This window comes from Natrialba asiatica DSM 12278 (assembly GCF_000337555.1).
Taxonomy (GTDB): domain Archaea; phylum Halobacteriota; class Halobacteria; order Halobacteriales; family Natrialbaceae; genus Natrialba; species Natrialba asiatica.
In genome coordinates this window covers 1-57257 of sequence record NZ_AOIO01000049.1, presented here as the reverse complement: position 1 = coordinate 57257, position 57257 = coordinate 1, and the positions used below count along the sequence as shown (strand labels likewise).

Sequence of the window (57257 nt, the reverse complement as noted above, 5' to 3'; positions counted from 1 at the left end):
TTTTCCCATTCACGCCGTGCTTCAATCTCACGAGTTCCGCGACGTGTAACCGAGTAGAAGTTCGTCCGGCGATCTTCTTGGCCTTTCTCAACGAGACCTTTGTCTACAAGTGTATCGAGATTCGGATAGAGACGGCCGTGATGGATCTCTTTCTCATAATATTCTTCGAGTTCATCTTTGACTGCCAAACCATGTGGATCATCTTGGCCGGCAATTGTATACAATAGGTCGCGCTGGAAACCCGTAAGATCGTACATACAAGTGATTTGGTATATTGGGTGATAAGAGTATCCATTGCAAAGAAAGGCCATACAATGCGTATGATCGATGGTCACAGGACCGAAAACATCGGAATGGATACCCCTCCGATTATATGAGTGTCGTACATCCAGATAGGTATGATCGTGGACCAGGACGCTCTCGAACCGAAAAAACAACCACCACGGGAGTTGATCGTCCATCGAAACAGCGAGATCAACACACTATCGAGTATTTTTGAACCCGTGACGAACGGCCACCAGACCAGCGGTGCGTTCATCTATGGACCACCGGGATCAGGCAAGACGTGTGCCGCAAACGTACTTCTCAATGAGATTCCGGCGACTACTGTCACTGAAAACGGGACTAGCGGTGAGCCGATCGAAACGGCATACATCGATTGCTACAATGGAAAGTCCCGACGCGACGTCTATCAGGAACTTCTCGAGACGCTCGGCGAGGGGCCAGCCCAGACGCGCCCCTCCGCTGCGACCGACCAATTGCGCCGGCAGATACTCGACGCGATTGACGGGCACCTGATCGTCGTACTTGACGAGGCCGACCAGATCGGCGAAAAGGATGTGCTCAAAGAACTCTATGAAATGACGGGGGTAGCCCTACTCCCGATCGTCACCAAGAGTCACCAGTTGTTCGCCGACGCCGAGGATCGTCTGGACTCGCGACTGACCGCCCTCACACCGATTCCGTTCCGCTCCTACGACGAAAGTACGCTGGTCAAGATCCTTCAGGCGCGAGCAAATGTCGGACTCGAACGTGGTGTCGTCGAACGCGAACACTTGCAAATTATCGCCGAGCGCTCGAGAAACGACGCAAGGCGTGCGATTTCGATTCTCAAAAACACAGTCCTCCATGCTCGATCAGAAGGGGCCGGCGAGGTGACAACCGATCTGCTCGATAAAGGCTCCCCAATGTCTCAGTCGGACGTGATCCGATCACACCTTTCGGCAATCTCACGCTCACAACGCATTTGTCTAGAAGTGATCGGGAAGATCGGCCCGGAAACCAGCGGTCCGATTACAGATAGTTACTGTTCAGATATGCGGATTGACGAGGAACGTAGTCAACGGGCGATTCGAGACTGGTTAAGTGATTTTAAAACACGAGATCTCATCTGCGAACGTGACGTACAAAACGGGCCGGCCTACGAGCTCCGCGAAATTGTCCAGCAGGTATTGGATGGAGAGATCGAGCCCTAGTCGGTGAACTCGAGTTCATTAGATACGGGATTTGCTGTTCTAATCGCGGTTACCAACAATCACCTTCACAAGAGCGTAGAGAGAGTTTCAATCCCAGTGTGGGTTTCTACCGCATCGCGACAGGACGGACGCCGTTTCCGATCGGGCGATAGTCTCGTTTCAATCCCGGTGTGGGTTTCTACCGCGTCGCGACTCCCCAGTGTGGGAGTGATTGGATTGCCACCTACTGATTGTTTCAATCCCGGTGTGGGTTTCTACCGCGTCGCGACAAGACGAGTCTAACAGCGAATCTGGCGGTGGCGCAGTTTCAATCCCGTCCTGGGTTTCTACCGCATCGCGACCCGCCGTATATCGCGCTCAGGTACTTGCCGAGGTATTGTTTCAATCCCGTCCTGGGTTTCTACCGCATCGCGACGTTGCTTTCTATCGTGTCCATCCCGACTGACTGTTTCAATCCCGTCCTGGGTTTCTACCGCATCGCGACCACATTAAGGTCAAGTGCCCGAAACAGGCCCTCAAAGTTTCAATCCCGTCCTGGGTTTCTACCGCATCGCGACATTATGATAATCACTAGAAAGCAAACAACTCCAAGGTTTCAATCCCGTCCTGGGTTTCTACCGCATCGCGACCGGAGGAACTAAGTTTAGGTATCGCTTAACACGGAAGTTTCAATCCCGTCCTGGGTTTCTACCGCATCGCGACACGACGAGGGACAGACCGGAGAAACAGACGACGACGGTTTCAATCCCGTCCTGGGTTTCTACCGCATCGCGACCAGTGGCCGGCGGCACGTCGTTGATTGACTCGGTGGTGTTTCAATCCCGTCCTGGGTTTCTACCGCATCGCGACCCACGACATGAACCGGTTCCAGTTCTTATTGATGTTTCAATCCCGTCCTGGGTTTCTACCGCATCGCGACCAAACTGGTCCTCAGTCAGTTCGTAGATCGCGCCCGGTTTCAATCCCGTCCTGGGTTTCTACCGCATCGCGACCGGCGCGCTTGTCGTCGATCACGCTCGTCACGTAGTGTTTCAATCCCGTCCTGGGTTTCTACCGCATCGCGACCTGACTGACGACATTGATGCGTCGGGCAACACGTTCTGTTTCAATCCCGTCCTGGGTTTCTACCGCATCGCGACGGTTCGACAACTCGATGAAACCGTGCTCTCGGTGCTGTTTCAATCCCGTCCTGGGTTTCTACCGCATCGCGACATCGGCGCGGGCGGGGCGAAAGTGGCTCCCCAGTTCTGTTTCAATCCCGTCCTGGGTTTCTACCGCATCGCGACGAGACATTCAGCCTGAGCTAAGCGACGTAAAAGCGTGTTTCAATCCCGTCCTGGGTTTCTACCGCATCGCGACGGACTTCTAGATCGGTCCCTTCGGCCCTGCTCTTGTTTCAATCCCGTCCTGGGTTTCTACCGCATCGCGACCGAGGTTATCGGGGAGTGGCGTCTCTCGGTACTTATGTTTCAATCCCGTCCTGGGTTTCTACCGCATCGCGACCTCGAGCCCGATCACCGACTGCTTCCCCTTCGCAGTGTTTCAATCCCGTCCTGGGTTTCTACCGCATCGCGACACATGCCCTCCATGGTGACCTGCACAGCGGGGACAAGGTTTCAATCCCGTCCTGGGTTTCTACCGCATCGCGACCAGACAGCTACGTTCCCACAATTCGGACATTTGATTGTTTCAATCCCGTCCTGGGTTTCTACCGCATCGCGACCGAATCGATCCAGAAATGCAACGAAGCCGTTTCTGTTTCAATCCCGTCCTGGGTTTCTACCGCATCGCGACGAAATGGTCTCCGAGTTCGCGCTCGAGTTGCCGTCTGTTTCAATCCCGTCCTGGGTTTCTACCGCATCGCGACGCATTTCGTGCAGTCGATTCCGAGCATCATATCCTCGTTTCAATCCCGTCCTGGGTTTCTACCGCATCGCGACTTCCGGTCGCAGTGACGGCAGTCCGCCGGTTCCGGTTGTTTCAATCCCGTCCTGGGTTTCTACCGCATCGCGACATCCGTTCGCGAATCATAACGAGCCGACGGTCGAATCGTTTCAATCCCGTCCTGGGTTTCTACCGCATCGCGACATCTCGATCGCTTACCAGGAATCCGGATCAGAGAGGTTTCAATCCCGTCCTGGGTTTCTACCGCATCGCGACAGGGGGTGTTTTCTCAGGGATAGCACCTATAGTTTTCTCTGAAGTTGCGAGAAGGGGAGAGTGGTTCGTGGACCCTAGCTGTACACGGCTTTGAAAAAGGTCGACGAAAATTGGAACTCACGTGTGGAGTCGGCCGGCAAGTGTCGGTGCGACGTGACGGGTTTTGCCCTCCATCCACGTCTCGACGGCGCCATCAGATTCGAGCGCGTCGAGGTGTCGACCGACAGTACTTCTCGATTTCCCGGTCTCCTCGGAGATTCCAGGAAGGGTCGTACTTTCGTCGATGGAGACGAGATATTGGAGCGTGTCGAGAGTCGCGTCGGACGGGCGCCCCATCAGGTTCGGCAGGCCGATCTCTTCGATCTTTTCGTCGATATCTCTGAACTGGAGTGCGAGGTCGACGACGTTCGGCCGGGCGATCGCGGCGACGGTCAGCGGGAGAAAGATCTCCCGCGGACCCCCGTCGAAGTTGAGTACTACCGTCCCCTCGGCGGCTTCAAGGACGTCGACGCATTCTAACACAGCGGCTTCGAACGCCTCGTAGCTTACCTCCTCGACAACAATATCAGCTCCGGGACCGAGTTCGTTGACGGTCTGGTTAACATCCTGGATCGCGCTCTTCGCCCTATCGCTCGTGTCGCCGCGCGGTCGAAGGAGAACGATAACGTCGTCGGCATCGAGGCCGTTATCGAGTATCGGGCGCATCACCCGCGGGCTGTAGTGCCCGATCGTGGAGACGTACGTACGCATACATCCAATTGCAGTCATGTTCGATTAAACGGTTTGGCTTCGAAATTGCGTAATCGTCCGGTTACGATCCCGAATGACTGAATACGTTTTCGGAATCGCAAAAAGATTCAAGGTGGTGACGGATCCAGATGTGATCATGTATCGACATACGATTGTCTACTGTCGTGAGGTGTTATGCGTCGAATCGAGTTAACGGTTGAGCCAGAGGGCTCGTTCCCGGTGCCGACCGCGAATGGTTACCAGATCTACGGCGCGGTCCTCTCGGCACTCAACGGTGTCGACGAGGATGTGAGCACGCGCGTCCATGATTCCTCAATCGGGAGTCTGACGAACAGCGGCCTCCTCGGGACGTTCGACGAGAGCCATCGCGACCACCACAAACGCGTGATCCGCGACGAGACGTACACTCTCAAGTTGGGCGTCGCCGATCCCCGCGACCAAGAGGTCTTCCAAGCACTTGCTGACGCGTTCGTCTTCAGCGACGACACACTCGAACTCGCGGATGGCAACTTCCGCGTGCGCGACTTCGCGAGCACGAACACAACCCACGAAGACCTCCTTACCAAAGCCTCAGAGATCGCCGCCCGGAAACACAACACCTTCGAGATCAAGGTCCGCTTCGAGACGCCGACGTGCGTCAAGGAGAGTAGCAACATAACCAACATGTTTCCCGCGAGGCAACACGTATTCGCCTCGATATTACACAAGTGGAACACGACGATCCCAGACGAACGGGCGGACGAGTTCAAAATCGCGATGACCCGCGAGGACTTCGGGACAAACCTCATCGAAAAACCCGACGCAGACACCTACGAGACGCACACCGTCCTCGTCAACCGCGGCGAGGATGGCGGCCCGATTCTCCGCCAGGGGTTCACCGCTGACTGCACGTACAAGTTCAAGGGCGCGAGCGAAGCCATCCGGACCGCAGTGACGGCGCTCGCGCTCTTCAGCGAGTACGCCGGCGTCGGTGCGTTCGTCTCCAGAGGGTGTGGGACGGTTTCTGTGGAGGTGAAAGAATGAGAGGGTGCGTGCGCGACCCAGACAAGGTTTCAATTCCGTTTGGATTTCTTCAGGGGTCGCATCAAGGAGTACGTTCCCCGAAGTACTCGAAGGTTCTGCATAGCGGTACCCATACAAGGGCCACTAGAAATTTTAGTGTCTTCGGTGTGTACACCAAGCCGAGGCGCATGATAGCTAGGACTAAATTAAGAGGATCAGATAACGCCGGACTCGTAGAGCGTTTGAGCGTGGGTTTCCGTGTCAGAAATGGAACCCAGCCGTATCGACATCCAGTAGACCGACGGTTTCGACCGGCTGGTCGATCAACGGGCGAGATATACGATGCTTCTTACGGGGGCGTGATCGCTCAAACCGGGGGTCGGTCATGGTCTGACAGGGGGAATACCAGTGCCCGATAGCACATCTATCTGGGGCGATCAGGACCTTCATCCCGTCCTGGCGGAGTACCTCGCCAATGTCGACCCCCACCTCCTTGATGTCGGGTGGTCCTTCGAGACGGCGAAGAGCGTCGAATACGGCCTGACCGACCAGTCAATGCTCAACCATGTCCGGAACGGCGTGTTCGCCATCGTGCACCTGAACGAGATTGCACCGTCGTTCGGTGCCTACGAGTTGAGCGACGACGAACTTCGAAAGGTTGTCGCGCTGTTCGCCATTCACGATCTCCACAAGCTCCGTGACGAGCAGAAGATGGACAAGGAGTACGACATCGACACGGACGAAGTGGCAGACCTTGTCGATGTGCTCGGTGTCGACGCATTTGCACCCGACCTTCGGATCGAGACCTTCCACGCATGCGCGGTCGATCACTCGAACACGTGGAACTCGAATCCGGAGCACGCCACTCGGACGTACGACCACCTCCGGCCCTACGTTCGTCTCGCCGACGCGTTCGCGTCCTGCGAGACACCGGAAGCGGCGACGGTCGACCGGAATCAGACGGGTTTGGAAGTCGCATACCCCGGAACCGACCTCGAGCTCCGGCACCACACGCTCGACGACGTGAAGGGCGTGTTCACCAACCTCCTCAACGGCGCGGTCAGCCACGTCCTTGAGGAACGCCTGGGATACGAGCGACTCCTCATCTACCAAGATGGCTGCGTCTACCTAACCGATGGGAGCTCTTCGGAACCGACAGTCGACAAGGACCTGATTAGCAACGTGTACGACCGGCTTCGGGCAGATATCCCCGAATCCCATGACGCATACGACAGTCACAGCGCGCTCGCGGACAACCTTTCGACGCAGTCACAAGGGTTCTACACGATCAACGACCAAGACTTCTTCTACGCTGGCGCGCGGAACCTCCTCTACGCGACCGCGTTGAAGGCCAAGCAAGACGCGGACCCCGACTCGGGACCGACTGACAGCATGGCGGAGACGATGGAGACGCTGAACGAGCGTCTCCCGATCGACATCGACACGACGACACGAGTCGCCCCTGGTTACGCGCGACTGGTGTACACGTTCAAACGCGCGTTCGTCGATCCGCTCGTCAATGCCGGCCTGACAGACGACGATGCCCTCACCGTCACGTGTCGGCTCTTCGAAATCAACGAGAACATCCTCGACGGCCTCCGGGAGATCCGCGACGACGAGGACGTCGACCTCACAGCTGGTGGGAAGTGGGACTACGCGTACGCAGTCGGTCAGCACATCGCTGATCGAGCGCGTCGTGAGGGCTGGCAGGACGTTCCGGGCGAGGTCGCGAAACTCCTCATTACGAACCTCGACGCGCTCGACGAGGAGTGGGACGACATTGTCATGGGCGCACACACGGGCCAATTCGAGACCGAACTCCGGGCATACATCGGTGACGCCCTCCGCGTCGGTGGTCAGGCGTCCCCACCGACCGCGGAGATGAACGAACTCTCCGACCCGTTCGAAGAGCACCACGCGACTCGACGGGGGAAAACGTGTACATTCTGCAACCGCGGGACGACGAGTACCCGAAAGAGCGACATGAAAGCGCCGAAGTCGCTTACGACGCTCCAAGCAGGGTACTCGAACCGGATCCCTGCCGACGCCGGCCAGCCAGAGAAACTCCTCGTCTGTACGCCGTGTCAGATCGAGTTCTCCCTCCGCGAGACCGGATCGAGTCAGCGCGACGCCGGTCGCCTCTTCGTCCATCTGGTGCCGGACTACTTCTACACGCCGACGATGTGGGACCTCTACACCGACGAAATTTTCGCGCGGTTCACGGGGGAGGCGATGACCCGGGTCGGTCGTCTCAGCTCTGCGATGTTCGACGTCGCGACTACTGGAGAAGACCATGACCGAGCGGACGAGACGCCGATCTCCGAGTCGGTATCGACCGTCCTCCGCGAGGCGACGCGAGCCGAGGACATGGGCGGACTCTCAATGATCGAGCAGCTCCAGAATGGATTCGACCCCGACGCCGGGTTCGGGACGCAGACGCTCTCGTTCTACAAGCCACAGGACAACGAGACGGAATTCCAGTTCTTCGGCGTCTTCGTCGGTCTCGCGGTCGCGTCGACAATGGGGCTGCGAGCGTACGTCTCACAGTCCCCGATTCCGGAGGTCCGGGGACGCGACTTCCCGGAGATGATGAAGCTCGACGCCGGATTCACGACCGTCAACGGGTTTTACGGCCGGGAGATTCCGCTTTCGAAGCTTCGAAACCGACTCGGATCAGCCGCCGCCCTGATCGAACTCGGCTACGCACTTGCCCGCGACGACGCCCGGTTCGCGAAGTATCTCCGGATTGTCCGGAATAAGCCGCTACCTGGGTCGTACCTGTTGAAACGGGCCGTGCAGGATTCCGATGACGGCGGGGCCGCACGGTATCTGCTCGAGGAAGCGGACTACCTCGACCGGTATGGAAATCCGACGAACGATGCGGATACGACGACAGTGATTCACGAATGACGAACACAACCAAGGACGATGTGACCGAACTCGCGGAACTCGCCTATGACGCAATACGGCCCGCGTACGGGAACGACAAGCCGTACGCCATCGAGCGAGTGTTTCGAGAATCAGTAAAGGCCGTGAAGGACTCGAACGAGTTTCGGCTGAGCGTCGACGAGGCGGCACTTCTCGTCGCTGGCCGACTTGAAAAACTCCACCAGCGAAGCGAACAGGTGTGGCCGGTACCCGCCGAGAAGAGTCGGAGCGGCGACCATCTGAATGAGCGTATCGAGCGATACGCGAACGCATTCGCGCAGCGACTCCTCGTCGACCGCTGTGAGGGGAAGCCGTCGCTGTTGAAGCGGCGGGCAAACAACCTCGCGGACGGGTTCTACGCGGCGACGATCCAACTGCAGCGCGAGACAACCGACAACACGACAGAGACCAACTAACGATGTTTGACTACGACACATACCCCGAACTAGAGCGCGGCACCGTTTCCCGAGACGAGATGACGATCGCCCCACAGAACAACTTCACGAACATCCTCGTTCTGCGCGAACTAGAGAGCCATGCGATCTTCACGACCGACGGGCAGAGCGCCGACCTCGCGAACGTCGCGGTCGGATCGGGTGACGATCGTGAGACGTACTCGCCGGGCCTGATGTTTATGCGCAAGCAGACGGGGAGCGACCGACGCTTCGGAAAGTCCCTCCAGCGGAACCTTCTCGGGACCGAGTGTACGATGCAGGTCAACGGCATGTGCCAAGACTGCGTCGAGTGCATCCTCTACGGGAGCGCCGCGAGTGACGATGCCGACCAGCAGCTCTCGATCACGTCCCGTGTGATGTACGATACCGCCTACACGCTCCGGGACGCAACCGCGACGATCGACGAGAAGTTCCAGAACGCGCCCGGTGATGACTACGCGAAGACCGCCGAAGCGACGATCCGCGAACCCGATTTCTTCGAGCCTGGGACGCTGTTCCCGTCGGTCATTACGCTTCGGGATGCAACGCCTGAGGAGGTCGCGTTCGTTCTCGGGATCGCAGCGAAGAACAAACGCTACGGCGCCGCGACATCACGTCTCGGTCGCGTCAAGAACCACGTCCTCGGCGTCTACACGGGGAGCGAAGAAGGGCCAGCGAACCTCGAGTTGACCAGGAACGTCGTCACCCGACTCCGTGACAGCGACGAGACGACTGTCGACTCGATTCAGGACGTCATCACGGCAGCAGCGCACGACCCGCAACTCGTCGGCGAACTCCTCCAGTCCGCTTTCGACGACCGGGTCGACGCCGAGCGCGGCGGGCTCGACCTCAAACGCGTCCCGGACGAGACCGTCGACGACCTGCTCGAAGCCGCGACCGGCGACTCGCTCGCCGATGTCCTCGAAACGCAATTGGACGCCTCGCACGCGTTCCTCGAACAGACCGCCTAGGACATGACGGCAGCACTCGAAGTGACGCTCCGGACGCAGGGAGAGATCTGGTTCGCGAGCCGTGAGGTCGGCCGGCTCGCGGATACGGAGCCATACTTCCTGAACACAGCGCTCTACTATGCGCTCGGGTTCGCGTCCGGTCGGTACGTTGACCGCTCATTCGAGCCGACGTACCTCGACGACACCGACGCAGTCGCCGATGAACTGTACGTAACGCCGGCAGCGCCGTCTGACAGCACCGGGCCGGGGCTCGCCAACCGGATCACGTCGACGTACAACACGAGCAGCGACGACTACGCGACGATCAACTACTCGGCGCAGGAGGATCCGGACGCGAAGCAGAACCTTCCGACGTATGGTCGTCGTCGCGTGCTCGGTCACGGGAACGAACTCACGTTCTACCTGCTTGGACGCGGCCTCAGCGCGGGTGAACTCGAGTTGCGTGTCCCCGGCTACATCCGTCTCGGGAAGAAACGCGGCAAAGCCCGTGTCGAGACCGAGCCTCTCGATGTCTCGGAAGGCGACGGTGAGTTTGACCTCGGCCATCCGATCGGAGCGTACGACACGGCCCTCACGCCGGTTGGGAACCTCGTCACGAAACGAATGCGACCGACGCCACTCATAATGCAGGCATCCTACGAGGGCGCGTATGTCGAACTCACATCCCTGGGATCGGACGACGACGGCATTCAGCTCCCTGCTGACGCAACGTTCCTCGAGACCAAACGATGAGGACGACATTCCCCCTCTCGGGCGTCGAACTACGACGGCATGACGATCCCAAGTACCCGGTCGAAGGGCCCGAATTCGAACCGTACGCTCACCAACAGGACCTTCAAGAGTTGTTCCAGACCTCGAGCGAGTTCCTCGCGGTGAACGACAGCCCCACCGGCGGTGGGAAGACGATGTCGTGGCTCGCACCCGTTGTCGAACGCGGAGAGCACGCGCTCGCGGTCTACCCGACGAACGCGCTCATCCACGACCAGTACGATCAGCTCACGGACGAACTCGACGGGAAATTCCCCGAGTTGGGGTCAGACGTCGAGGTGCTCCCGATCACGGCCGACACGCTCCGGACGCGGTACGCGGCCGAGTACCCGAACGCGAAGACGAACGGCGAGCGACTCCGCGCTCTCCTCCGGAAGCATGTGTATCAGAGCGAAAATCAGGTACTCGTGTTGACGAACCCGGACATCCTCGTGATGATGCGGAGACATATCTACGGGCGCACCGGCGATCCCGGATCCCGGGTCAGACAACTCAACGAGTTCGAATCCATCGTTGTCGACGAGTTCCACCGCGCCGACAGGAAAGAGCAGAACACGTTGCTCTTCTTGCTCGACGAGATGTACGACCTTCCGGAGATCCAGTGTGCACTCTCGAAGATCGTCCTCCTCAGCGCGACACCGACCACCCGCCTCGAACACCGCTTCGAAGAGGCGATGAACGCGCCGTATCACCGTGTGACATCGGAGCGGGAGACGACCGAGGAGCGCCCCTTCGATGAGACACCGACGAACGGATGGGGTGCAGTCATGCCACCCGTCAACCTCGACGTCCGTTCGGCGTCGACGTTCGACACCGCGAGTAAACTTCTCGGTGAGGACTGGGACGACACCGAAGCGTTCGCCCGGCAGCCCGGAAAGACCGTCTTCATCCTCGATGGGGTTCACGAGGTGGATGAAGTCTATACTCGCCTCTCGAACGCGCTTGACGACCGGACCATCGTTCGCATCGACGGGTTCCACCGCGGCGACTCCAAAGAAAAACTCAACGACTTCGACGTACTCGTGAGCAACTCTGCCGTCGAAGTCGGGATCGACTTCTCGGTCGACCGTCTCGTGTTCTCGGCACCCGACCGGGCGAGTTTCGTCCAGCGTCTCGGCCGCCTCCGAACGCGATCGAAGCCGCAACCCGCCCGCTGCTATGTCTCGTCTACCGTCGCTGCTTCGCTCTCTGAGATCGAATACGACGGGAAGGTCCTGCGAGCACGCCTTGTCGAAACGCTCGAAGATGCCTATCATGATCCCCGGAAGTTCGACTCGTTTGACTGGCGATACTCGGCGGCCGAAGCCTACCACCACGTTGAACGCCGCGCTTACGACGCCAATTCGGAACGTGCCGAAGAGATTCGTGAGGAGGGCTGGGAGCGCATCCTCCGACACTTCGGCGGTGGTGATCCACCACTCACCCGGTCGGACGTCAAAGCGCACGCCGACGTCATCGATAATGCCGTCGAACGGACGCTTCAGTGGTACCGCGGCGGGTCGCTCCAGGCACTCGTCTACGACCGGACGCTAGGCGCGGACGATCCGATAAAGACGTACGATCTCTTCTACCTTCTACGGCATGGCGACGTCGAGTTCTTCTCACGTACCGGGTTCGACGAAGTTGTCCCGGACGAGCACGACGACGACGTCTCTCACCTCGCGCCATACGTCACGGGCTACTGCACGTACGACGGAACGATCGAAACGAACGACGACGGTTACGGACGGAGCGTCCGTCTCGAGGCCATCTCCGAGATCTACGGCTGGTTACGCGCCGACGACGGCATCGACGATGAGACACGGAAGCCGCGCGAACTCGGCGGAATTGGTATCGACATCGACCCCGACGGCGCGGATCGGATCACATCGATCGAACACCTCCGCGACGAGATGCGCGAGGACCTCAATGTGCTCTGCTATGCGGTCGCAAAACATCCACGACAGGTCAAGAATCAGTACAACCTCGGAAAGTTCCTCTTCCTCTACCCGCTCACAGTTGGTGACGAACAGTGGTGTGCCGCGCTTGGAGTCGATGCACTCTACCTCCACTGTGCGGTCCAAGAGTCGCAGAATGCCGTCGACTTGGAGAGTTTGGGAATCGATCTCTGAGATGACGGGTTCAAGCTTCAAGGACGAACTGGTCTACGTGAGCGCGTTGAACGAGTTCGTCTACTGTCCCCGACGGTACTACTACCAGCGGTACTACGATGAAATCAGCGAACCCTACGAACTCGTCGACGGCCGCTCGAAGCATGAACACGCATCCCGTCGCGGGAACTGGGTGACAGAGCGGTACTTCCGCTCCGACAACCTCGGGATGCACGGAAAGATCGACCTCGTCGACACCGAGGACGGGACACCGACCCCGGTCGAACGGAAGCGTTCCGAGAGCGGATCGTACTACCCGAGCGACGAAGTCCAACTCGCTGGCTACTGTATGCTGCTCGAAGAGGCCCTCGGCGAACCCGTGAACGTGGGGTACATCTACCTCTACTCGACCGACACGCGTCACTCAGTCCGGATCACGCAGGACCACCGCGAGACCGTCCAGAAGATACTGCAACGTATCCGGTCGATGTCGGTCGATTCGATCCCGTCGCTGACGCAGAGCCAGTCGAAGTGCGAGGCGTGTTCAGCGAGGACGTACTGTATGCCCGGTGAGACGGCGCTCCTCTCGCCGTCCGATGCCAAAGGAACCGGATGGGAGGGAACGACACCGGGTGATCTGGCGTGAAAGAGAGCCAGGGAATGTTTGAGGACTCGGTCGTCTACGTCACGACGCAGGGCTCGCAGGTGCGTATCGACGGCGGCCAAGTCGTCATCTACGATGTGGAGGGCGACGACGGCGAACTCGGATCGTTCCCCGTCGAGAAACTCGACACGATCAACGTCTTCGGTGGCGTCAACTTCTCGACGCCGTTCGTCGCAACGGCGAACGAGCACGGGATTGTGCTCAACTACTTCACGCAGAACGGGAAGTATCGGGGGAGCTTCGTCCCGGAGCGCAACACAATCGCCGAAGTCCGCCGCGCGCAGTATGCGCTTGACGACCGCGACGAGCTGGCAATCGCGAAGGCGATGATCGCAGCGAAGGTCCGAAACGCGCGGACGCTCCTCTCGCGGAAGGGCGTCCGAGGGACGACCGTCCTCAAGGACCTCGGCGAACGCGTTTCGACTGCGTCGAACAAGGACGACCTTCGCGGGATAGAGGGCGAGGCCGCAGAACGCTACTTCGGCCGACTCGACGAAACGCTCGTCGACGATTGGACGTTCGAAACGCGCAGTAAACGACCGCCCGAAGACCACATCAACTCGCTGCTGTCGCTGACCTACGTGATGATGAAGAATGAGGTGTTGAGCGCGCTACGCTGCTACAACCTCGATCCTTTCCTGGGCGTGCTCCACGCCGATCGACACGGACGACCGTCGCTCGCGCTCGACCTCCAAGAGGAGTTCCGGCCGCTGTTCTGTGACGCGTTCGTCACGCGCCTGATCAACCGTGGGACGATCACGCACGATCAGTTCGGAAATGACAATCGACTCACCGACGACGGCTTCCAAGCGTACTTGGACAAGTTCGACGGTTACATGGGCGAAGAGTTGACACACCCGCACTTCGAGTACCGCGTGAGCCGTCGAAAAGCGATCCGACAGCAAGTGATCCTCTTGCGGAAAGCGATCACAGGTGAACTCGACGACTACCACGCACTGGAGGTGTCGCGATGAGACTCGCAGTAACGTACGACGTCAGCGACGATACGAATCGTCGGCGTGTCTACCGGACGCTGGAACGATACGGGGCGTGGCGCCAGTACAGCGTCTTCGAACTCGACGTCTCGAAGAGCGAGCGGGTCGAACTCGAAGACGAACTCGAAGGACACATCGAGCCGGCGGACGGAGATCGAATCCGGCTGTATCGGCTCTGCGAAGCCTGCCAAGAGGCGACGACAGATCTCGGAACCGAACCACCAGACGAGCAATCGAACGTTATCTAACGTCGGTCTTCGTCGACCTTTTTCAAAGCCGTGTATAGCAGGGGTCCACGAGAGCGGGCCGCGCCGTCGTGGGTAGAGCAAGGTTTATAGACCCGCTCAAGCAAAATTCACCCCCTGTCGAAGTGCGGTAGAAACCCAGATCGGGATTGAAACGAGACGGGTTCGGACTCGGCGGCGGTGACGGGTTCGGTCGAAGTGCGGTAGAAACCCAGATCGGGATTGAAACGATCGAACAGGCCCTCGCCGAAATCCGCGGCGAAGGGTCGAAGTGCGGTAGAAACCCAGATCGGGATTGAAACGACGATCGCCAGGACGACTGCCGGGTTGTTGTGCCCGTCGAAGTGCGGTAGAAACCCAGATCGGGATTGAAACTATAAGACGCGCAATGATAAGTTCAACTTCCACGGTGTCGAAGTGCGGTAGAAACCCAGATCGGGATTGAAACATTAGATCTCCGAGGCGGTTGCTCGTGCTCATTGGTCGAAGTGCGGTAGAAACCCAGATCGGGATTGAAACATGAGGTCGAATCCCTCGAACCGTACCACTATATCGTCGAAGTGCGGTAGAAACCCAGATCGGGATTGAAACTCCGCTATCGCTATCTCTGGCGGGTCTCCGGTCGGGTCGAAGTGCGGTAGAAACCCAGATCGGGATTGAAACGCAAGGACTCGTGGGAAGAAGGTTCAGATTACAAGGTCGAAGTGCGGTAGAAACCCAGATCGGGATTGAAACATGGTGATATTGGTGCAGTTGTCATAGAACCGGGAGTCGAAGTGCGGTAGAAACCCAGATCGGGATTGAAACAAAGCGAGTTGTTGTTCGGTTCCATCCGCAGCATCGAGTCGAAGTGCGGTAGAAACCCAGATCGGGATTGAAACACCGACGCGCCCGAAGGAGCCTGGTCGGAAAGGTCGAGTCGAAGTGCGGTAGAAACCCACACCGGGATTGAAACAGATAGTGCCCGACCAGCATCGTCGAGCAGTTCGGTCGCGACGCGGTAGAAACCCACAACGGGATTGAAACCGGCAGCACCTTGCTGTTGGACCGCGCCCGAGGCGAGGTCGTGAGTGTTTCGTGACCGATGCCATCATGTGGTGTTTGAGTCGAATTTTCCCTCAAGATACTGCTCACCGAGATCAGTGATTCGTAGTAAATTCTTCGGGACACTCGGCGAACCATATCTACATTAATTGTTGGACCGTTTCGCCACTTTCCGCCAGCACAGGCTGTTTTGGTGGAGTATCGGGTTCAGTCGTGGCAAATGACTCAGCTGAAACAGCCTGTTGCATCGCAGTCAGCTTTGATCTGAGTTGGCCACTCGTCGATCGAATGAGTTCATTGTCGGGCCACGAGTGGACTTGCAGACCGTTGAATCGTTTCGCAACCTGTTGAACCGTATTGAGTTGCTCGAGTGCGTATTCGGCCCAGTACTGGCGATCGTCACGCATTCGCTGCAGTTCTGCAGCGACGTCGTCGTATCCGGCATCGGTAGCTGCCTCAAGACACTGCTGAAAGTTCGCACCACGGGGATTGATTGGCTCATGGAAGACGATGGTCTCGCCCAGTGCTCGGAAGTAGCTCAGTAGCTCGTGGAAGTCGTCTTCGTCCATCGTCGGGTACGTGGGTGACAGTGAGACGAACACCGGTACACCGGCTTGCTGAAGTCGATCGAGCGCTTCCCATCGTTTCATCGGCGGTGGCGCGTTCGGTTCGATCGCACTGACGAGTGGGGCTTCGAACGAGGGGATCGACGATCCGACTGTGATGCAGTCACCAGCTTCCTGGAAAAGGTCAATGTCGCGAACGACTGCTGGACTACGAGTAAGTATTCGCGCTGGGATGTCGTGAGTCACGAGTTCAGTTACGACACCTCGCGTGATCTGAGCAGTTCGACGATCTTGGTAGCAATCAGTTCCACTCGAGAGCATGACGATACCGCGACCGCGATCGGTGTGCTTTCGGTCGCTTGGATCGCGGTCCTCGAGGATGCGACCAAGCCGTTCTGGGAGATCATCACGGTACAGGAGGTAGCTCCCCCAGTCCGCTTGCGGGTCGTCAACGTCGGCCTGGTCGGCAAGCATTTCGTCCCGGTTGTCGATTGCTGGTGTTGTTGGCACGTAGCAGAACTCACAGCCGTGACGACAGCCGGTCGCAACGTTGATGACGTGATCGCAAAGGCTCTTCGTGTGAAGATGTGATTCGCTCATTACCGATTTTGTTGGATCGGTGTTGACGCGGATATCACTTTGATTCGCGCTTTCGGTATCCATTGCACAGTCCCAACAGAGAATCGCCCCAGAAGGAGCAGCCGCGAAACGACCATTAATTTCACTGCTGCAGTCAGCACAGAGGAGACCCGCTTGCCACAGATTTAACCGGGTGGTTGGATCGCCATGTCGACGTTCGATTTCACGGAGTTCATCGAGGGTGGGCTGGCTTCCAAGAGTTTCGATTGTTTGGCCATTGTCGCTCTCAATGGAATATATTCGCTCGAACCAGCTGTCGCCTGTTTCCCAGGTGAGCTCCATATGGATCGCCTTATTCCAATATCCAACTGTAAGCCAAAAGAGGCGATCCAAGTGTAGTGAAAGTGAAAGTGAAACCTATAATGACTAGCAAGAATTTTGTGAGTGGAGAGATAATACCTGAATACTAGAACTATGTCTGAGGACCACGAGGGAGTACGGACTGGAGACGACCCGACGAAGGCGATCCTCAGTGAGTCTGGTCTCAACAGTAAGCATCTTTGTGATTATGTTGTGAATGTTGCAACTGGTTGCCGCCACGGGTGCAAATTCTGTTACGTCCCATCGACACCAAATATCCGCACGCGACCGGATATGTTGGAGGAAGAAGTCGATGTAGAAAATGGTCAAAAAGAATGGGGTAGCTATGTTCTCTATCGTGATGAGCTTGGTGAACGACTTGACGGCCATCTAGACCGAAAGCGGAAATGGCGAGAGACGCGGCGTGGCCGTGGCGTGGTTGGTGTCTCCTTTTCTACAGATTGTTATATGGACGGTCGTTCGGGGAAAATCACGCGTAATGTCGTGAAGGCACTCACAGACCACGAAAAGTACACGCGTGTTCTGACGCGGAATCCGATCCTTGCACTCCAGGATTTGGATGTGTTTCAGACTGCCGGAGAGTACGTTACGATTGGTTCGTCCATCCCCTGTATGGATGCTGGTCAAGTGACTGCTATTGAGTCAAATGCGCCAGCGCCAGAGCACCGACTTCGGGGTCTCAAAGAGTTCAATAAACATGGTGTGCAGACTTTTGTGAGTATGAGTCCGACCTATCCAACGCAGGACAAGAACAATCTTCGTGAGCATCTCGAGCGTGTAGCCGAGTGTGATCCTGCTGTTGTTTTCCACGAGCCAATCAATCCCCGTGGTGGAAACTTTGAGATGACCGTGCAAGCTGCTCGGGATGCAGGTGAAGAGAAGTTGGCTGAGGAATTGGATCGTTTACGTAATCGAGAAAGATGGATTGAGTACGCAACGAATCATCTTCGATGGGTCCAAGAGATTGGTCAAGAGATGGGACTGCCGGTGCATCTGTGGCCAGACAAGCAATTGATCAAGCATGTTTCCGATGAAGAGCAGATATGGTTACAGTCATGGCGTGATCGGCAGTCACCGGAAGAGTTTGCAGAGAGAGAAGACCCCGCCTCACCAATTCCAAATATCCCCCATATGAGTGTTTAGGGTCGAGATTTTGCAAATAGTATAATAAAGTCTAAAAGAAATCGCTTAGTCCAGACTGACCAAATTCGTCTTGGGCTTTTTCCCAGAGGGTGTCTTGATCCATGATTGATTCCATTGCATTACGGGCACCGTCATTTGTACAGGCAAAAACCAAATCAAATCGACATCGACGGTCATCTGGTGATTCAAGGCCCTTTGTCAACACTGGACGGATATCCCGGTTTTCCTCAAGCTTCTGTTTATATATCTCAGCATATTCTTCTCTTGAAGCTGCTTCCGGCCAGTCATCATCACCCATTGTACGTCTTACTGCACCGTGAGCGTGTTCTGCCGCTGCACTCCTCATTACGCCAGTGGTTTGATAATTCAATAATATATCTACGTTCCCTCGATCTAGTAAGGTGTCTAGAGTTGATCTTTTAGCAGTCAGTCCTTTTGGATCAATGAATGTAAACCAGTGGGAAGTACTATTAGCATTGTCCGCTAAGAAACTCACCCCCTGATTAGAATCCATTTGCATAATACGAATATAGGGATCATCGCATCGTGCAACTAGAAAGTCTTCACCATTTGTGTCAACCGGACTAACATCAAATGACAGGTCAAATATCTCAGATAGTGTCTGATGGAGCGTATGGAAGTGTTCTTCGTTTAGCTCATATAAATAAAACCTGTCGAAGAAACCACTATAGTCTTCAATCGCTCGAATTGCGGATCCATCAATATCAATACCTTTTTCATCAATATGAGTTTTTCCTGTCCCTGAGTGTGTATCAACATACCAAAGGTCACCCCATTCCCAGTGCGTGTCAAGAATTGTTGTGTATACATCTAGATATTCTTCTAATATCACCAACTTGGCTGCGGTTTTGAGATCGCCCCCTGAAAAGTGGTTCGACATGTTGAACCAGAGTCTATTCTATCATGACATTAATGTTCGGGTCTACGCATATACACAAACAACAATCGCTCAGATGTATATACACTGAGTAAGACTCTTACCGTTTCCTCGTCCGTGAGTTCGCTCGCGGCGAGTCTCTCACGTATCGACGGCAGCCTCGTCAGTGTCTTGATTGCAGTCGCGGTGGCTAAGCGCATCGAACGGATCAGACCCGACATCGACACCACCGACATCGGCTTCGTCGATCGGTGTCGACTCCATCTCTGAGAGATCGTGAATTTTACCTGTGTACTCGAACTCCTCGCGCTGCTCACCCGTGAGTTCGACCAGACAAGCCGGTGCATCAGGTCTATCACTCATGGCTCTCCTCGAGTTCACTTGAGTCGATCTCGGCAGTAAAATCGGCTTCTGGATCCGCTATACAGGGACCACAACAGAATACGCCTGAAAAGAACAGTGAGACGTTATTCAGAGTCCGGAATACCGCCCTTCGAATTTTTGACCATCTTTGCACGGACACGGCCATCATCATCGATAAAGACGCCATCGGCATCCGCAACTAGTTGCCGCTTGTCGGTCTCCGATTCACTCATATCTGATTAATTGCGATCCAAGACTAAGTATTCTTCCCTGTGAATATACACCAGGAGTTGGCCCAATAAAAGCGAATAGAGAGCTCCAACACCTATTTCATGCCATAACGGTACTTGAAAGAGAAAATACAGCCCAGAGAGCACCAATAGCGCAATTCCAGTGATAAGAAACTCTAAGGTTCGTCGAAATCGAACTGCGTTTATATTTATCACCTCACGGTTACTTTCCACTGCAGTTGCGTAGGAGTTCAAAACGACTTCTTCATAAAACGGGGATTCGACGGTGCCAGAAGCGACAGAATGGCCGAATTCTCCACCAAGGCCATACTCAATCACACTACTAAGATACGTAATCATCCCGAACGCAATTGCGCCTAAGAGTGCAAAGATACCGAGTGCAAATGTTATCTGTGAGGAGTAGGGAATATCGCCAAATGTGATTCCCTCCACCCGTGGGATAAGTGAAACGACCGTCAGTACCAATCCAATTACAACGCCCGTATATTGGACGATTTTCTGTGCTTTCTCGTCAATGCCGTCCAGAAGAGCGACTTGATGATCGAGTGTTCGCTCATACCGATTAATTGCATCCCGACGTTCGTTGTCACTCATTGTCGGCTTCAGATTTGTCCGTGCCTCGATCACGGTGGCGATGAGCCAGTGCGTCGAACGGACCAAACCCGACATCGACACCGTCGCCGTCGATCGGCTTTGGTTCCATCTCCGAGAGGTCACGAATCTCGTCCGTGAACTCGAATTTCTCGCGTGGTTCGCCTGTGAGTTCGGCGAGTTGAGACGGGGCGTCGGGGCTATTTCCCATCGTTGTCCCCGTCATCCTCAAGTTCGCTTGCGTCGAGCTCGCCCTCGAGATACTGCCGTCCTTTATCCGTAATTGCATAGTATCCCGCGTTTTCGTGAACTTTTTCTATGAGTCCTTTTTCATGAAGTTTCTTTACTCGGCGCTGGATGGTGCGTTTAGATATAGAAATACCCTCCCGTTGGAGATTGATCTCTAAGCCGCGGGGGGCAAGGGCGACATCATTCTCCCCGAGGAATTCGAGGATAGAGTCATCATTCCCCGTCATCCATGCTACTCGCGGGCGCATCTGGCCCAACGTTCTTACGACCGACTCTTAGTTTCATATGGAACGATTGTATCTGTCCCCATATAAGGTATAGGTGTCTTCTCATAGGAATATATGTCTCTATATGACGACAAACTTTATGATGACTCCCTCGCAACGAGTGCACTGTCAGAAAGTACGACGCTCTGGACAGACTACCTGTCCGTGAAAACGAACGGACGGGCGTGACCTCAACACGCCCGCCCAGGGGTCAAAACCTCTGACAACCCACCATGACAGACGACACGCACTCGCAAAACAATACCGTACGGAAGACGGTTGCGCCGCGCGCAGCGTCTGGCTTCGAGACCAGTCCGCGCGACCGCCAACAGGAGGGCGGAAATGAAAAATCGCCAGACTGCGAGGCCGGAAGTGCCGGAAACGACCCTCCCCAAGCTAAGTGTGTCTCATCCCTTCTCTCTGTCATGGCAATCACGCAAACTGATCGGTCCGACGACGCGCGCCGCATCGAGCTGACCGACGAGATCGAGATCGGCCAAGCGGTCGACGACTTGCCCGACGACGCGACCTGCGACGTGACGTTCCGTGGCACTTCAGGCAGCTTCACGATTGAACTCGCGTTCGTCGGGAAGCGCTGGATCGTCGAGGGAAGCGGCTCAACTGCTGAACTCACCGGCGTTTTCGGAGCCGAGAACGCCGCAAAGCCCGAGCGCGTGCCCGGGTGGATGCACAAAGTGCTGGCATCGATGGACGTGATAGAGGTGTCCGTGCAGCGATGACCATCACGGAGGTATCGGTCGGCCTGCTGGTAGGGCAGCAGGCTCGAGACAATTCCTCGGCGGCTGGTAGGGCAGCCGCCAACTGGCCGGCAACGGCAACTGTGTACCCTCAGGAACACTATGGAACAACGGTCAAGCACTCAAACTAGATTTTCCGCTGGCCGTTGCGCGATGAGCGTTTTCACACCCCACCCAGTCGACAGTGGGGTGGTCGTGTGACCGACGAGTTCGACGTACTGGTCTGTAAGACCTGCACGACACCTTGGATTCGGAACACTGACGAGTGGACTGGCCATGGCCAGTGGCGCGAGCAAGCATCGATCAACTGCCCACACTGTGGCGCACAACACGATCCGTCGACTGTCAAGTGTCTCAAGAGCCTCCCGACGCGCGAGGCCGCGGGTGAATGGCGAGCCCGCTATCTCGCGAAACGTGCTGGCGAGGCCCAATCGTACAACGATCTTACACTCGAACACGGGCAGTATGGCGATCAACTCGCGGAAATCGACGGCCAAATCGAGTCGTTCACGCTCACTGCCGAGAAGATGGACCTCAAGCCGATCGGTTCCGATCGGTTTGCCGACCTTCTCGACTCCATTCAGGAATCCAAGACGCCGAAGTTCGAGGCACTAAACGAATATCGGCTCGAGCAGTTCTATGACCGAGACCAGGAGTTTGAGACAATCGCCAAGTCCCGTGACAGCGATCTTGTCTCTCTTGATGACCAACTCCGGAGCTACTACGGCGAACCCCACGATGATCGGACGCTGACCGATCCGGAGCCAGTTGAACCCAGCCGTGATCCTGACCTGGAGATCGAATCGCTGTCTATCCAGCCAACGCCGCCGGCCCAACAGCAGTTCAATACGATTGCGGCCGATGTGCCGCCGACAGTTTCCGAGTGGCTCCCAACTGTGCTTGCGGACCTGCTGCCAACGCTGGTTCGGGCCGTCGACAAACTAGTCGAGGACAAAATCGATGCTGGTCACATGGCCGATCTGCTGATCGCCGAGTACGGTATCCCCGACGATTGGTCCGACTTCGCGAGCGTGCTGGCCACGTACGCGTGTGAGTATCATGATGTCGACCTTGAGAACCAGGACTTGTCCGATCAGGCTCGCGAGTATCACAAGCAGAATCGTGACTGGGCACGAACGGCGTTGACCGAGATCGGCACCGGTCGGAACGCGCTCGGTCTCTCACACGACGACCTTGCGGCGACGATCGTGTCCATACTCGAAGCTGCCGACGTGACACCACAGATCGTCGTTCGATTCGACGGAGAAACATGGCTTGAGTCAGCCCATCGGTCGACACGAGCGAAGACACTGACTGCCTTGGAACAGCTCGCGGCTGGTGCCGATATCACGATTGTAACCTCACCGCGGGTCTTCCAGACTCTCGAATCCTCCCATCCCGAGTTCGTTGCTCGCGTTACTCAGGTCAACATGCCGGGGCGACAGACTACCCAATCTTCCAGTGCTCCGACTGTCTGTGATGAGGAGTCGATCTACACCGATCTCGAGTTGATGGATAAGCGCGCAGGCAAACTCGCGATATTGAACCACCTCGAACGGAATCCCGACGCAACGGTCAAAGACATAGCTAACGACACCGATATTGATCTCTCCCGGGGCTCAATCCGGCCGTACATCGACGCCCTCGAATCTGACCACGACTACGTCGACGTCGATCGACGCGGTACCGAGAACACGATGTCCCTGTCCGAGCGTGGGAAGGCTGCTGCCGGCCTCATCACAGACGATCATCGGGTTGTTCATCCCGCTCAAGAGACGGTTTTTGCCGCGTTCGACCAGCCAGAGCATCCAGATTCAAATCCCAATTCTGGCAGCGTTACTGAGACCCCAAGTCAGTCAGCAAGTACAGTGTATGGGTCGGCCGACGGGATGGGTGCTGGTGAGGACGGCCGTTCGGCGGAAGGTATGCTGGCCGATACGGGCGATGCTGAGACGACCGGCTACGTGCAGTGGTTACCGAAGCTAGGTGACAGCAGTTGGCCGCTACATGCCCGTATTACGGCCGCTGACGTACGCGATGGCGTGAACCTGAACGACTACCCTGTAGAACGGTGGGACGACGGCCGAGTGACCTACGTGAGTTGCATGGAGGACCACCTGGCCGTGAGTACGCAGTACGGCGGAACGCTACCCACACTGGTGCGGCTTGCAACGGCGTTACTTGACGATAAGTTGTGGAGCACCGTTCTCACGCCGTCGGCACTCGGCGACGAACTTGAGCACTGTTTCGGCGACGCCATCAACAACAGTCGCGATGTCTATGACCATCTTGTCCGGGCGGCGCAAGTCGGGTGGCTCTCCGAGGATGAACGGGCTTACGACCTGCTCAAGGACCGGTACGCAGGCGTCCGGTCTGCCTTGTTGTGCAAACTCGGTGAGCTGGATAGTCTGGACGAAGACGAACGCGTTGAGACGCTTCGGAAAGCCCATGGTCTTCTCATGTCGGCGACAGCGCTCTACGACGCGATCGGCGTCGATATCTCGATTGAAATCCGCATTCCCGACCCGAACAACCTTCCTGCTGCAGACTTCTGTCGATTTGCCTCCGAAGTCACGACACGGCAGTCTTCGTATGGAATGCACTCGCTGCATCGAAACTTCTGGGAACCGGACAGTCAGAAACGGACCACGGCGATGGCTCGCAATGTGGACCCATCGGACCCCAATGGCCATCTTCGAGCGTCGTGGGTTCTCTCTGGCCCGGGAATCTCGGACTACGCCGAACAGATTCGCGGGGCGATTGCCGCTCGCAACGAGCAGCGCCTCGACGACCGCACGGACTACGACCCGGTCAAACTCAACGTGCCGGTCACCGATACATCAGACTACGCGGCCATGCGTCATGCCGTCGAAACAGTGCTCACGAAAAAGAATCTCTGTCCGGCTCACGAATCCGATGCAATGCGCCGCACCACGCGACTGTTCGAAGCCTACACTGGCTCGCCGGTCGACGTCGTCGACGCACTGACCGCGCTCACTCGATCGGCACAACCAGGTGACGTTACAATCGCCGATATTGAGTACGCACTCTCGACGCTGCCGGCCGATCGTCTGTTCCCCGATCTGTATGCCCCGACGCCCGGCAAGATCTTGCACGCTGTGCTTACGGCAGACGGCCCGATCGGGCGATCAGACCTCCTCAAGCGTGTCGGCTGTTCGGGGGAGGCCTATCGGAAACACATTGACCGTCTTGAGGCGCTGGATATCCTCACACGGGTCGACGGCGGCAAGTGGACAGCGACAGTCGCACCCTGGTACGTTCCAGAGACTGATGCGACGAAACCTAGTGCTGGCCGTGTGACGACCGGGACCACGACTGTCGATGGTGTGCTGTTCGATGCACTCGATGAACTCGGTTACAATCTTGGTAATTCCGAGCTGATTGAGGCGTTCGAACAGCCGTTGGATCGGGGCAAGTTCATCGCTGCGGTTGGCCCATGGATCGACGATTGGATCGATATCCTCGCATCGTTACTGAAACCCAACCCCGACTACGTCGGGCAGTCTTTCTACGACGTAACGATCGGCGAGACGCCAGACCAGGCAACGCTTGCGGAAACGACGGTCGGTGCTGTAGCGGACTAACGTGATGAGCCTGTCAAATAGTCGCCATCAGTTCGATCCGTCTGCTCGTACACACAACTCCCGATCTCGTAACTTTTTGACTTATTGAACGACTCTATTCCGGTTTGGAATTGGGAAACTGTGCTAGCAAATGCGGATGAGTTCCGCCCGCAGAGCGGATCAGTTCAGAGATACACACTGGCTTTTTTCGTGTGTATAGTCGAAAACAAATTTTACCGATATACAATCTCTGGAATATACTCCATCTAGACATTTAACCAGTCCTTGATTTTAGCGGCAGGGCTTTCTCTCTACCGTAACACTTCTAGGGATAGCTGTTTGAGGTCTTAATATGGCTGTCGCCCCTAATCAACATAATAGGACGTCGGAAACCAAACATCCAACTAAACGTGTTTTCATGCGGGCTGAGCATAATGATACTCTTGAGATATGTGATGTTATAAATACTATCCGAGATGGACATATTCCAGATACTGCTACAGTTGTGCAACGAGATTTGACGTATTATGGCCCAAAGATTCGAATTGAAGCCCACAGTAATCACGAACAATATCTTCTGACAGCACCGGGCCCAAATAAAGAGGCTATGTTCTGGCAGTATACCGAAGCGGGTTGGGAGGAGAGTGCAGAGGTGTGTCTGGACTTCTATGGTGAAATACCACAGTATGATATTTGTCCACATTGCAATGAACCAATTTCTACAGTTGCTCATCGACGACGTTCTGTCACCGGGACTTGCAAAAAATAACTAAAACGAGTGACCAGCCGAATCCGTTAGGAACCGCTGAGAACCTCTGTTGACAACTCTCGAACCCTCTCGAGATCGGAGTTCTGAGTATACGCTCCGGTTCTCAGGTCGACGAATATCTTCTGCGGATCGATACCGCCCTCCGATTCGAGGTAGAGGCTAATCAATTCTGCATTTATCAACTTGGTGAACCGGTATTGCTCATCTGGATCCTGTTTAATACGATCCTGGATGCGATCAACTGGGATTTCCGCATCATCGGGTAGGAAGGACCCCAGTTCGCTTACTGGGACTTCGACTATTGATACCGTATCGATGTCAAACAGCTTCAATTCGACTTCTCCCTTTGCGGCTTTCTTCGCTAGTTCCTCGAAGACTTCTTCAGGAAGCTTTGGTGCAATATGGTTGTCACCCACAATGTCGAAACCGAGTGTATATGCGTATACTGCGTCCGAGGTTCGCCGCTTGCCTGTAACTGGTCGGCTGTCATTAGCGTTTACACCGTATAGGAGGCTCTCCTCTCGTGTATTGTAGCTGCTGAGCGATTGCATAAGCGGGTTTATCACGTGATCGATTTGCGACTGTGCCATCGGCGACCTACGGTTAAAGTCGACACAGTACGCACGGAGACCGTGATCTAAGTACACATCTACGAGCGCCTGCGTACAGTCGTGACTAATTGGCGGGATTACCCCCATCACTGGTTTATCGACCCCCAGTTTATCCACTGCCTTTAGGAACTGCTTGGTGTTCTCTATAATCGCTGTCACATGTGGGGTCGTACGACCATCGCCATCTTCAGCAGCATCGACGAGTTCGCTCATAAGGGGAACGGTGAGAATGTCCCCATAGTTTGTCTGTAACTTCGCGATCTCAGCAGCGTTCTCGGCTTCTAAATTAGAAGAATCATCGTACTCGATGAACGGGACCACAAACTCGTCATTGTGGGCGTTTTTCTCCTGCCGTTCGAGTTTTTTCGCCAACCCAGTCCATCCACTGCGGGAATTTGTTAACGCAGCTGCGCTTGCTTTCCCGTAGATTTCGACGATCCCCCGGGCAAGTGGGGATACCTTTTCTGAGGCTCGGAGTTTCCCCACTTGGAGGGCTTTGACCGGTGTTTCAAATTGTTTCGACGCTACTTCGACTCTCTTACTTGCCGACAGCGTATCGCCGTCGAGTTCGATCGTGTCTACCTTCATGTTTCGAGGTATCTGACGATCGCCCATGTCTTCTCATCCTAGTCTGAGAATTCACATGGATGTTGATGTCCGAGTGAACATCGCGATCAGGATGCGGGACCTCGATTGGTGAGATGCGGAGGTCCTGTCAGAGCATCCGGTTTATGGGTATGGGGGAAGGGCTAATAAGTGTTCTCCTGCCTGTGAATCAGGAGTTCTGTTACAAATGGATCAGCCTTTTCGAAGTAGTTTCTTCGTACCGCACTAATGGTCCTTCTATCCCCTGTTTTGTGTATATTTTCTATATCTATATTTTGATAAGAAGGGTTCGGTTATGAATTCCAATTCTAAAATAACTTGGGTTATACGACATACTTTATATTCTAGAAATTGCCCTTACGATGGCCCTTCAGATATGCCATACGGTTGCCCTTGTGGTTCATCTTTCAATTGGCCTTGCCATAGCTCAAAGGGTTGTACTAACGGTTGGTCTCAAAACCCGCAAAAATATCTATAACAGTCGTTTGATTAGGGTCTGGCAAAATGAGTGCCAGAACCTCCGCATCTCACCAACCTATCTTCTAACACAGGGTTACTTAAATGTTGCCAATGATTCCTAGCCAATGATGTAATAATTGGGCTAACGGTTGGTCCTATGGTTGCCCTCAAGATGATTCTCACCATAGGACTTTTATCCATCCCAAGTAACTCAATATCATGTCATTTGATCCAAACGTACCATGGGATCTAGTTTCAGAGGTTAGAAGATCTCGACGAAAGTCGCAGATAATAAATAGACTACATGAAGAGCCAGCTAGCGCGTCGGAAATAGCGAGCGAAATTGGGTTGCAAACAGATTCCGTCTCAAATTACTTTCGAGAACTGAAAAAGACTGATCCGAAGTTAATTAAGTGCTTGACACCTGATCAGCCGCATCACCGGCTATATGGGCTGACTGAGACTGGTGATACAGTTTATGAATATATTCCAAATGAGTAATATTCGAGCGGTGGTTGGCTCTAATATTTGATGTGAATGTATTGATGCGTGTCTGGAAAGGAACGTTCAGTGAACAAGCACCAAACGACACACCCACCCCACAATGTCCGCTGTTTCTCTGAGATTGAAAGCAACCACAAACCAGAGTTCGGATCGAAGATCCTTCACTCAATGGATAACAGCTATCGTTCGGACGATATTCTATCTACACCAATAAAGCTTTCCTAGATCAATAAGACTATCTCTACTCTACCTCTAGTCTACCCTCTTTGAATTACAGCGGACATAGTGGGGTGGGAGGGTACCTACCTTCTTTATGCTCCGAGGAACAGAGGACACAACGGACTCTGCGGTGGGGGGTGGTTTTATTATCCTTCCTACGTAACCCTTGCTAAGAGAATATGGGTGGAATGTTCGAACGCGATACAGATATTTACCACAATAGAGACGCGCTTCGAGAAGATTATCAACCGAGTGAGCTTGTCGGTCGAGATAAAGAACTCGAGCGATACAAAACCGCACTCCAACCCGTTATCAATGGCGAACAACCAAACAATATCTTTCTCTATGGGAAAACTGGAGTCGGGAAAACCGCCGGGACTCGGTTCCTTCTCGATCATCTCATTGACGATGCTGCTCAGTATGACGACATCAAGCTCACAGTCAAGCTGTTGAACTGTGATGGACTCTCCAGTAGTTATCAAATCGCAACGCGCCTCGTTAACAAATTCAGAGACGAGTCGAACCAGATCTCTACGACGGGATACCCTCGACCCACAGTCTATGATATGCTCTGGGAGGAATTAGATTCCTGTGGTGGCACTCTCCTCATTGTTCTTGACGAGGTCGATCATATTCAGGACGACAGCATTCTCTATCAGTTGCCTCGAGCACGGGCAAACGAAAACCTCTCACAGGCGAAGATCGGCATCATTGGAATCTCGAACGACTTTTCCTTCCGAGACGACCTTTCTCCAAAAGTCAAGAGTTCACTCTGTGAGGAAGAACTTCAGTTTCCTGCCTATGATGCCCAGGAATTGATTGAGATCTTGCAACAACGAGCTGATGCTGCATTCCGCGATAATGTTCTTGATACCGGTGTTATCGAACTTTGTGCCGCTTACGGTGCTAAGGATGCGGGTGATGCTCGTCAATCATTAGATCTCTTAATGAAAGCTGGCGACCTTGCTCGCGACAGGGACACTGAAACGATTACTGAAGATCTTGTGCGGGATGCCAGAGAGGAACTCGAGCGTGGTCGTATCAGAGAAGGGATTACCGGACTCACCCAACATGGCCATCTCGTCCTCTATGCGCTAATCACTCTCGAAATGCAGAATGAGACGCCAATCCGCTCCCGTGATATCCGCCCTAGATACACTAACTTTGCTGAGCAAATCGGGGTTGATCCACTTGTTCCTCGACGAATGCGTGATCATCTCGGTGAACTCTCTATGCTCGGGATTATTTCAGCAGTCGAGCGAAATGAAGGCCGCCGTGGAGGGACCTATCGAGAGTATTCGATCGATATGGACGTCAATATGATTGTCAATGCACTTGATGAAACGGTTACAGAGGTCGGTATTCATGAGTCGATTGTAGATCTCGTTGATAAGGACCGAACTCTGAGTGACTATTCTTGAAAATGAAAGAATTACTACGGACAAAGTGGTGTGGGTATGGAGCAGCGGACAGGGTGGCGTGTTCTGCGGACAACGTGGTGTGGTGAGAACAGCGGACAAAGTGGTGTGTGCTGTGCAACTGGTGCCGAAAGAACAGCGGACAAGGTGGGGTTTAGGCTGCCTCTGGTGAGCGTTCGACGAGGACGACGCCGTTCCCATAGAGGTCACGTGCGACGGCCTCGATACCGTAGGGCTGTTCTTGGGGCTCGGTTGTGAACTCGACACCGCGCTCGCGCAGGGTTTCGTAGGTTGTGTGGCAATCGTCCACGGTGAAGGCGAGAGCCGGTTGCTCACCGACCATCGCGGCTCGACGGTCGACCTCTTCCTCGTCCTCGGACCAATCGGGGAGTTCGAGGACGATTTCCACGGTCTCGTCCTGTTCGGGGGCGACAGTGACCCAGCGGTTATCGGGCCCGAACGGTTCGTCAGCTTTCTTCACGAGACCGAGCTTCTCAGTGTAGAAACGTAGCGCTTCGTCTTGATCGTCGACGAAACGGGTTGTGAGACGGAGCTTTTCGATCATTTTCTTTCCCATCCGTATCGACGTCGTCCGTCGACAAGTACGTTCACCTAGCAGGCTGAAAGTGGTAGCTGTTCCTCCCGAAAAGGGTTATCCCTGGACCAGCGTTTCAAGGGCGTCAAGCATTTCACTCCTTCCATCGGCAGCACTGTTAGGACCGTTCTGGGGGAGTTCGTGGGAAAGGACAACCTGGGCCCCGCTCTCGACATCTTGGAAGTCGAAGACGACACGAGTCTCGGTCTTCTGAACTGGCTGGACATCCAAATTAGTTAGACCGGGTTCCCAACCATAGACCCGTGATTGTGCGGTAACAAAGTATCTGTTGGGAACCTAAACGTCCTAAATATGGGATTCAATCGGAATAACGTAATCAAGATATTTGGGCCAACATCTCTGTTAACGACCTTGGTATTAGTTTTGCTCTCCAAAAATAATTCTTATACTCTCCATACATTCTGTAATATCCCTGCTCTAAATTGCGTGACAGTTCCACAGGTGTTTTTGAATAAAGAAACTGTATTACCAACTATTGTTACTACTGTCTGCCAGTCCAGTGAATCGCCACACTGAACTTTGCATCCCCGACTGTTCGTGCTCGAACGGTCCACGCCGGGTGAGGTCCTTGATCCGACTGCGAAGCGTTTCCCTGTCGCGGATGTCTGTGTGGTTTCGATACAGTTCTTGCAGATCAGCTAACGTCACCATCTCGAGTTCGTCAGCGACGATCGCCTTGACAACCTTTTCGTCTCGGTGATCGAGAATCGACGTATCGCTGAACGTGATCTCGGTGCCGGTGAGCCCGTTGACAGCCTCCACCTTCTTGAGCCGACTCGTCAGTTGTCGGTTGCGAGCCTCGAGTCGTTTCAGTTCGATATCCATTTGGCGGAGCAGTTCGGCTAATGCTTCAACTTGCTCATTTGGTGCAGTATTTTCGAGATCGTCAATCGCTTCTGAAATATCACGTTGCCGATGCTCGATACGCTCTTTTTGACTCAGTTGCTCGCGTTCACCTCCGGAATCGCCGCTTCCGGCCTGGCCAGAATTAACTGCCATTGTGATAGGTCCTACTACAAATAGGAATATAAGTGCTTCCCCGACACAGCGAAAGTAAACTCAGACCGACTGCCAGACGAACTGCTGGCCGATTTTCTCCTTTTCGACCTGACCCTTCTCTTCGAGTTTCTTCAATCGGTACCGCGCAGTATTCCGGTGACAATCAAGTTCGTTAGCTACTTCGCCAGTCGAAACAGGTTCGTTCAGACGAACGACATCCAGAATCCGTGTTGTTGGGATTTGAGACGAGAAATCGCCAGTGTTAGGGTCATGGTCGAAACGGTCTGGTGGCACAAGTTGCTATTCGAGAATGGGTTTAAAAAGTATTGTGCAACCGCACAATGCGCGTTATGCGACCGCACAATGCGAATTATTAAGTATCTACAGTTCTATCTATCAATTAGCACGAACCACTCTCTGTGTGACTAATCGTCTCGGAGAAGCGCCACGTTAGGGCGTGGCGCGCGCGGTTCGTGTACCCTCAGGAAACAGGACACCGAACCATGCAGACGTTACAGCGAGACCGACTTAAATCTAGTCGGACCGATTCGGGAGTAGAGAACACTGAACACACCACCAGCGAGTCGCATGTCGTCGGCACGCTAGACGGCGAGATCAACGTCGATCTCCCGGCCACGCCAGGATACGACCGTGAATACGATTCTCTTATCGAGGAGGCGATTCGCCGATGAACGGTCGTTACGCGGCCGCCACAGACGTCCGTCACGAGTTCTCCAAGATCGAAACCACACACGGGGAAGATCCTGCTCGGTTCCTTCAAGCGAATAAGGAACTCGTGTTCGCACGGATCGCGGGCATCCGCGATTTGGAACTGCTCGAAGCGTGGCGAGCTGTCGAACGCCAGATCACCGACGGTGGCCGCCCGGAAGTCCTCGACGCACTCGACGAGCGCAAAGCCGAGCTAACCAGTGAGAACCTTGAGTCTCCGCGCACGGCCGCACGCAATAGAGGTGCGGCATAATGGAGCGAGAGTTCAACAGCGAGGCTGACGCCGAACGCCGTCTCGAACTGATTCGGGACGCGGTCGAAGCCGCTCGTGAAGTCGCTCCCGAGGAGGTCGTGGAAGAACTTGAAGCCAAACGCAACGAACTGTACCAGGAGGTTCTCGCTGAACGCCACCCGGACCCTGTTGATGAGCGCCGACAGCGCCGCCGCGAGGAACGTGAGCGCAACCGCCAATTCCAGAGGCCAGTTCTATGAACGTCAATATCGACAGCGACGAGTCTGTGAGCGGTACTGGCCGGAAATACTGCCGAGCTTGCGGGTATGTCGATACGACCCGAGGGAACCATCCCGAAACCGGTCCGGCAGACATTTGCCCGGAGTGTGGACCGTTTGGTTCCGATCTATTCGATAGCAAAGAGGCAATGATCGAGTACGATCACGAATCTGCGCTCCTTCGAACTGGGAAGCCACTCCAGTATCTCGACACGGATACTGATCGTGACACCGATCTCATGACTGACGGCGGTCAGCCTACAGACGGTACTGAGCAGTTACATCTGCTCTGCGATTTGTTCAGCAGCCAACACCAGCCGATAGAACAGATAAATCACGAATGCAATTACTGCAAGTTGAACCGGTTCTCTGGAAACAGGTATAAATGCTCCTGCCAGTACGAGTACACCGTACACCAGTATTACCAGAAGGAGTCCAGCCAGTACAATTCTTTGTCGAGAACTCAGCGAATCTTGGCTCGTGGAGGGCGACATAGTAAACAGACAGTTGTAATTCATGATGAATATGTCGGTGTTCTATGCCGCACACTTCACAGGGACACTGACCACAACGCCGATCTCCGAATTGACGGCAGTCACTCTATAGACGGGACTGATCAACTGTCATCGATAGCTTCGTTGAAATCTTCCTCTTCGACCTGGGAAAAGGATGCACCCCCGCATCGGCAACCGCCTCGAGTACCGAGGGGATGGATTTTCCCATCATCAGTTCTTGTCCCAGCAAAGGCTGCCCCGCATTGGTCACAAGTGACGAGTAGGTCTGCATTTTCATCTTCATCCGACATTGCTTGTTATCACCAAACAACTCCTGGCTATTTGGATTTCACTGATCTTCGAACCGACGGCGGTCAGACTGAACTCCCGTCGACGACCCATATTGGCGAGTCGGGACTGTGGATTCCACCCCAACTGCGCGAGTTCACCGGTCAAGTTGTGTTCCGTACGCCGCGGGGCACGATCCAGCACTACCAGTCTGGCGGCGGTGAACTCGAGCCCTACTACGGGATGATCGACGAGTCGGCCTTCGGGCCGGCCGAGGAGTTCCGCGACGCTGGCAATCCTAAGTTAGCGCCGGACAATGTGTCTATCAAACACCAGGGCGAGGAGCCGATCGTACTGACCGTCGTGACCGACCCCGAGGTTCGGTGCGACGGCGGTATCGTCTCTCGGCCCGCCTGGACACCGACTGCCCATACCCACGACGAGAACCGCTGCCAGAACTGCGATTCGAAGGTCACACAGCAGTTCACTCGTGTCTTCGGGGACAATTCCGACACGACGTGGGCGTGCCGCGAGTGCACTCCCTACCGCGACCTGCAACGTGGCGCGGGTGCAGATCCCGATTACACGCGAGGTGACCGACAGTGAGCGACAAACTCGTTGACGCCGACGAGTTCACCGGAACGGGCGAACTGCCCGACGCACTGGCGTTCGTCAAACCGAATCGTGCCCGATGCTACGTCGCCGTTGATCGAGCCGACGGTCTGATCTCGGCTCGCGAACTGACCAACGAACTCGGATGTTCGATAACGACGGCCTATCGGTGTCTGAACGACTTGCAAGACCTCGATCTTGTGACCGACAGCATCTGTGTCGGCCCTGATGAGCGTCCGAAGACCGGCTACGCGACTGTTTCAACAGATACCTCGCAGCCAGTTCGAGCCGATGGGGGAACCGACCGATGAGCGTCCGAAATCCCTCGAAAGAGACGATGGCAACACGCAACCCGACGCAGACGACCAGCGGCACCGCTCAGCAGACGCTTGCAGCCTACACGCCCGACAAGACTGAGGTTATCCTCGCATCCTATCGCGATGGCGATCGACTCGACCGAATCGCTGCCGCCGTCGACGCCGATTCCCGAACCGTTGCTCGCGAACTCCGCCATGCAGACATGCTCGCCCCGTGGGATGATCCGCGAACGCTGGCGCACCTGTATCACGACTACGATCACACGCTTCAGGACCTCGCCGACACCTTCCCGGATGGTCCTGGTTCCGAAATGATGCGCCGCCGGATGGAACGCTACGGCATCGAGCGCGATAACGAAACGCTCTCACAACTGCTGCAAGCGGCCAATCCCGACGATGTCGGCGACCCACTACCAGATGCGTTTGCAGAGGGCTCACGGGGTGAGCGGGCGTGAATGAAGCTACTGATAAAGACGTGAGCAAGTCAGTTTCGGCGTTTGAGTGGGTCGACGCCGATTCTATCGAGTCGGTGAACAATGTGCCCGTTCCCGAGTGGGAAGACCGGATAAACCATGCACATGTCGAGAACGTTGACGCGCCGAACGAACTCGTGGTTTACGGCGAGGACGGATATTCGGAAGAGGCGTTGATCGTTGCGACTGGCGAAGCGTTCACTACGCTCGAGAACGCCCGATAGCGTGGATGTCATAAAACTTTCCCAAGAGTTTGTTCCACCTACGTTGCGGTGAATCACCCTCTCAGTAAGTGTGTTAATTGATTACTCGATTTCTAACTGGCTGCTCCCCCCGTTCCCTTCACTGCCGTTCTCGTCCCATTCGAGTTCGAACTCGATACTCAATTCACCAGGTCCGTCCGTTGGCCCTTCGCGTTCGGCTTTGACCTCAAACGTCGGACGGGCTGGCGGTTCCATTGTCACGGACTCGGAACCGGATTTTAGTGTGACTGCACCCCCTTGTTCGAGTTTATTAGCGACACTGCGAAGATACGATGCGATGTCTTCTCGGGTCTGGTCGCTCTCTGATTTGAACAGGACTTCTTCGGGCATATAGAGNTTATTAGCGACACTGCGAAGATACGATGCGATGTCTTCTCGGGTCTGGTCGCTCTCTGATTTGAACAGGACTTCTTCGGGCATATAGAGACAATACACTGCCTGCACCGATAAGTACATCCTCTGTAGTGATCATTCGTCGGACACCGCATAGCGGTGTGAAAACTCTCCTATGACACCACCGATAACGGTAGTCGGCGAAACCGGCTAGTCTAGTCCCGTTGCCGTCCCTCGTATGGCAACACGCGAATACTCGATTGCGACGCTGCAACTTCCATTCTCAGCTCGAACTGTTGACCGCGTCCTGTGGGGACTCGTCATGTTCACACTGGTCGGTGATATCATCACGACACTCGCTGGCCTACAGCTCGGGCTCGTCGAGTCGAATCCAGTTGGCCAGCACGCTCTCGCGAACGGCGGGCTCGTTGGAATCCTCACGCTGAAAGCCGGCGCGATCGGCGTCGGGTTGGCCTGTCGGCCTCTCTGTCCGCGTTCGTATCAATTCATCGTCCCGGCATGCCTCGCAGTGCCCTGGCTGCTCGCAGTCGTGCTGAACTCGTGGTTAATTCTGTCTGTGACCGGGTAGCGATAGACTTCAAAATCAGAGTTGCCACTACTGAATTTTGCTCAAAAGTCATTTCGGCGCTTTCGCGCTACGAAATGACCCATGTAANATCAGAGTTGCCACTACTGAATTTTGCTCAAAAGTCATTTCGGCGCTTTCGCGCTACGAAATGACCCATGTAAACCCATGTTCACCTATCCGCCCGACGCGGGTAAGTCTAACTGCATGGAATAGCCGATACATAAAAAGTGAAACTAAATGAATCAGTTGCTCATTTTGAGGAGTCTTGAGGTCATTCAGTCCTCACAATCAGATTCTGCTTGTGAGCGGTCTTCACCAGTTATTCCTCCGTCTGATGGATGGTCTGCGGCGGCATCAGAGGCAATTGACTGTTTGGCTTGGTGAAGTATTGTTTGGAGTTTGTTTCGGAGGGCCATATACCCACTTCAATATGTTACGAGATAGGTATTGGGGACACATGATCTATTTCTGCTCAGTATCTCACCTGTACTTACCATTCCCTCTGAACCTAATAGGAATGTGATGATTCCTATGATACGCTAGTTTAGTCTGCTGCTCGCCCCCTTCAAATAGGTGTAAATTAGGGTACTCGTCGTGCTCATACTGGTCGGTGATATCGTCACGACACTCGCTGGCTTCCAGCTCGGGCTCGTCGAATCAAACCCGGTTGCTCGCACGGCGATTGACATCTCCGGTTTGTTCGGACTTCTCGCGGTGAAAGCCGGCGCGATCGGCGTCGGGTTGGCCTGTCGGCCTCTCTGTCCGCGCTCGTATCAATTCATCGTGCCGGCATGCCTGGCGCTGCCGTGGTCAATTGCGGTCGTGCTGAACTCGTAGCTGATTCTGTCCGTGGTGTAGCGGTAGCGAAAATCAATATGCGGAGTTCACTGTTGGCACTACTGAACTTTCCAAATGTCATTTCGGCACTTTCGCGCTACGAAATGACCCATATTAACCCATTTGCGGATGTGGCCTCGAATCAAATAGGTGTTCTGCTCGACTGACTCGAATCTGATTCTCGCCGATACCATCGACTAGCTGGCACTGTCTAGTTGAGCCAGTTTGAGACGTGAGCAGGTCGTACTGTTGAGTTGGTTGATGCTCGCAGACCTGCTCAGCGAGAGCTATGAGACGGATTTAGAAGAATCTTGGGAGAACGAGCGGACGGCGACGCCTGGCAGGGCGTTCGCCGTCCACCTCCATCAGATCGGTTGTTCGCTTCGGGAGACAACAACGATTCTCGCTGAATTAGGCGTTGAACGCTCTCACGGAGCGGTCTGGAACTGGGTTCATCGGCTGGCTGACAGCGGACGCGACCCGCCGACGGCATTGTCGTCGCGGGTCGCTGTCGACGAAACTGCTGTCAAGATCAACGGCGAGTGGTCTTGACTATACGCTGCAATAGACATTGAGACAAAGGTGATTCTTGACGTTGCATTGTTTAGTCGACATGGCACTGATCCGGCGGCTGCGTTTCTGCAGAAACTTCGCGAGAAACACGACCTCTCCGAGACTGAGTTTCTCGTCGATCAATTTGGCTATCGGACTGCCCTCGCTCGAGTCGGACGAGCGGTCGGGTCAACTACACCGACCGAAACCTCATCGAAAAGTGGTTTCACACCCTCAAAATGCGTATCGACCGCTTCCATAATTCATGGGTGGGCAGTCGGGCGAGCGTCCGCGAGTGGCTTGAACAGTTCATGCATTACTACAACCACCAAAGACCGCATCAAGCTCTCGATGGAAACGTGCCAGTCGAGGAGGTGCAGAACTAGACAGTGCCCGTTGGAGAAATCCACCATCTCGTACATAATCGGCGAGAATAATGTCCGTTGTAGTACCGTATTCATCGGGTCAGCCGTATATTCGTATCCGCTTCGGTGCACTTCGAAAGTCACCGCGTCGATCTCGTTTTTGGATTTAGTTTGTTGGGACATTGTTTAATACCTCGTTAATCATTCACATCAATAGTTACGTTCTCATGTTCGTCAATCGATGCATTCATTGCCGGGTTGAGAGTTATCGTTGAGTGGTCGTCTCCCATGATAACTGGCCCCTCGAACTCCGCTCTTGGGTTGAGTCTATCACGGTGATAGGTCGTTGCTTCTCGCCACTCTCCGTCAAAATACACCTTACGCGTTCCGCCGTCGTCCGCTTCGGTTTTGGCGGCACTTGGACTCTGGAACTCTTGGGCAGCTGTTTGCTTGCTCCCGATAGCGCGTAAATTCACGAACGTAACTGGGAACTGGTCGAAAGGGGCCGAACCGACGGTATACTTATCTCGGTACAAATTCATGGTTCTGCATGAGCGATGCTTATTTAATCGGTGCCGGACAGTCGTCATACGGAGCTTTTCCCAGCGAGAGCTACCGATCGCTGTTCCGGACGGCGTTCGAGGTAGCCGTCGAAAGCGTCCCAAATGGGATCGATGCGGACGAGATCGACGAGGCCGTTATCGGAAATCTCGGCGTCGGCGGCCGCCAACTCGGGCTCTCCGGGCCGGCAGTGACTGAACACGTGGGCCTCGACGGCGTGCCGACGACGCGGGTCGAAAACGCCTGCGCGGCGAGCGGCTTCGCGGTCCGTCAGGCGGTCCAAGCGGTCAAATCGGGGATGGCCGATGTCGTCCTCGCGGGCGGCTTCGAGATCATGTCCGACATGAGTTCGGACGCGACGAAGTACTGGCTCGGCGTCTCCGGGGAGACCGAGTGGGAGCGGCTCTCGGGCACCACCTTCTCTGGCGTCTACGCCCAGATGGCCAGCGTCCACATGGAGCGGTACGGCACCACGCGCGAGCAGCTCTCGCGGGTCGCGGTGAAGAACCACGCGAACGGGGCCAAGAACCCCCACGCGCAGTTGGGCTTCGAGTGCTCGCTCGAGGACGCCCAGTCCGCGCCGGTCGTCGCCGACCCGCTGAACCTCTATCACTGCTGTCCGACCTCCGACGGCGCGGCCTGCGCGCTGATCGTCAGTGAGGACGTCGTCGACGACTACACCGACGACCCGATCCGCGTCGCAGGCGTCGGCGCCGGCAGCGACAACGTCGGCCTCTTCCAGCGCGATACCTACACCGGCGTCCCCGCGAGCCAGCGGGCCGCCGAGTCGGCCTACGAGATGGCCGATGTGAGTCCCAACGACCTCGACTTCGCGGAGGTCCACGACTGCTTCGCCATCGCCGAACTGCTGGCCTACGAGGATCTCGGCTTCTGTGAGAAAGGCGAGGCGGGCCAGTTGATCGAGTCCGGCGCGACCGAACTCGACGGCGACCTCCCCGTCAACACCTCCGGCGGCCTCAAGTCTAAGGGCCACCCCATCGGCGCGACGGGTGCCGGACAGGTCGTCGAGGCCTACAAACAGCTCACTGGGAACGCGGGCGAGCGACAGGTCGAGAACCCCGCCCGCGGGCTGACCCACAACGTCGGCGGCAGTGGCGGTGCATCGGTGATCCACGTCTTCGAGAAGGAATCGGAGGTGAACGCATGAGCGCGATCACCGGCGTCGGCGCGTACGCGCCCCGGTTCCGCATCAGTAGCGAGGCATTCGAGGAGGCGTGGGGCCAGTTCCACGCCGCCGGCATCACCCAGAAGGCCGTCCCCTCGGCCGACGAGGACGCCCTGACGATGGGCTACGAGGCCGCGACCCGCGCGCTCGAGGCGGCCGAGACCGACCCCACCGAAATCGACTGGCTTGGGTTCGCGTCCTCGCGACCGCCGGAAGCCGAGGAGGACCCGACCGCCCGACTAGGCGCGATGCTCGCGCTCTCGGAGTCGGCGACCAGACAGGTGTTCACCGGGAGCACGCGCGCCGGCACCCGCGCGCTGTGGGCCGGACTGGACGCGCTTGAGGCCGAGTTGACCACCGCGCTGGTCGTCGCCGCCGACGCGCCGAAGGGCGACCCCGACGACGGGATCGACCACGCCGCCGGGGCCGGCAGCGCCGCGTTCGTCGTAGAGCGCGACGGCCCGGCCGAAATCACCGACCGCGCCGAATATTCCGCGCCGTATCCAGGGACCCGGTTCCGCAACACCGGCGAGGACGAGACGCGGGGGCTGGGCGTCACCCAGTACGACCGGCAGGCGTTTTCGGAAACGATCGGCGGGGCCGTCTCGGGCCTCGAGGTCGAGCCCAACCCCGAGGCAGCCGCGATTCAAGCACCCGACGGGAAGCTGCCCTACCGCGCCGCGGGCGCCGCTGGCGTCGACAGCGACGATATCCAGGCCGCCGCGATGGTCCACGACCTGGGCGATCTGGGCGCCGCAAGCGTCTCCGTCTCGCTGGCCAGCGCGCTCGCGGACGGCTACGAATCGATCCTCGCGGTTTCCCACGGCAGCGGCGCGGGCGCGGACGCGCTCGTCGTCGAGGCCGACAGCGAGGTTCCCGCAGAGACCGCCCTTGAGGGCGACGAGACGCTTTCCTACGCGGAGTACCTGCGCCAGCGCGGCATCGTCACGACCGGCCCGCCGTCGGGCGGGGGCGCCTACGTCAGCGTCCCCTCGTGGAAGCGCTCGCTCCCGCAGCGCTACCGGCTCGAGGCCGGTCGCTGTTCGGAGTGCGGCGCGCTCTCGTTCCCGTCGGAGGGCGCCTGCGGCGACTGCGGATCGCTTGTCGAGTACGAACCCGCTGCCCTCTCTGGCGAGGGAACGGTCGAGGCCGTCACGACTATCTCACAGGGCGGCGCCCCACCGGAATTCGCTGACCAGCAGGCCCGTTCGGGCGACTACGCCGCGGCGATCGTGGCGCTTGAGTCGGCACGCGGCGACGACGCCGTCAGCATCGCGGCGATAGGAACCGACGTGGCACCCGAGGAGTTCGCGGTCGGCGACCGCGTCGAGACGACGATCCGTCGCATCTACACGCAGGAGGGCGTGACGCGATATGGGTTCAAGATCCGCCCGCGATAGCCAGTAGCGGCGACTTTGGGACGCGACATCGAACCGTCGCCAGTCGGCCGCGATCGTGTTCCGTGAGCGCATCGAGACATCTGGTTTTTGCGTGGATCCGCCGAATACACCCGATCGCGTTCGCCGGATAGGAATCCTTTTCACTGCGTTTGAGATGCGATACCACATGCGAATCGCAGTACTCGGAGCGAGGAGTATGGGCCACGGGATCGCGCAGGTCTCCGCCGCGGCGGGCCACGACGTCGTCCTCCGAGACGTCGAGAGGGACTGCGTTGAGGACGGTCTAGAGGAGATCCACGAGGACGCATTTCGATGCATCGAGGAGAGCCGCGGCGGCGTTCGCGGCCCGTTTCGAGTACTGCTGCGAAGCCCGGAGATGGCCGGACGGATGGGCGAACTGGGCGCATACCACCGATACGAAAGCCAGCTCGACGGAACCGATCGGCAACTCGTCGAACTGACGGCGACGATGGGGTATTACGCGATGCTCGCGTGCGTACTGAACGCGAGTTGCGGCCCGACGACGACGCACCGCAGTTACCCTGACGGTTCGATCATCGTCGGCTCCCGATGTCGCTGCTACAGTGGCGAGACGGCGTCGACGAACGGCCAGTACAGTGTCCAGCTGAGTGCGACGATGACGAATGCGAACGCCAGCGTGAGCAACCCAAGTACGGCGACGTCCCGCATCGTCAGCGGTCCCTGTTCGTACGAGATTAAGACGGTGGCGTTGTTGAACGGGAGTAGCGTAGTCGACATCAGCAGAATCGCCAGTCCGAAGGAGAGATACAGCTGGTTCACCTCGAGCAGCGTGGCGAACTCGAGGAGGATGGGAAACATCACAAGGAACGCGGCGGAGACCGAAGAGAACGCAGTCCGAACGAATATCGCGACGAAAAATAGCATGAGGAGCACGACCGCCGTCGGTGCGCCGAGCGGGAGCACGGACGCGAGTCCGGAGATCAGGAAGTCGAACGCGTTCAGGTCCTGCATGACCTCGAGAAGTGAGAGCATCGTCCCGATAAGGAAAATGATTCCCCAGTTAATTGACCGGACTTCTTCGGCGGTGACGATGCGGACACCCGGCAGCGAAAACACAAGGACGACGAACATGCCGGGGATAATCGTGGATACCCCTACGAACGAGCCGACGATCCAGAAACAGGTGGCGGTGAGAAGCGTCCCGACGACGATCAACTGATCGCGGGTCAACGATTCGGGGGCACCGTCGATGCCGTCGATCGATCCGTCGGTGCGTACTTCGCGCGTCTGGAGGTCGCGATCGTCGTCGACGTCGTAGACGAAGCTCGCAGCGGCGATCCCGATCGTGAACAGGAGGACAATCGGCGGCGTCATATACAGCGCCCACTCGACCCAGGTGATTGGCCGGACGATCGAACTGGTCAGCGCCGACGCCGCGATCGCCATTCCGCCGCCGGTCATCAGCGCCAGCGACCCGACGGGGTTGAGGTGGCCGATGACGTAGTAGGCGAACCGGCGGAACTGACTGTCGTTATCGATGTTGTACAGTTCGTTGACCCGGTCGACAATCGGAAAAAACGTCGCCGTTCGAGCGGTGCCGGAGGGCATGATGAACGCGAGGAGGAGGATTGTGGCGGCGAGCCGGCGGATGGAGCTCTTCGGCGTGCTCTCGGGGGAGACGAGGAGGGTGGCGACCCACTCGTCGAGATCGACCTTCGCGACGCTCTTGCCGATGAGCAGGAGCAAGACCATGAAGAACACGAGGTTCGACGCGAATCCGACCGTCGCCGCCTCGAACGTCGGTGCCACGCCGAGCGTGTAGAGCAGGATCACGCAGAGGATGCTCGAGATCGTGTACGGAACCGGTTTCGTAATCCACAGGAGCACCGTCGCGAGGAACACGGAAAAGGCGAGCTGGACATCGGGCTGGACCGTTGCGGAGACGGGGACGAACGCGCCGATTACGAGGATCGCGGCTGCACCGGTGAGCCCCAGTACCGATGTCGCCTCGAGGTTGGACCTGCCGAAGACGTTCACGGACCGACTGACAGGCTACCGCATAATATTCGTGTCGACTTTCGGCGCTGCGGTGCAACTCGCTGCTTGAATGGATTCCCGATCGGATCGGTCGCCGCTGACCGGTGACAGGTGCTATCACACCGCTACTGTTAATGAGGGGTAAGTAGTGAGACGTACCAATGGCAACGTTCGATTTGGACACGGAAGAGTACATCCACGATGACGACCGGATGCAGTCGTTCATCGATGTCGTACAGACGACTGCCGAGGAGTACGAAGAGATCACGGACCTGCTCGCGGCCCTGGAAGCACCGTTCGAGGAACTCCTCGCGGACGATGGCTGGCTTGACGAGAAGTATCAGCAGCTCTGTACTGACGAAGATGACGACATGGGGAACATGGGCGACGACATCGCCCAGTGGCTGCTGTACCGTGACGGAAACAAGCTCGCACTGTTCACGCTCGTCCTGCCGCCTGGTGCCTCGACGCCGGTCCACGACCACCTGGCGTGGGGCTTAGTCGGCATTTACGGCGGCACGCAACGCGAGGTGTTCTACCAGCGCGTCGGCGACGGCAAGAACGATGTGGGTGAGGCCGAACTCGAGCACCTCCGGACTGAACACATGGAGCGGGGAGACTACTACGAACTCGCGCCGCCAAACAACGACATCCACTCGGTGACGACAACGTCCAACGAGCCGAGCGTGAGCGTTCACCTCCTCGGCGCCGATGTCGGCTGTATCGAGCGCCACGCGTTTGATGTCGAGGACGAGGAGATCGAACTTTTCCACTCCGGATACACGAACGTCGAATGTGACGAGATCATGGAGGCGCCGGACATCGGTCACGGACATGGAAACGGGCATGGTCACAGTCACGACTAGTCGATCTCACACCCGAAGAGGGCATCCGCGCGAACGCGATCGCTCCCGGTCACAGTCACGACTAGTCGATCTCACACGCGTCCGGCCGGGAACGGCCCTAAACTCGAGGCAGTTACGCCGTAGTCGAGAGCGAAAAAGGGCCAAAAGATAGGTACTTTTTTCCTTATCGAGGCATGAGCCGGAACGCGTTTCCCGCGAGCTGGGACTACGAAACGGACATCCTCATCGTCGGTTTCGGCGGGGCAGGGGCGTGCGCGGCGATCGCGGCCGCCGACCGAGGCGCCGACGTGTTGATTGTCGAGAAACAGGCCGAAGACGGCTACTATTCGAACATCAGGATGTCCGGTGGGGCGTTCCACAGTCCCCGCCCCGATGGCAACAGGGACGTACTCGAGGCCAATGCGCTGGCGATGTTCAGCGGGGATAACCTCCCCTGGAAGTTGGAGGGCAAACTCCCGTCCGCGATCGCGAGTGAGCTCGCCGCGGCGTGGGCGGAGTACGCGCCACAGAACCTGGCCTGGATGCAGGATCTCGATCCGGAATACAGCGCCGTCGAGGAGCGCGGGGCGGTCTTTCCCGAGTTTCCGGGTGCGGACGAATCAGCGTATCGAGTACTCAGGAGCACGTATTCGGGCGAGATCAACAACAAGAATCGATGTCAGAAGGACGATCCGAAGTCTGTTACGGAGTCCTGCGAGGCGTTCTACACATGTCTTTGAGGGGGTATCGACGACCGCGATATCGACGTCCTGTGGGAGACCGCGGCGCGGGAGTTCGTCGTCGACGACGGTGCCGTCGATGGGATCCTCGCGGACCGGCAGGGAACAAGGGTCGCCTGCGGTGCTGGAGCGACCGTCCTCACGTCGGGCGGCTTCGAGTACAACAAGGACTTGCGGCTGAACTTCCTTGAAGGACCTGGCGTCGAGGGATGGTCGTTCTACGGTACGTCGGCGAACACAGGGACGGGGATCGAGATGGCAATGGAGATCGGCGCCGGACTGTCGAAAGTGAGTAAGGCAGCGTCCCGGATGATCGCCGCGATTCCGGCTCGAGAACACGGGCTGAAGATCGGGCTGCGGACACCAGTCGTCGGCCGGCCGAACACGATCGTCGTCGACAACTTCGGGGAGCGGTACGCGGCGGAGCGCACCATTACAAAGGATCCAAGCCGGTACTTATTCTACAAGGAGGGCGTCCGGTTCGACGTCGAGGAATTGCTGTACCCGCGCATGCCGTCCTGGCTCGTCTTCGACGAGACCCTCCGGAAGCGGCGGTCGGTGGTCAGCCTCCGCGGGACGGACTATCAGGGAATCGAGTGGGGCGAGGAGAACGAACACGCCATTGAGAACGGGTGGATACTGCGGGCACCGACGATTGAGGATCTGGCGCGGGAGATCAGCGACCACCCGGAGAACAGGGAACTGATGGACGCAGACGCGCTGCTGGAGACTTTCTCCAAGTACAACCGCTGCTGCGAGGTGGGCAAGACAGATCCGTTCGGCAGCGAGCCCGAAAACATGGCGCCGCTGCGATCTCCACCCTACTACGCGCTGCCGCTCTACCCGGGCGGACCGAACACGAAAGGAGGGATCCTGGCCAATGGGGACCGCGAGGCGCTGAACACGGAGCGGGAGCCGATTCCGAACCTCTACACCGCTGGCGAAATCTCGTCGGCGTTCAAGTTCGTCTATCAAGGCGGCAACCTCGTGGAGTGTATCGCCTTCGGCCGCATCGCCGGCGAGAACGCCGCGAAGCGGGCGCTGTCGGTATCGAGGCGCTGACAACTCGACAGCACCGTCACCCGCCGCGGCAGTCGCAACTCGAGTCGGAGCGGATCGCCGCGGCGCGACGGCGGTAACCCGGCCCCTTTGAGAGGTTCACGGCAAAATTGATCTCCACCACGGAGACAATAGGGGCGAACCGAGTACAACGGAGTGTGCAATCGTTCGCCGAAGTCGGCAGCAACGCGAAAGCGATCTGGACCGATGGAAAAGGCAAGATCCTGTTCGCCGTCGCCGCGGGGTGGTTCCTCTCGATCGGTATTCGATTCGTCTATCCGGTGTTGCTCCCGTCGCTGCAGTCCGCCTACAGTATCGATCTCACGACGGCGGGGCTCCTGTTGAGCGTCCTCTGGGTCGCGTACGCGCTCGGGCAACTCCCTGGCGGGATCCTTTCCGATCGGATCGGTGAGCGGAACATCCTCGTCCTGAGTACGGCCATCTCGGCCGTGACGATTGCGCTGGTCGCGGCGGCCGATTCCGTCCTCGTGCTGTTCGCCGCGACGGCAGCGTTCGGCGCCGGCACCGCGCTCTATGGTGTCGCTCGGTTCACCACGCTCTCGCACGTGTTCCCCGACAACGAGGGGGCAGCGATCGGACTAACCATGGCCGCCGGTGATCTCGGTAACGCGCTCCTCCCGCCGGCCGCGGGACTCGTCGCAGGCGCACTGGCCTGGCAGTACGGGTTCGGTCTCACCGTGCCGCTGTTCACGGTCGTGGCCGCCTTGCTGTGGATGTCCGTTCCGAAGCGGACGTCGGCGGGCTCGAACGCGATCGACGAACTTTCGCTCGACGCGTTCCGGGAGGTCTTCGCGGCGCTCAGTCGCTCATCGATCGTCCTCGTCACGATGCTGCAGTTCCTAGGCTACGTCGCCTGGCAAGGGTTCACCGGGTTCTACCCCACCTACCTGATCAACGTCAAGGGGATATCACCCGCGGTCGCCACTCTCCTGTTCGGCGCGTTCTTCGGGCTGGGAGTCGTCATCAAGCCCGTCGTCGGGTCGGTGTACGACCGGTTCGGCCTCAAGCGATCGTATCCGATCGTGATGGGCGTGTTCACGGTGACCGTCGGTCTCCTCCCGCTGTTCGAGGGGTTCTGGTCGATCGTGATCGCAACGGTGTTCCTGAGCAGCATCCTCGGCTACGGGACGATCACGCTGAGCTATCTCACCACCGCGCTGCCGGAGTCGGTGCAGGGCACCGGTCTGGGAATCCTGCGGACGATCTACATGACGGCCGGCGCCGGGATCCCGGTCATTATGGGCGCGCTCGCGGACCGCGGGTTCTTCGACGAGGCGTTCCTGTTGCTCGCCATCGTGGCGGCCGTCGCGATCGCGCTCTGTACGCGGATTCCGAACCAGTAGCCGCGTCGGACGCCCCGTTCGGTGATCGGGGTACCGAGACACGGCCTGCTTCAGTCCCGGCTACGAGGAGAATCCGACATCGTCGCCGAGCGTATGTTCTTCCACGACGTCCTCGTCGAGTTCGATCCCGAGCCCCGGTTCCGTCGGGACCTCGATGTGGCCGTCCGCGATCAGCGGCCCGCCCCGGACAAGCAGGTCGTCCCACCAGTCGACCTCCAGGGCGTGGTACTCGAGCACGTCCGCGTTCGGGATCGCCGCACAGAGGTGGACACAGGCAATCGTACCGACAGGGCTACAGACGTTGTGCGGCGACATCGGGATGTAGTTCTCCTCAGCCCGGTCGGCGCTTCGTTTTGACTCCGCGAGGCCGCCGCAGGTCGTCGGGTCGGGCGTGACGATGTCGACGGCGTGCTCGTAGAGCAGTTCGGACAGCTCGTGGACGCGGAAGCGGTTTTCGCCGGTCGCGAGCGGCGTCGAGGTCGACCTGGCGAGTTCGCGCTGGGCGCTCGTCTCCTCGGGCGGAACGATGTCCTCGAGCCACATGATATCGTACGGTTCGAGGGATCGAGCAAGGCGTTTCCCGCTCTCGACCGAGTAGTCCCAGTGGCAGTCGAAGGCCAGATCGACATCGTCGCCGACGGCGTCGCGAACGGCCGCGACGATCTCGCGCTTACGTTCGATCGCGGCGTTGTCGAGGCGGCCGTTGTACGGATCGGGTTCGTTGTCCGACGGCATGTCGAGGTCGAACTTGATTGCCGTGAACCCCGAGTTGACGACCTCCGCGGCCGTCTCGGCGTACGCCTCGCCGGCGTGGCAGTCGCAATAGATTCGGATCCGGTCGCGGTACTTGCTGCCGAGCAGTTGGTAGACCGGCAGCCCGTAAACCTTGCCGGCGAGGTCCCAGAGCGCGATCTCGATGCCCGACGCCGCGGTGACGACTTCTCAGTCGTCCCACCATGACCGGACATTTCCTGGACGATGCGCCGGGAGAGCCGCTCGACATCAAGCGGATTCTCGCCGACGAGGAACCGCTTCGTGTACGCGATCAGTTCGTCGATCCCCCCGCCCCGGTAGGCCTCTCCGATCCCCGTGACGCCGGCGTCGGTGTGGACCTTGACGAGATTCCACTCGAAGTTCCCTTCGACGACGCAGGTCTCGATATCAGTGATCGCGATGTCGTAGTCGGCCGGTCGGACGGTCGCATGATTGGAAAAGTCTCGCATGCACCTATTACTGACGGGCGAATAAGTAATGCGGTTGAGATCAACGTGACGAGGAGACGCCGCCCGGGCCTCATCGGGAACCTCCAACGGTCACGATCCGAGGTTTCCGGCGTCGTATCCCAGTGCGGCGGCGACCTTCGCCGGGACGCCGGCGGCGGGTATCGGTCTCGGTACCGCGGCTCCGATATCGTCAATCGACCGAGTCCGTGTCCGAGTCCCGGTTCTCCTTGATCCATCGTCGCCACTCGTCGGGAATCGACACGGTCGAACTGGTCTCGCCGTCGATGACGACCTGAGTCGTCCTGGCCGTTGCGGCGACGTCGCCGTCGGCGCGTATCTCGTACGCCTTCGTAATGCTCAACTCGCCCAACCCGTCGATCCGGACCGCCACCTCAACGCGCTGGTCCGGTTTGATCGGTGTCTTGTATTCGAGGTGGAGTTCGATGATCACGGTGTCGACCTCGTCGATTCGCCGTCCGATTACGTCCCGGTAGTACCCTTGCCAGGCTGCCCTGAGATAGCTGGCATAGATGGGGTATTGACGTGACCCATGCCGTCAATATCTCGTACCGTGTCTGTATCTCCGTGCTGTAACTGAACTATGACACAATGAGTACAATACCCGAGATGCAGTTATATGTTCTGATACGGGCGATTCCGAACACAGGAAACGGGACGAATGTTCAGTAACCGGTCGTCTCGCGATCGGTCCACGGCATATCATTAATAGGCTGGAGTTTCGATAGGAGTACGATGGTCATTATTGCTGCCGTAGATCAAACCGAACCGAACGACGACGTGGTTAGAGAGGGACGCCGCCTCGCGGATGCGTTCGGAGCGCCGCTGCACGTCGTTCACGCGCTAGACCGATCTACGTTCATCGAGTTGGAACGTGGTCAGGTCGAAGACGAGGGGGAGACGGTACCACTCGAGGAGGTGCGAGGGATGGGGCAGACGATCGCGTCAGAGGCGCTCGAGCGAATTGGCGTTGAGGGGACCCCCGTCGGGCTCGTCGGGGAGCCGGCCGAGGAGATCATCGACTACGCCGACCGGAACGACGCATCGCACATCGTCCTCGGCGGCCGGAGTCGCTCGCCGGTCGGCAAAGCGCTCTTCGGCAGTGTCACGCAATCGGTGCTGCTTAACACGTCCCGACCGGTCGTGTCGGTCCACAATGAAGAGGCGTGAACCGGCGCGGCGATCCGCCGCAGCGAGACGCCCCGCTTGCCGCTACGCGATGCGACTGTGCCAGCCGCCTTCGACCGGGATAACGGAGCCAGTGACGTAGCTCGCGGCCGGCGAGGCGACGAACGCTGCGGCGCGGGCGAACTCTTCCGTCGATCCCAGTTCGTCAACCGGCAGCTCTGCCTCGCGCCGGTCCCAGGCCTCGCTCTCGGCGATCCCTTCTCGGTCGGTCAATTGCTCGACTTTCGTTCGGATCCGATCCGTGACGACGCCGTGTGGGGCGACGCAGTTCACTCTGATTCCCTCCTCGCCAAGTTCGTTGGCCTGTACTTTCGAAAGGCCGTAGATTCCCGGCCGAAACACGTGGCCAAGCGCCCCGTTCGAGGTCGGTTCGAGCGAGGAGACGGCGACGAGGTGCGTGATTGAGCCGCCGCCGTCTCGCAGCGCGGGAAGCACTTCCTGGCAGAGCAGGAGGGTACAGCGCAAGACTGACTCGTACGCGGCGTCGAACTCGTCGATGCTCGCCTCGGCAAACGTTGACGACGGCGGTGCAACGTGGTTCGTAATCAGTGCGTCGAGCGTCCCGGGCCGATCGACGGCCGTCTGCGTCGCGGATCGGATCGACCGTTCGTCCTTGAGGTCGCAGACAACCCAGTCGATCGCGTCCGGGTCGGCGCCCGTCTCGTCGAGGACGCGTTCTTCGGCCGCCTTCAGATTTTCCTCACTCCGAGAGGTGATGACGACGCTCGCGCCCTCGTCGACCATCCGGGTCGCGACTGCGAGGCCGAGCCCTTTGCTCGCCGCCGTGATGAAGACACTCCATCCGTCGAGATCGAGATCCATATGTTGTGTAGACGATCATTGATGATGTACTATGGGGTTACGGGCTGATCGTTGCATCTCCCTCTAGGACTGTCGCACCGTCGGCAGTATCAACAGTTATTGATATCTCCACCGTCGTCGTGTTGCCTGTTCGATCCGTCTCGACCTCCGCAACCGTTCCGCTGACGCGCAGCGAGTCGCCAGGCCGAACCGTTCCGACGAACCGGGTCCGAAACCGGTCGACTGCGTCGATAGGCACCCAGTCCGTCACTGCCGCCGACGCGAAGCCGGCAACGAGCATTCCCGGCACAATCACGCCGTCCTGGCCGGCCGCTCTGGAAAACTCGTCGTCGTGGTGGAGGGGATTGAAATCGCCGCTGGCCCCGAGATAGCGGACGATCTGCGTCCGATCGAGGTCGTCGACGTGGAACGTCGGCAGATCGTCCCCGACCGAGAGCGCGTCCGGATCGAGATTCATTGCGAATCGGCCGCCTCCCGTTCGATGCGCGTCCGTCGTTCGATGACCACGACTTCGGCGTCCGCGTCGGTGTACGTCGTCTCGAGGACGGCAAAAGTAAGCGTCCCGTCGGTGCCGGGCTTCTGATACACGTCGACCAGTTCCGTCGTCCCGTCGAGCGTGTCGCCGACGGTCACAGGGCGGCTGTACTCGTACTCCTGTTCGCCATGGACGGTGCGTTCGGGGTCGAAGCCGAGATTGAATCCGAACGAGGACCCGTCGTCGCCGACGCGGTACCGAGGGAAGTACGCGACCCGTGTGAACGTAAGTGGCGCGGGGACATCGTCGTACTCAGCCTCTCGCGCGGCTTCACCGTCGTAGAACATCTCGTTCTGACTCTCGATCGCCCGTGCAAACTCGGCGACCTTCCCCGCTTCCACGGTGAGATCGGTGACCGTCTGCCGACGTTCGCCGACCAGCGACTCGAGTTCCGCCATGGATTTCTCAGGCACTGCTGATCCCCTCGTTGGCTTCGATCCGCTGCCGCCAGTCGGTCGGGATCGGACGGGACGATCCGCTCTCGTTATCATATATCACCTGAACCGTCTCGGCCGTCGAGACGATATCGCCGTCGACGCGGAGCGTGTACTCCATGGTGAGACTCGAGGTCCCGAAGTCGGTCACCGCAACCTCGATATCGACGACGTCGCCGCGGGTGATCTCGGCGCTGTAATCGATCGTCATGTGCACGACGACCGTGTCTGCCGCCCGAAGGTCGTACTCCAGCACCTCCTCGTAGTATCCTGCCCTCGCCTCCGCGAGGAAGTTCGGATATTCGCTGTTGTTGACGTGTCCCATCGTATCAATGTCCTGAAACCGTACCGGTATCGACGTCACGTGCGTTGCTGCCATCACCGTCAGTTCTGACGTGAGTTCTCATAAATCACGGGGATCGATATCAAATACCACTCACTGGCGTCGATACCCGCGAGACCCGGACCCATCGCCGTTGGGATCAGTTCGATCGAAACCGTCGCTGACCTGCCCAGTAACTGGCGAGTACGACGGCCGGACCAAATCACTGGAGGGAAAAACGGTAGCCGAGAGGTTATCCCAGTTGCTTTTTGAACACGCCGCGAATCGCCGGACCGATCGTCAGCGCGACGATCGCGATCACGATGATCAGCGAGAGGGGATCGTTCACGAAGATCATCAACGAACCGTCGGACAGGGTGAGCGATCGGGCGAAGTTCTCCTCAGCGATCGGTCCGAGGACGATCCCGAGGACGAACGCGATGACCGAGTAGTTGTACCGCTTCATGTAGTAGCCGATGATGCCGAGACCAAACACCGTCAGCACGTCGATCCAGTTGATTCGGAGCAGGAATCCACCAACGACGGCGAGAACGACAATCATGGGGATGATGATGTCCGTATCGATCTTTGTCAGGACCCCCATTCGGCTAATGAACGTTAGTCCGACGAACAGAATGACGAAGTTCCCGAGGAACAGCGCGATGAACACCGCGTAGGTGATCTGGAGGTCAGACGAGAAGAGGTTCGGACCCGGCTGGAGACCGTGCATGATGAGACCGCCGAGCAACACGGCGGTCGAACCGCTGCCGGGGATCCCGAACGAGAATGTCGGGATGAGCGATCCAGGAATCGTCGCGTTGTTCGCGGATTCAGCTGCGATCAGTCCCTCGTGATTGCCGGCGCCGAATGAGTCCGGATCGTCCGACGAACGCAGCGCTTCCGCGTACGAGACGAACGTCGACACCGTCGACCCAGCGCCGGGAACCGAACCGATTCCCATGCCGATGAGACTCGACTTCGCGATTAGATATGGTTTCGTGAGAACGGAGCTGATTCCGCTGCGGATCGAACCGGTGATCTCCATATCTGTCTGTGCGACGCCGCCCTCCTCTCCTGCCAGGTTGATCATCTCGGCAATAGCGAATAGGCCGATCAGTGCGGCGACAAAACTAATACCGTCGAACAGCGCCGGATCCCCGAACGTGAATCGCTGCTGGGGGACCATCGGTGCCATCCCGATCGTGGCGATAAGCAGTCCGAACATCCCGGAGACGACACCCCTGATGAGCGATCCGCGGGCCACGATCGCGATCATTGCGATGCCGAGAAGCGCGATGAGGAAGTACTGGGGTGACCCAAACAGCAGCACCATTCTGACGAGGAACGGCGAGATGAGGATCAGCAGCACGATCGTAATAAATCCGCCGAGCGTCGACGCGACGGCGGACATCGCGAGCGCGGTGATCGCCTGCCCCTGTCGCGAGAGCGGGTACCCGTCGAGCGTCGTCGCCGCTGCTGCTGACGTCCCGGGCGCGTTGAGGAGAATCGCTGCAATGCTCCCGCCGTACATCCCGCCACTGTAGATACTCACGAGCAGAATGATAGCGTTTACCCCGTCGAGCGGAAGCGTGAGTGGAAGGATGAGCGCCATCCCGAGCGAGGCGCCGATGCCAGGGAGTGATCCGACGAAGATTCCGATGAGGATTCCGACCGTCAGCCAGAGTAGCGGTTCACCGGTCAGGATGATGCTGATCGCTTCGGATAGTGCGTCTAACATGGGTCAGCCCACCAACACCCCCGAATTGAGTTGTACATTGAGCAGTCCCATAAAGCCGTACACGATCCCAAACGCGCCCGCCGTCAGTCCGACCGTGATGTACCAGTCGTGGTCCACCCAGTACGAATAAGCGAACACGAACACCGGTGAGGCGAAGAGGAAGCTGATGAGATAACACAGCACTACGTATCCAGCCGTCATCACGGAGAGTACGAATCGCTTGTTTTCCATCGCAGCTCGCGGCGACGGGAGGATCGAGTGCGACTCGAATTGTCGCTCGTCCGTCGCTCCCGTCACCGCTTCGGCGCTCGTTTCGTTATCGCACTCCTCCTTGGAGTCGACTGTCGGCTCTCTGTCGGTCGTCATGTCGTCCATCTCCTCGGTCTGCGCTTCGACCTCCTCGATCTCCTCCTCGTAGGAGTCGAACACGTCTCCGGACTCGCTCACGACCGCTCGCAGCGGAGCGGGGAGAAACGGCTCAAGGAGGAGCACCAGTGCTCCAAGGAACGTGATCGAAGCGATAAATCGCGGAAACATCCCCGACGGATCGCGGAACTCGGCGGCCTCAACGAACATGTAGGCGGAAACGACGAGGAGCCCTATCAGAAGTATGTGCTCTGCTGTGATCCTCTGACTTAAATTACGTGAATTGCTCTCAGACATCACATCACCATGCAATAACGCTGAGGAGGAATTACCTTATAGTTTGTGTTAATCGCTATCGTATGCGTGGGATGTAGCCCCGCTCGACCGCCACGACTCGCCTCACGACGAGTCGTCGGAGAGATGTCCCTTGAGCGCCTCCAGCACGGCGACGTAGTCGTCGTCGGACGAGTTCAGTAACTCCTCGTGGAGGGCGATCGTCTCGTCGATGATCGGCGCTCGATACCCGGCGTCCGCGGTCGTCTGCCGCACTTCACGTAGTTCACCCAGTCGGCGTTGCGCGTGTTCCGGGGTGTTCTCGAGCGCGGTTCGCATCCACTCCTCGACTGATCGCTCGTCGAAGAGTCCGTTCAGGTTGTCGAGGACGTCCTCGTGGACGCCGTACGCGACGGCCGGAGCGAGCGTTTCGGCAACGAGTTCGCGCATCCCCTTGGTGAACGTGCTCCGGAACATCTTGAGCAGCGCCGGGTGCATCGGATCCGCGCCGACATCCTGGACCGTGAATCCGACCGCTCGAAGGGCGGCGACGGTATCGGCGCGATCCGGCCCCCCGATGACCAGTCGGACGCTGTCGCGACCCGCCGCGGCAGAGCCCATGATGGTCGCCTTGAGCGGCGTGCCGCCGGCCGCCTCGATCTTGTCGACGATCTGCTCGGTCGTCGCCGGTGACACCGAGTTGAGATCGAGGAACGGCTGTCCCGGCGCGAGCCCTGGGGCGGTCTCCGCAGCGACGTCAGCGGCCGTCGCCGGCCAGACGCAGGAACAGACGAGCTCCGTCTCCGCCGCGAGCGACACGTAGGAGTCGGCGACGGCGATCGGCGAGTCAGGGAGTCGCTCGCGAAGGCGATCCGGAGATCGAGTCAGTACGGTGACGCCGATGTTGGCTTCGACGAACGCTCGAGCGAGCAGTTGACCGGCCTCGCCGTACCCGATAAGGCCGATGCGCTCGATGCTCTCGGCTCCGCTACAATCCGCATTTTCGGCGCTCATTTCGTACGGGTAGTCAAGATTTCAGCTCATAAGTCCTCCTGTGGATTGGTGACGAGGAGATCGTGACGCTTCGGAGCGATACTCGACTCCGGAGACGGTCACAACGCATTACTGCGGTAACGGGGTACGGACGGGCAGCGTCACAGTTCTACTGTTCGACCGGGACAGCGACGCGGTTTCGGCCAGTCCACGAGCGCCGGTACCTTTTCCACCGGTGTGGCTGTATATTTGAGCGGAGGTCCAGTAGGCGAACGCACTGGAAAGTATACGCATGAAAATCGGATTCAGATGTACGGAAGGCGGACAGCGGTTCGACGAGGCACTGACGGAGGTCCGACGTGCCGAGGAATTCGGCTTCGACTCGGCATGGGTTGCCGAACACCACGGCTGGGACGCGAAGTGGCCGAATTCCTATATCGCACTTGCCGGGTTCGCAGCCGCGACGGACGAAATCGAGTTCGGAACCGGCGTCACGATCCTCCCACAGACGAACCCGGTCTCGCTCGCAGGCGCGGCGAATCTCGTCGATGTCGTCTCGGACGGTCGCTTTATCCTTGGCGTCGGAACCGGTTGGCGCCGCGACGAGATGGAGAATCTCGGGTACGACTTCGAATCGCGCGGCCCGCGAATGACCGACCACCTGTGCGCACTCAACGAACTGTGGGAACCCGGACCGTCGTCCTACGACGGCCGGTTCGTGTCGTTCGAGGAGTTCGACCTTGCCCCCGAGTCCATCCGCGATCCGCGACCGCCGATCTGGGTCGGCGGCGGATCGACGCCCGCGCTGAAGCGGGCCGCGTGTCTGGGGGATGCCTGGCTGCCGTCCTGGCGCGAACCGTTCGACGCTCTTGAGGAGAAGTATGCGACGTACGAATCGTTCCTAGACGATGCCGACGGCTCGAACCGTTCGGTTCCGCTGCTTCGAATCGCCTGTATCGACGAGGACGGTGACGTCGCTCGTGAGAAACTTCGCACCCTGCTGACGGAACTGGTCGAATCGTACCGGGCGAAGGGGTCGACGGTTCCGGAGGCATGGGTGAGCGCGCTCGAGGGCGACATAGACGAGTTCGCGCAGGATCTGTTCGTTTACGGGACGCCGTCTGAGTGTGCAGCCCAGCTCGAACGGTACCGCGAGGCCTTCGGCGTCGATCACGCGGTGTTGCGGCTCGCGACGCCGACGACGGACCACGAGGACGTCATGGAGGCCGTCGACCTGTTCGGTCGCCGTGTGATTCCCGACCTTTGAGGGAACGCCCGCTCCCAGTACCGTTTCAGAGATCCGGTTGACACCGCGGCCCGTAGTCCCGAAGCTGTGGTCCGTCGTCCGTAGCCACTGGGAGATAATCCGGTCTCGACACTAAATAAAATCGAACGACCATGCCGTCGAACGGGATCTATTGTAGTTGGTCGAGGTCGACCTGCTCGTCGGTGCTAAATGCCGACTCGATGGCCGCGTTGGTCTCGTCGGGACCGTTGAACAGCACTTCGTTGCCCGTCTCTTCGGACCACTCCTGGACCTCGTCGGAATTGATGGCCGCCTCGTAGGCGTCGGCGAGCGTCTGAACACGATCATCGGGCGTGTCCGGTGCGCAAGAGGCGGTTCGCATGATTGCTCCGAACTCGTCGACGTTCGTCCAGCCGGCGTCCTCGGTGGTCGGCGTGTCCGGGAAGACGCTGGATCCGTCGGAGGTCAACACCCCAACGATGTCGATGTTCCCCTCCTCGACGGCACCGGCGGCCGAGGAGTCGGTCGCGGTGCCCACGGGAATCTCGCCGGACGCGGCTGCCTGCACGGTCGGGCCGGAACCGTCGTAGACGATCCAGTCCTCCCAGGGGACATCGCCCTCTTCGCGGAGTTGGATCATGGCGACGTGGTTCGCGGCGCCAAGCGACCCGCCGAACTGCGTGAGATCGCCATCCTCGTACCTGTCTGCGAGGTCTTCCATCCCCTCGATCTCCTCGTCAGGGTTCGCGAAGATGACGTACGGCGTCTGTCCGTACTGACAGATCCCCTTCAGCTGAGAGAGGTCGTCGTTGGTCTGGTTGAGCAGCCATGCGATGCCGGCCGTCGGCAGCGTGTGGCCGACGTGCGTGTAGCCGTCTGGCTCGGCGTAATACGCTTCTGTGATACCCTGAATCGATTCGGCGCCGGGAATGTTTTCGAGTTGCACGTCGACACCGAGCTCTTCCCCCACTTGCGGCAAGATGCCTCGCGCGTACGTGTCGGAACCGCCGCCCTCACCGTATGGAATGATGTGACGAATGTTGTCACTCGGAAACTCGCCGTCCCTGTTGTCGCCCCCGATACAGCCGGCGAGACCGACTGTAGTTGCTGCACCCACACACTTCACGAAGTGGCGTCTGTCAAAACTTGGCATACACGGGTCGGTATCCAATGTAGTATATCTGTCTCTTATACACATCTCTGATGG

General features: G+C 57.7%; 55 protein-coding genes, 5 pseudogenes and 2 CRISPR repeat arrays (1 of these 62 running past the window's edge). Of the genes and pseudogenes, 33 read left to right on the top strand and 27 right to left on the bottom strand.

Annotated elements, in window-relative coordinates:
* Positions 1-257 carry the 5' portion of a PadR family transcriptional regulator gene (locus tag C481_RS21455; protein ID WP_006111350.1) on the bottom strand. The gene continues 28 nt to the left of window position 1, outside the view, so the window shows 257 of its 285 coding nt (coding positions 1-257); its start codon is at positions 255-257; its stop codon lies beyond the left edge, outside the window.
* Positions 258-398: 141 nt separating this feature from the next.
* Here C481_RS21455 and C481_RS20695 point away from each other — a divergent pair, with 141 nt between their 5' ends.
* Positions 399-1475, top strand: a complete 1077-nt coding sequence (locus C481_RS20695) for a Cdc6/Cdc18 family protein (RefSeq protein WP_006111349.1) — start codon at positions 399-401, stop codon at positions 1473-1475.
* Between the two features lie 84 nt (positions 1476-1559).
* A CRISPR array of direct repeats spans positions 1560-3635; the repeat unit is 37 nt; unit sequence GTTTCAATCCCGTCCTGGGTTTCTACCGCATCGCGAC.
* A gap of 117 nt (positions 3636-3752) precedes the next feature.
* On the opposite strand, the gene csa3 is transcribed toward C481_RS20695, so the two are convergent.
* Positions 3753-4385, bottom strand: a complete 633-nt coding sequence (csa3, locus tag C481_RS20690) for a CRISPR-associated CARF protein Csa3 (RefSeq protein ID WP_006111348.1) — start codon at positions 4383-4385, stop codon at positions 3753-3755.
* A gap of 174 nt (positions 4386-4559) precedes the next feature.
* On the opposite strand from csa3, the gene cas6 reads away from it, so the two are divergent.
* The 9 genes from cas6 (at position 4560) to cas2 (ending at position 14485) form a co-directional block, all read left to right on the top strand.
* Positions 4560-5408 (top strand): CRISPR system precrRNA processing endoribonuclease RAMP protein Cas6, encoded by an 849-nt coding sequence (cas6, locus tag C481_RS20685; RefSeq protein WP_006111346.1) that lies wholly within the window; start codon positions 4560-4562, stop codon positions 5406-5408.
* A gap of 387 nt (positions 5409-5795) precedes the next feature.
* Positions 5796-8297: a type I-D CRISPR-associated protein Cas10d/Csc3 gene (gene cas10d, locus C481_RS20680; RefSeq protein WP_049904832.1), complete on the top strand. Its 2502-nt coding sequence runs from the start codon at positions 5796-5798 to the stop codon at positions 8295-8297.
* The gene (cas10d, locus tag C481_RS23035; RefSeq protein ID WP_049904831.1) at positions 8294-8731 is read left to right on the top strand and encodes a type I-D CRISPR-associated protein Cas10d/Csc3; all 438 of its coding nucleotides are present in this window, start codon (positions 8294-8296) and stop codon (positions 8729-8731) included. Before cas10d (C481_RS20680) ends, cas10d (C481_RS23035) begins: the two co-directional genes overlap by 4 nt.
* A 2-nt stretch (positions 8732-8733) precedes the next feature.
* A complete protein-coding gene (gene cas7d, locus C481_RS20670; protein ID WP_006111345.1) occupies positions 8734-9720 on the top strand; it encodes a type I-D CRISPR-associated protein Cas7/Csc2 in 987 nt (328 codons plus the stop codon).
* Positions 9721-9723: 3 nt separating this feature from the next.
* Positions 9724-10452 (top strand): type I-D CRISPR-associated protein Cas5/Csc1, encoded by a 729-nt coding sequence (cas5d, locus tag C481_RS20665; protein WP_006111344.1) that lies wholly within the window; start codon positions 9724-9726, stop codon positions 10450-10452.
* Entirely contained in the window at positions 10449-12599 is a 2151-nt protein-coding gene (cas3, locus tag C481_RS20660) for a type I-D CRISPR-associated helicase Cas3' (protein ID WP_006111342.1), read from the top strand. The genes cas5d and cas3 overlap by 4 nt, the downstream gene beginning before the upstream one ends.
* A 1-nt stretch (position 12600) precedes the next feature.
* Complete coding sequence (gene cas4 / locus C481_RS20655; protein WP_006111341.1) at positions 12601-13224, top strand: CRISPR-associated protein Cas4; 624 nt, start codon at positions 12601-12603, stop codon at positions 13222-13224.
* Entirely contained in the window at positions 13221-14216 is a 996-nt protein-coding gene (cas1, locus tag C481_RS20650) for a CRISPR-associated endonuclease Cas1 (RefSeq protein ID WP_006111340.1), read from the top strand. Before cas4 ends, cas1 begins: the two co-directional genes overlap by 4 nt.
* Positions 14213-14485 carry a CRISPR-associated endonuclease Cas2 gene (gene cas2, locus C481_RS20645; protein WP_006111338.1) on the top strand — a complete coding sequence of 91 codons (273 nt, stop codon included), beginning with the start codon at positions 14213-14215 and terminating at the stop codon, positions 14483-14485. The genes cas1 and cas2 overlap by 4 nt, the downstream gene beginning before the upstream one ends.
* 116 nt (positions 14486-14601) lie before the next feature.
* Positions 14602-15508: a CRISPR direct-repeat array (repeat unit 37 nt; unit sequence GTCGAAGTGCGGTAGAAACCCAGATCGGGATTGAAAC).
* 158 nt (positions 15509-15666) lie between these two features.
* On the opposite strand, the gene C481_RS20640 is transcribed toward cas2, so the two are convergent.
* Positions 15667-17013 carry an SPL family radical SAM protein gene (locus C481_RS20640; protein WP_049904830.1) on the bottom strand — a complete coding sequence of 449 codons (1347 nt, stop codon included), beginning with the start codon at positions 17011-17013 and terminating at the stop codon, positions 15667-15669.
* A gap of 312 nt (positions 17014-17325) precedes the next feature.
* Between C481_RS20640 and C481_RS21450 the strand changes: the two genes are divergently transcribed.
* A complete protein-coding gene (locus C481_RS21450; protein ID WP_241434730.1) occupies positions 17326-18195 on the top strand; it encodes a radical SAM protein in 870 nt (289 codons plus the stop codon).
* Positions 18196-18226: 31 nt separating this feature from the next.
* Here C481_RS21450 and tcmP read toward each other — a convergent pair whose 3' ends face one another.
* The 6 genes from tcmP to C481_RS20610 form a co-directional block, all read right to left on the bottom strand.
* Positions 18227-19096, bottom strand: a complete 870-nt coding sequence (gene tcmP / locus C481_RS21445; protein ID WP_083860953.1) for a three-Cys-motif partner protein TcmP — start codon at positions 19094-19096, stop codon at positions 18227-18229.
* Positions 19097-19234: 138 nt separating this feature from the next.
* The gene (locus C481_RS20625) at positions 19235-19456 is read right to left on the bottom strand and encodes a hypothetical protein (protein ID WP_006111334.1); all 222 of its coding nucleotides are present in this window, start codon (positions 19454-19456) and stop codon (positions 19235-19237) included.
* Positions 19457-19560: 104 nt separating this feature from the next.
* Positions 19561-19689, bottom strand: coding sequence for a hypothetical protein (locus C481_RS23030; RefSeq protein ID WP_275040078.1), 129 nt, complete (start codon positions 19687-19689; stop codon positions 19561-19563).
* Between the two features lie 6 nt (positions 19690-19695).
* Positions 19696-20301 (bottom strand): hypothetical protein, encoded by a 606-nt coding sequence (locus C481_RS20620; RefSeq protein WP_006111332.1) that lies wholly within the window; start codon positions 20299-20301, stop codon positions 19696-19698.
* The gene (locus C481_RS20615; RefSeq protein WP_006111330.1) at positions 20294-20509 is read right to left on the bottom strand and encodes a hypothetical protein; all 216 of its coding nucleotides are present in this window, start codon (positions 20507-20509) and stop codon (positions 20294-20296) included. Before C481_RS20615 ends, C481_RS20620 begins: the two co-directional genes overlap by 8 nt.
* Positions 20499-20774, bottom strand: a complete 276-nt coding sequence (locus C481_RS20610) for a winged-helix domain-containing protein (protein WP_193787851.1) — start codon at positions 20772-20774, stop codon at positions 20499-20501. The genes C481_RS20615 and C481_RS20610 overlap by 11 nt, the downstream gene beginning before the upstream one ends.
* A 464-nt stretch (positions 20775-21238) precedes the next feature.
* On the opposite strand from C481_RS20610, the gene C481_RS20605 reads away from it, so the two are divergent.
* From C481_RS20605 to C481_RS21855, 3 genes are all read left to right on the top strand, one after another.
* Positions 21239-21553 carry a hypothetical protein gene (locus tag C481_RS20605; protein WP_006111326.1) on the top strand — a complete coding sequence of 105 codons (315 nt, stop codon included), beginning with the start codon at positions 21239-21241 and terminating at the stop codon, positions 21551-21553.
* Positions 21554-21768: 215 nt separating this feature from the next.
* Positions 21769-25176: a winged helix-turn-helix domain-containing protein gene (locus C481_RS20600; RefSeq protein ID WP_006111325.1), complete on the top strand. Its 3408-nt coding sequence runs from the start codon at positions 21769-21771 to the stop codon at positions 25174-25176.
* A gap of 331 nt (positions 25177-25507) precedes the next feature.
* Positions 25508-25924 (top strand): hypothetical protein, encoded by a 417-nt coding sequence (locus tag C481_RS21855; protein ID WP_152422238.1) that lies wholly within the window; start codon positions 25508-25510, stop codon positions 25922-25924.
* Between the two features lie 26 nt (positions 25925-25950).
* On the opposite strand, the gene C481_RS20590 is transcribed toward C481_RS21855, so the two are convergent.
* Positions 25951-27150 carry a hypothetical protein gene (locus C481_RS20590; protein ID WP_206537186.1) on the bottom strand — a complete coding sequence of 400 codons (1200 nt, stop codon included), beginning with the start codon at positions 27148-27150 and terminating at the stop codon, positions 25951-25953.
* A 1352-nt stretch (positions 27151-28502) separates the two neighbouring features.
* Here C481_RS20590 and C481_RS20585 point away from each other — a divergent pair.
* Entirely contained in the window at positions 28503-29744 is a 1242-nt protein-coding gene (locus tag C481_RS20585; RefSeq protein WP_049904826.1) for a Cdc6/Cdc18 family protein, read from the top strand.
* 151 nt (positions 29745-29895) lie between these two features.
* On the opposite strand, the gene C481_RS20580 is transcribed toward C481_RS20585, so the two are convergent.
* The 3 genes from C481_RS20580 to C481_RS21440 form a co-directional block, all read right to left on the bottom strand.
* Positions 29896-30318, bottom strand: coding sequence for a VOC family protein (locus tag C481_RS20580; protein ID WP_006111317.1), 423 nt, complete (start codon positions 30316-30318; stop codon positions 29896-29898).
* A gap of 504 nt (positions 30319-30822) precedes the next feature.
* Positions 30823-31356 (bottom strand): hypothetical protein, encoded by a 534-nt coding sequence (locus C481_RS20575; protein ID WP_049904825.1) that lies wholly within the window; start codon positions 31354-31356, stop codon positions 30823-30825.
* Positions 31357-31416: 60 nt separating this feature from the next.
* Positions 31417-31650, bottom strand: a complete 234-nt coding sequence (locus C481_RS21440) for a winged helix-turn-helix domain-containing protein (protein WP_083860952.1) — start codon at positions 31648-31650, stop codon at positions 31417-31419.
* Between the two features lie 394 nt (positions 31651-32044).
* Here C481_RS21440 and C481_RS20565 point away from each other — a divergent pair, with 394 nt between their 5' ends.
* The 6 genes from C481_RS20565 (at position 32045) to C481_RS20535 (ending at position 35003) form a co-directional block, all read left to right on the top strand.
* Complete coding sequence (locus C481_RS20565; protein WP_006111312.1) at positions 32045-32338, top strand: hypothetical protein; 294 nt, start codon at positions 32045-32047, stop codon at positions 32336-32338.
* A complete protein-coding gene (locus C481_RS20560) occupies positions 32338-32577 on the top strand; it encodes a hypothetical protein (RefSeq protein WP_006111311.1) in 240 nt (79 codons plus the stop codon). The genes C481_RS20565 and C481_RS20560 overlap by 1 nt, the downstream gene beginning before the upstream one ends.
* A gap of 854 nt (positions 32578-33431) precedes the next feature.
* Positions 33432-33983 carry a DUF7563 family protein gene (locus C481_RS20550; RefSeq protein WP_006111307.1) on the top strand — a complete coding sequence of 184 codons (552 nt, stop codon included), beginning with the start codon at positions 33432-33434 and terminating at the stop codon, positions 33981-33983.
* Positions 33980-34300, top strand: a complete 321-nt coding sequence (locus C481_RS20545) for a hypothetical protein (protein ID WP_006111306.1) — start codon at positions 33980-33982, stop codon at positions 34298-34300. Before C481_RS20550 ends, C481_RS20545 begins: the two co-directional genes overlap by 4 nt.
* Complete coding sequence (locus tag C481_RS20540; protein ID WP_006111305.1) at positions 34297-34761, top strand: hypothetical protein; 465 nt, start codon at positions 34297-34299, stop codon at positions 34759-34761. Before C481_RS20545 ends, C481_RS20540 begins: the two co-directional genes overlap by 4 nt.
* Positions 34758-35003 carry a hypothetical protein gene (locus tag C481_RS20535; RefSeq protein WP_049904824.1) on the top strand — a complete coding sequence of 82 codons (246 nt, stop codon included), beginning with the start codon at positions 34758-34760 and terminating at the stop codon, positions 35001-35003. The genes C481_RS20540 and C481_RS20535 overlap by 4 nt, the downstream gene beginning before the upstream one ends.
* A gap of 81 nt (positions 35004-35084) precedes the next feature.
* Here the strand turns inward: C481_RS20535 and C481_RS20530 are convergent, their stop codons facing one another.
* Both C481_RS20530 and C481_RS23025 read right to left on the bottom strand, forming a co-directional pair.
* Complete coding sequence (locus C481_RS20530; RefSeq protein ID WP_006111303.1) at positions 35085-35372, bottom strand: amphi-Trp domain-containing protein; 288 nt, start codon at positions 35370-35372, stop codon at positions 35085-35087.
* A 15-nt stretch (positions 35373-35387) separates the two neighbouring features.
* Positions 35388-35462 (bottom strand): annotated as a pseudogene (locus tag C481_RS23025) (amphi-Trp domain-containing protein); the annotation flags it as partial.
* A 151-nt stretch (positions 35463-35613) separates the two neighbouring features.
* On the opposite strand from C481_RS23025, the gene C481_RS20525 reads away from it, so the two are divergent.
* From C481_RS20525 to C481_RS20515, 3 genes and pseudogenes are all read left to right on the top strand, one after another.
* Positions 35614-35964, top strand: coding sequence for a hypothetical protein (locus C481_RS20525; protein ID WP_006111300.1), 351 nt, complete (start codon positions 35614-35616; stop codon positions 35962-35964).
* Positions 35965-36549: 585 nt separating this feature from the next.
* A pseudogene (locus C481_RS20520) lies at positions 36550-36801 on the top strand (DUF5658 family protein); the annotation flags it as partial.
* Between the two features lie 261 nt (positions 36802-37062).
* Positions 37063-37739 (top strand): annotated as a pseudogene (locus tag C481_RS20515) (IS6 family transposase).
* 176 nt (positions 37740-37915) lie between these two features.
* On the opposite strand, the gene C481_RS23260 reads toward C481_RS20515, so the two are convergent.
* Positions 37916-38260: a hypothetical protein gene (locus C481_RS23260; protein WP_006111293.1), complete on the bottom strand. Its 345-nt coding sequence runs from the start codon at positions 38258-38260 to the stop codon at positions 37916-37918.
* 8 nt (positions 38261-38268) lie between these two features.
* On the opposite strand from C481_RS23260, the gene C481_RS20505 reads away from it, so the two are divergent.
* The 3 genes and pseudogenes from C481_RS20505 to C481_RS21435 form a co-directional block, all read left to right on the top strand.
* Positions 38269-39447 (top strand): thiolase domain-containing protein, encoded by a 1179-nt coding sequence (locus tag C481_RS20505; RefSeq protein ID WP_006111292.1) that lies wholly within the window; start codon positions 38269-38271, stop codon positions 39445-39447.
* Positions 39444-40865 carry a zinc ribbon domain-containing protein gene (locus C481_RS20500; protein ID WP_006111291.1) on the top strand — a complete coding sequence of 474 codons (1422 nt, stop codon included), beginning with the start codon at positions 39444-39446 and terminating at the stop codon, positions 40863-40865. Before C481_RS20505 ends, C481_RS20500 begins: the two co-directional genes overlap by 4 nt.
* Positions 40866-41031: 166 nt before the next feature.
* A pseudogene (locus C481_RS21435) lies at positions 41032-41169 on the top strand (3-hydroxyacyl-CoA dehydrogenase NAD-binding domain-containing protein); the annotation flags it as partial.
* A gap of 275 nt (positions 41170-41444) precedes the next feature.
* Here the strand turns inward: C481_RS21435 and C481_RS20495 are convergent.
* Positions 41445-42884 (bottom strand): SLC13 family permease, encoded by a 1440-nt coding sequence (locus C481_RS20495; protein ID WP_006111289.1) that lies wholly within the window; start codon positions 42882-42884, stop codon positions 41445-41447.
* A gap of 161 nt (positions 42885-43045) precedes the next feature.
* Between C481_RS20495 and C481_RS20490 the strand changes: the two genes are divergently transcribed.
* From C481_RS20490 to C481_RS20475, 4 genes are all read left to right on the top strand, one after another.
* The gene (locus C481_RS20490; RefSeq protein WP_006111287.1) at positions 43046-43750 is read left to right on the top strand and encodes a cysteine dioxygenase family protein; all 705 of its coding nucleotides are present in this window, start codon (positions 43046-43048) and stop codon (positions 43748-43750) included.
* 173 nt (positions 43751-43923) lie between these two features.
* The gene (locus C481_RS20485; protein WP_049904822.1) at positions 43924-44469 is read left to right on the top strand and encodes an FAD-dependent oxidoreductase; all 546 of its coding nucleotides are present in this window, start codon (positions 43924-43926) and stop codon (positions 44467-44469) included.
* Positions 44470-44475: 6 nt separating this feature from the next.
* Entirely contained in the window at positions 44476-45531 is a 1056-nt protein-coding gene (locus C481_RS20480) for an FAD-binding protein (RefSeq protein ID WP_083860950.1), read from the top strand.
* A gap of 155 nt (positions 45532-45686) precedes the next feature.
* The gene (locus tag C481_RS20475) at positions 45687-46892 is read left to right on the top strand and encodes an MFS transporter (RefSeq protein ID WP_006111285.1); all 1206 of its coding nucleotides are present in this window, start codon (positions 45687-45689) and stop codon (positions 46890-46892) included.
* A gap of 60 nt (positions 46893-46952) precedes the next feature.
* Here the strand turns inward: C481_RS20475 and C481_RS20470 are convergent.
* Together C481_RS20470 and C481_RS20465 are read right to left on the bottom strand one after the other, a co-directional pair.
* Positions 46953-48115 (bottom strand): annotated as a pseudogene (locus C481_RS20470) (mandelate racemase/muconate lactonizing enzyme family protein).
* A 190-nt stretch (positions 48116-48305) separates the two neighbouring features.
* Complete coding sequence (locus tag C481_RS20465; protein WP_275040080.1) at positions 48306-48584, bottom strand: acyl-CoA thioesterase; 279 nt, start codon at positions 48582-48584, stop codon at positions 48306-48308.
* 284 nt (positions 48585-48868) lie between these two features.
* Between C481_RS20465 and C481_RS20460 the strand changes: the two genes are divergently transcribed.
* Positions 48869-49303, top strand: a complete 435-nt coding sequence (locus C481_RS20460) for a universal stress protein (protein WP_006111283.1) — start codon at positions 48869-48871, stop codon at positions 49301-49303.
* Positions 49304-49345: 42 nt separating this feature from the next.
* Here C481_RS20460 and C481_RS20455 read toward each other — a convergent pair whose 3' ends face one another.
* The 7 genes from C481_RS20455 to C481_RS20425 all read right to left on the bottom strand — a co-directional run bounded on the left by C481_RS20455 (position 49346) and on the right by C481_RS20425 (position 54825).
* Positions 49346-50143 carry an SDR family oxidoreductase gene (locus tag C481_RS20455; RefSeq protein ID WP_006111282.1) on the bottom strand — a complete coding sequence of 266 codons (798 nt, stop codon included), beginning with the start codon at positions 50141-50143 and terminating at the stop codon, positions 49346-49348.
* A 37-nt stretch (positions 50144-50180) separates the two neighbouring features.
* Positions 50181-50600 (bottom strand): MaoC family dehydratase, encoded by a 420-nt coding sequence (locus C481_RS22845; RefSeq protein WP_006111281.1) that lies wholly within the window; start codon positions 50598-50600, stop codon positions 50181-50183.
* Positions 50597-51091 (bottom strand): FAS1-like dehydratase domain-containing protein, encoded by a 495-nt coding sequence (locus tag C481_RS22840; RefSeq protein WP_006111280.1) that lies wholly within the window; start codon positions 51089-51091, stop codon positions 50597-50599. The genes C481_RS22845 and C481_RS22840 overlap by 4 nt, the downstream gene beginning before the upstream one ends.
* A complete protein-coding gene (locus C481_RS20440; RefSeq protein WP_006111279.1) occupies positions 51084-51491 on the bottom strand; it encodes an acyl-CoA thioesterase in 408 nt (135 codons plus the stop codon). The genes C481_RS22840 and C481_RS20440 overlap by 8 nt, the downstream gene beginning before the upstream one ends.
* Positions 51492-51687: 196 nt before the next feature.
* Complete coding sequence (locus tag C481_RS20435) at positions 51688-53172, bottom strand: tripartite tricarboxylate transporter permease (RefSeq protein WP_006111277.1); 1485 nt, start codon at positions 53170-53172, stop codon at positions 51688-51690.
* A 3-nt stretch (positions 53173-53175) separates the two neighbouring features.
* Positions 53176-53748 carry a hypothetical protein gene (locus C481_RS20430; RefSeq protein WP_006111276.1) on the bottom strand — a complete coding sequence of 191 codons (573 nt, stop codon included), beginning with the start codon at positions 53746-53748 and terminating at the stop codon, positions 53176-53178.
* A 189-nt stretch (positions 53749-53937) separates the two neighbouring features.
* A complete protein-coding gene (locus tag C481_RS20425; RefSeq protein ID WP_006111275.1) occupies positions 53938-54825 on the bottom strand; it encodes an NAD(P)-binding domain-containing protein in 888 nt (295 codons plus the stop codon).
* A gap of 271 nt (positions 54826-55096) precedes the next feature.
* Between C481_RS20425 and C481_RS20420 the strand changes: the two genes are divergently transcribed.
* The gene (locus C481_RS20420) at positions 55097-56071 is read left to right on the top strand and encodes an LLM class flavin-dependent oxidoreductase (protein ID WP_006111274.1); all 975 of its coding nucleotides are present in this window, start codon (positions 55097-55099) and stop codon (positions 56069-56071) included.
* Between the two features lie 148 nt (positions 56072-56219).
* On the opposite strand, the gene C481_RS20415 is transcribed toward C481_RS20420, so the two are convergent.
* A complete protein-coding gene (locus C481_RS20415) occupies positions 56220-57167 on the bottom strand; it encodes a Bug family tripartite tricarboxylate transporter substrate binding protein (RefSeq protein WP_006111272.1) in 948 nt (315 codons plus the stop codon).
* Between the last annotated feature and the right edge of the window lie 90 nt (positions 57168-57257).

Excerpts from the sequence above, each read along its gene's own strand:
- C481_RS20695 (WP_006111349.1), top strand. The coding sequence starts at position 399 with ATGATCGTGGACCAGGACGCTCTCGAACCGAAAAAACAACCACCACGG.
- csa3 (WP_006111348.1), bottom strand. The coding sequence starts at position 4,385 with ATGCGTACGTACGTCTCCACGATCGGGCACTACAGCCCGCGGGTGATG.
- cas6 (WP_006111346.1), top strand. The coding sequence starts at position 4,560 with ATGCGTCGAATCGAGTTAACGGTTGAGCCAGAGGGCTCGTTCCCGGTG.
- cas10d (WP_049904831.1), top strand. The coding sequence starts at position 8,294 with ATGACGAACACAACCAAGGACGATGTGACCGAACTCGCGGAACTCGCC.
- cas7d (WP_006111345.1), top strand. The coding sequence starts at position 8,734 with ATGTTTGACTACGACACATACCCCGAACTAGAGCGCGGCACCGTTTCC.
- cas5d (WP_006111344.1), top strand. The coding sequence starts at position 9,724 with ATGACGGCAGCACTCGAAGTGACGCTCCGGACGCAGGGAGAGATCTGG.
- cas3 (WP_006111342.1), top strand. The coding sequence starts at position 10,449 with ATGAGGACGACATTCCCCCTCTCGGGCGTCGAACTACGACGGCATGAC.
- cas4 (WP_006111341.1), top strand. The coding sequence starts at position 12,601 with ATGACGGGTTCAAGCTTCAAGGACGAACTGGTCTACGTGAGCGCGTTG.
- cas2 (WP_006111338.1), top strand. The coding sequence starts at position 14,213 with ATGAGACTCGCAGTAACGTACGACGTCAGCGACGATACGAATCGTCGG.
- C481_RS20640 (WP_049904830.1), bottom strand. The coding sequence starts at position 17,013 with ATGGAGCTCACCTGGGAAACAGGCGACAGCTGGTTCGAGCGAATATAT.
- C481_RS21450 (WP_241434730.1), top strand. The coding sequence starts at position 17,326 with ATGTTGGAGGAAGAAGTCGATGTAGAAAATGGTCAAAAAGAATGGGGT.
- tcmP (WP_083860953.1), bottom strand. The coding sequence starts at position 19,096 with ATGTCGAACCACTTTTCAGGGGGCGATCTCAAAACCGCAGCCAAGTTG.
- C481_RS20625 (WP_006111334.1), bottom strand. The coding sequence starts at position 19,456 with ATGAGTGATAGACCTGATGCACCGGCTTGTCTGGTCGAACTCACGGGT.
- C481_RS23030 (WP_275040078.1), bottom strand. The coding sequence starts at position 19,689 with ATGAGTGAATCGGAGACCGACAAGCGGCAACTAGTTGCGGATGCCGAT.
- C481_RS20620 (WP_006111332.1), bottom strand. The coding sequence starts at position 20,301 with ATGAGTGACAACGAACGTCGGGATGCAATTAATCGGTATGAGCGAACA.
- C481_RS20615 (WP_006111330.1), bottom strand. The coding sequence starts at position 20,509 with ATGGGAAATAGCCCCGACGCCCCGTCTCAACTCGCCGAACTCACAGGC.
- C481_RS20610 (WP_193787851.1), bottom strand. The coding sequence starts at position 20,774 with ATGACGGGGAATGATGACTCTATCCTCGAATTCCTCGGGGAGAATGAT.
- C481_RS20605 (WP_006111326.1), top strand. The coding sequence starts at position 21,239 with ATGGCAATCACGCAAACTGATCGGTCCGACGACGCGCGCCGCATCGAG.
- C481_RS21855 (WP_152422238.1), top strand. The coding sequence starts at position 25,508 with ATGGCTGTCGCCCCTAATCAACATAATAGGACGTCGGAAACCAAACAT.
- C481_RS20590 (WP_206537186.1), bottom strand. The coding sequence starts at position 27,150 with ATGGGCGATCGTCAGATACCTCGAAACATGAAGGTAGACACGATCGAA.
- C481_RS20585 (WP_049904826.1), top strand. The coding sequence starts at position 28,503 with ATGGGTGGAATGTTCGAACGCGATACAGATATTTACCACAATAGAGAC.
- C481_RS20580 (WP_006111317.1), bottom strand. The coding sequence starts at position 30,318 with ATGGGAAAGAAAATGATCGAAAAGCTCCGTCTCACAACCCGTTTCGTC.
- C481_RS20575 (WP_049904825.1), bottom strand. The coding sequence starts at position 31,356 with ATGGCAGTTAATTCTGGCCAGGCCGGAAGCGGCGATTCCGGAGGTGAA.
- C481_RS20565 (WP_006111312.1), top strand. The coding sequence starts at position 32,045 with ATGAACGGTCGTTACGCGGCCGCCACAGACGTCCGTCACGAGTTCTCC.
- C481_RS20560 (WP_006111311.1), top strand. The coding sequence starts at position 32,338 with ATGGAGCGAGAGTTCAACAGCGAGGCTGACGCCGAACGCCGTCTCGAA.
- C481_RS20540 (WP_006111305.1), top strand. The coding sequence starts at position 34,297 with ATGAGCGTCCGAAATCCCTCGAAAGAGACGATGGCAACACGCAACCCG.
- C481_RS20530 (WP_006111303.1), bottom strand. The coding sequence starts at position 35,372 with ATGCCCGAAGAAGTCCTGTTCAAATCAGAGAGCGACCAGACCCGAGAA.
- C481_RS20525 (WP_006111300.1), top strand. The coding sequence starts at position 35,614 with ATGGCAACACGCGAATACTCGATTGCGACGCTGCAACTTCCATTCTCA.
- C481_RS23260 (WP_006111293.1), bottom strand. The coding sequence starts at position 38,260 with ATGAATTTGTACCGAGATAAGTATACCGTCGGTTCGGCCCCTTTCGAC.
- C481_RS20505 (WP_006111292.1), top strand. The coding sequence starts at position 38,269 with ATGAGCGATGCTTATTTAATCGGTGCCGGACAGTCGTCATACGGAGCT.
- C481_RS20500 (WP_006111291.1), top strand. The coding sequence starts at position 39,444 with ATGAGCGCGATCACCGGCGTCGGCGCGTACGCGCCCCGGTTCCGCATC.
- C481_RS20490 (WP_006111287.1), top strand. The coding sequence starts at position 43,046 with ATGGCAACGTTCGATTTGGACACGGAAGAGTACATCCACGATGACGAC.
- C481_RS20485 (WP_049904822.1), top strand. The coding sequence starts at position 43,924 with ATGAGCCGGAACGCGTTTCCCGCGAGCTGGGACTACGAAACGGACATC.
- C481_RS20460 (WP_006111283.1), top strand. The coding sequence starts at position 48,869 with ATGGTCATTATTGCTGCCGTAGATCAAACCGAACCGAACGACGACGTG.
- C481_RS20455 (WP_006111282.1), bottom strand. The coding sequence starts at position 50,143 with ATGGATCTCGATCTCGACGGATGGAGTGTCTTCATCACGGCGGCGAGC.
- C481_RS22845 (WP_006111281.1), bottom strand. The coding sequence starts at position 50,600 with ATGAATCTCGATCCGGACGCGCTCTCGGTCGGGGACGATCTGCCGACG.
- C481_RS20440 (WP_006111279.1), bottom strand. The coding sequence starts at position 51,491 with ATGGCAGCAACGCACGTGACGTCGATACCGGTACGGTTTCAGGACATT.
- C481_RS20435 (WP_006111277.1), bottom strand. The coding sequence starts at position 53,172 with ATGTTAGACGCACTATCCGAAGCGATCAGCATCATCCTGACCGGTGAA.
- C481_RS20430 (WP_006111276.1), bottom strand. The coding sequence starts at position 53,748 with ATGTTCGTTGAGGCCGCCGAGTTCCGCGATCCGTCGGGGATGTTTCCG.
- C481_RS20425 (WP_006111275.1), bottom strand. The coding sequence starts at position 54,825 with ATGAGCGCCGAAAATGCGGATTGTAGCGGAGCCGAGAGCATCGAGCGC.
- C481_RS20420 (WP_006111274.1), top strand. The coding sequence starts at position 55,097 with ATGAAAATCGGATTCAGATGTACGGAAGGCGGACAGCGGTTCGACGAG.